The 56,073-nt window shown below is 64.3% G+C and carries 57 protein-coding genes (1 of these 57 only partly in view); 30 read left to right on the forward strand and 27 right to left on the reverse strand.

The genetic code is table 11. The annotated features are described in order from the left end of the window. Positions 1-1,992: DNA polymerase I (gene polA / locus AU465_RS22350; protein WP_192253084.1), on the forward strand; the 1,992-nt coding region annotated here is incomplete at its 5' end. 229 nt (positions 1,993-2,221) lie between these two features. Here polA and AU465_RS22355 read toward each other — a convergent pair. The 8 genes from AU465_RS22355 to AU465_RS22390 all read right to left on the reverse strand — a co-directional run bounded on the left by AU465_RS22355 (position 2,222) and on the right by AU465_RS22390 (position 10,091). Continuing rightward, positions 2,222-2,626, reverse strand: a complete 405-nt coding sequence (locus tag AU465_RS22355) for a Fur family transcriptional regulator (RefSeq protein ID WP_040972454.1) — start codon at positions 2,624-2,626, stop codon at positions 2,222-2,224. A gap of 126 nt (positions 2,627-2,752) precedes the next feature. Continuing rightward, positions 2,753-3,799, reverse strand: a complete 1,047-nt coding sequence (mgrA, locus tag AU465_RS22360) for an L-glyceraldehyde 3-phosphate reductase (protein WP_192253364.1) — start codon at positions 3,797-3,799, stop codon at positions 2,753-2,755. Between the two features lie 112 nt (positions 3,800-3,911). Next, positions 3,912-5,054 (reverse strand): Gfo/Idh/MocA family protein, encoded by a 1,143-nt coding sequence (locus tag AU465_RS22365; RefSeq protein WP_192253087.1) that lies wholly within the window; start codon positions 5,052-5,054, stop codon positions 3,912-3,914. An 11-nt stretch (positions 5,055-5,065) separates the two neighbouring features. Then, positions 5,066-5,812 carry a sugar phosphate isomerase/epimerase family protein gene (locus AU465_RS22370; protein WP_192253090.1) on the reverse strand — a complete coding sequence of 249 codons (747 nt, stop codon included), beginning with the start codon at positions 5,810-5,812 and terminating at the stop codon, positions 5,066-5,068. A gap of 33 nt (positions 5,813-5,845) precedes the next feature. Next, positions 5,846-6,949, reverse strand: a complete 1,104-nt coding sequence (locus AU465_RS22375) for an ABC transporter ATP-binding protein (protein WP_192253367.1) — start codon at positions 6,947-6,949, stop codon at positions 5,846-5,848. Between the two features lie 2 nt (positions 6,950-6,951). After that, positions 6,952-7,881 carry a carbohydrate ABC transporter permease gene (locus AU465_RS22380; protein WP_192253093.1) on the reverse strand — a complete coding sequence of 310 codons (930 nt, stop codon included), beginning with the start codon at positions 7,879-7,881 and terminating at the stop codon, positions 6,952-6,954. Further along, positions 7,874-8,767 (reverse strand): carbohydrate ABC transporter permease, encoded by an 894-nt coding sequence (locus AU465_RS22385; RefSeq protein ID WP_192253096.1) that lies wholly within the window; start codon positions 8,765-8,767, stop codon positions 7,874-7,876. The genes AU465_RS22380 and AU465_RS22385 overlap by 8 nt, the downstream gene beginning before the upstream one ends. A gap of 85 nt (positions 8,768-8,852) precedes the next feature. Beyond that, on the reverse strand, positions 8,853-10,091 hold the full coding sequence (locus AU465_RS22390) for an ABC transporter substrate-binding protein (RefSeq protein ID WP_192253098.1): 1,239 nt from the start codon (positions 10,089-10,091) through the stop codon (positions 8,853-8,855). 385 nt (positions 10,092-10,476) lie between these two features. On the opposite strand from AU465_RS22390, the gene AU465_RS22395 reads away from it, so the two are divergent. Further along, positions 10,477-11,532, forward strand: a complete 1,056-nt coding sequence (locus AU465_RS22395) for a LacI family transcriptional regulator (RefSeq protein WP_192253101.1) — start codon at positions 10,477-10,479, stop codon at positions 11,530-11,532. Between the two features lie 25 nt (positions 11,533-11,557). Here the strand turns inward: AU465_RS22395 and AU465_RS22400 are convergent, their stop codons facing one another. Then, positions 11,558-12,013 (reverse strand): DUF2269 family protein, encoded by a 456-nt coding sequence (locus tag AU465_RS22400; RefSeq protein ID WP_192253104.1) that lies wholly within the window; start codon positions 12,011-12,013, stop codon positions 11,558-11,560. A 153-nt stretch (positions 12,014-12,166) separates the two neighbouring features. On the opposite strand from AU465_RS22400, the gene AU465_RS22405 reads away from it, so the two are divergent. Further along, positions 12,167-12,727, forward strand: a complete 561-nt coding sequence (locus AU465_RS22405; protein ID WP_312891300.1) for a TetR/AcrR family transcriptional regulator — start codon at positions 12,167-12,169, stop codon at positions 12,725-12,727. A gap of 26 nt (positions 12,728-12,753) precedes the next feature. Here AU465_RS22405 and gnd read toward each other — a convergent pair whose 3' ends face one another. From gnd to AU465_RS22435, 6 genes are all read right to left on the reverse strand, one after another. Then, positions 12,754-14,181, reverse strand: coding sequence for an NADP-dependent phosphogluconate dehydrogenase (gene gnd / locus AU465_RS22410; protein ID WP_192253110.1), 1,428 nt, complete (start codon positions 14,179-14,181; stop codon positions 12,754-12,756). Between the two features lie 116 nt (positions 14,182-14,297). Continuing rightward, on the reverse strand, positions 14,298-15,932 hold the full coding sequence (locus AU465_RS22415) for a copper resistance CopC/CopD family protein (RefSeq protein ID WP_192253113.1): 1,635 nt from the start codon (positions 15,930-15,932) through the stop codon (positions 14,298-14,300). A gap of 52 nt (positions 15,933-15,984) precedes the next feature. Further along, complete coding sequence (locus AU465_RS22420; protein ID WP_192253116.1) at positions 15,985-16,503, reverse strand: YcnI family copper-binding membrane protein; 519 nt, start codon at positions 16,501-16,503, stop codon at positions 15,985-15,987. A 37-nt stretch (positions 16,504-16,540) separates the two neighbouring features. Next, complete coding sequence (locus tag AU465_RS22425; RefSeq protein WP_192253120.1) at positions 16,541-17,068, reverse strand: copper chaperone PCu(A)C; 528 nt, start codon at positions 17,066-17,068, stop codon at positions 16,541-16,543. Between the two features lie 93 nt (positions 17,069-17,161). Then, complete coding sequence (locus tag AU465_RS22430) at positions 17,162-17,509, reverse strand: DUF2946 family protein (protein WP_192253123.1); 348 nt, start codon at positions 17,507-17,509, stop codon at positions 17,162-17,164. Positions 17,510-17,636: 127 nt separating this feature from the next. Then, a complete protein-coding gene (locus tag AU465_RS22435) occupies positions 17,637-18,539 on the reverse strand; it encodes a GntR family transcriptional regulator (RefSeq protein ID WP_192253127.1) in 903 nt (300 codons plus the stop codon). Positions 18,540-18,749: 210 nt separating this feature from the next. Between AU465_RS22435 and AU465_RS22440 the strand changes: the two genes are divergently transcribed. The 7 genes from AU465_RS22440 (at position 18,750) to AU465_RS22470 (ending at position 26,548) form a co-directional block, all read left to right on the forward strand. Further along, the gene (locus AU465_RS22440; RefSeq protein WP_210325205.1) at positions 18,750-20,300 is read left to right on the forward strand and encodes a UxaA family hydrolase; all 1,551 of its coding nucleotides are present in this window, start codon (positions 18,750-18,752) and stop codon (positions 20,298-20,300) included. A 46-nt stretch (positions 20,301-20,346) separates the two neighbouring features. Further along, the gene (locus AU465_RS22445; RefSeq protein WP_192253133.1) at positions 20,347-21,345 is read left to right on the forward strand and encodes an aldo/keto reductase; all 999 of its coding nucleotides are present in this window, start codon (positions 20,347-20,349) and stop codon (positions 21,343-21,345) included. Between the two features lies 1 nt (position 21,346). Continuing rightward, complete coding sequence (locus tag AU465_RS22450) at positions 21,347-21,610, forward strand: hypothetical protein (RefSeq protein ID WP_192253136.1); 264 nt, start codon at positions 21,347-21,349, stop codon at positions 21,608-21,610. A 76-nt stretch (positions 21,611-21,686) separates the two neighbouring features. Continuing rightward, a complete protein-coding gene (locus tag AU465_RS22455) occupies positions 21,687-22,682 on the forward strand; it encodes an ABC transporter substrate-binding protein (RefSeq protein ID WP_192253139.1) in 996 nt (331 codons plus the stop codon). A gap of 261 nt (positions 22,683-22,943) precedes the next feature. Next, complete coding sequence (locus AU465_RS22460) at positions 22,944-24,497, forward strand: sugar ABC transporter ATP-binding protein (protein ID WP_192253142.1); 1,554 nt, start codon at positions 22,944-22,946, stop codon at positions 24,495-24,497. Beyond that, the gene (locus AU465_RS22465) at positions 24,494-25,459 is read left to right on the forward strand and encodes an ABC transporter permease (protein WP_192253145.1); all 966 of its coding nucleotides are present in this window, start codon (positions 24,494-24,496) and stop codon (positions 25,457-25,459) included. The genes AU465_RS22460 and AU465_RS22465 overlap by 4 nt, the downstream gene beginning before the upstream one ends. A gap of 72 nt (positions 25,460-25,531) precedes the next feature. Continuing rightward, positions 25,532-26,548, forward strand: coding sequence for a zinc-binding alcohol dehydrogenase family protein (locus AU465_RS22470; RefSeq protein WP_192253148.1), 1,017 nt, complete (start codon positions 25,532-25,534; stop codon positions 26,546-26,548). Between the two features lie 7 nt (positions 26,549-26,555). Here AU465_RS22470 and phnF read toward each other — a convergent pair whose 3' ends face one another. Next, positions 26,556-27,302 (reverse strand): phosphonate metabolism transcriptional regulator PhnF, encoded by a 747-nt coding sequence (gene phnF, locus AU465_RS22475; RefSeq protein WP_192253151.1) that lies wholly within the window; start codon positions 27,300-27,302, stop codon positions 26,556-26,558. Between the two features lie 137 nt (positions 27,303-27,439). Between phnF and phnG the strand changes: the two genes are divergently transcribed. From phnG to phnE (AU465_RS22535), 12 genes are all read left to right on the forward strand, one after another. Further along, positions 27,440-27,901 carry a phosphonate C-P lyase system protein PhnG gene (gene phnG / locus AU465_RS22480; protein WP_192253154.1) on the forward strand — a complete coding sequence of 154 codons (462 nt, stop codon included), beginning with the start codon at positions 27,440-27,442 and terminating at the stop codon, positions 27,899-27,901. Next, positions 27,901-28,512, forward strand: coding sequence for a phosphonate C-P lyase system protein PhnH (phnH, locus tag AU465_RS22485; protein ID WP_192253158.1), 612 nt, complete (start codon positions 27,901-27,903; stop codon positions 28,510-28,512). Before phnG ends, phnH begins: the two co-directional genes overlap by 1 nt. Position 28,513: 1 nt before the next feature. Beyond that, positions 28,514-29,626 carry a carbon-phosphorus lyase complex subunit gene (locus AU465_RS22490; RefSeq protein ID WP_192253162.1) on the forward strand — a complete coding sequence of 371 codons (1,113 nt, stop codon included), beginning with the start codon at positions 28,514-28,516 and terminating at the stop codon, positions 29,624-29,626. Between the two features lie 251 nt (positions 29,627-29,877). Beyond that, entirely contained in the window at positions 29,878-30,843 is a 966-nt protein-coding gene (locus tag AU465_RS22495; protein ID WP_281396858.1) for an alpha-D-ribose 1-methylphosphonate 5-phosphate C-P-lyase PhnJ, read from the forward strand. Beyond that, the gene (gene phnK / locus AU465_RS22500; RefSeq protein WP_192253165.1) at positions 30,840-31,616 is read left to right on the forward strand and encodes a phosphonate C-P lyase system protein PhnK; all 777 of its coding nucleotides are present in this window, start codon (positions 30,840-30,842) and stop codon (positions 31,614-31,616) included. The genes AU465_RS22495 and phnK overlap by 4 nt, the downstream gene beginning before the upstream one ends. 205 nt (positions 31,617-31,821) lie before the next feature. After that, on the forward strand, positions 31,822-32,529 hold the full coding sequence (gene phnL, locus AU465_RS22505) for a phosphonate C-P lyase system protein PhnL (RefSeq protein ID WP_192253168.1): 708 nt from the start codon (positions 31,822-31,824) through the stop codon (positions 32,527-32,529). Beyond that, a complete protein-coding gene (locus AU465_RS22510; RefSeq protein ID WP_192253171.1) occupies positions 32,526-33,143 on the forward strand; it encodes a DapH/DapD/GlmU-related protein in 618 nt (205 codons plus the stop codon). Before phnL ends, AU465_RS22510 begins: the two co-directional genes overlap by 4 nt. Positions 33,144-33,271: 128 nt before the next feature. After that, a complete protein-coding gene (locus AU465_RS22515; protein WP_192253174.1) occupies positions 33,272-33,982 on the forward strand; it encodes a DUF1868 domain-containing protein in 711 nt (236 codons plus the stop codon). Positions 33,983-34,152: 170 nt separating this feature from the next. Then, on the forward strand, positions 34,153-35,010 hold the full coding sequence (gene phnC, locus AU465_RS22520) for a phosphonate ABC transporter ATP-binding protein (protein WP_192253177.1): 858 nt from the start codon (positions 34,153-34,155) through the stop codon (positions 35,008-35,010). A 143-nt stretch (positions 35,011-35,153) separates the two neighbouring features. Continuing rightward, a complete protein-coding gene (gene phnD, locus AU465_RS22525; protein WP_192253179.1) occupies positions 35,154-36,062 on the forward strand; it encodes a phosphonate ABC transporter substrate-binding protein in 909 nt (302 codons plus the stop codon). Positions 36,063-36,119: 57 nt separating this feature from the next. Further along, positions 36,120-37,076, forward strand: coding sequence for a phosphonate ABC transporter, permease protein PhnE (gene phnE, locus AU465_RS22530; RefSeq protein ID WP_192253182.1), 957 nt, complete (start codon positions 36,120-36,122; stop codon positions 37,074-37,076). A 7-nt stretch (positions 37,077-37,083) separates the two neighbouring features. After that, the gene (gene phnE / locus AU465_RS22535) at positions 37,084-38,442 is read left to right on the forward strand and encodes a phosphonate ABC transporter, permease protein PhnE (protein ID WP_246506325.1); all 1,359 of its coding nucleotides are present in this window, start codon (positions 37,084-37,086) and stop codon (positions 38,440-38,442) included. Between the two features lie 234 nt (positions 38,443-38,676). Here the strand turns inward: phnE (AU465_RS22535) and AU465_RS22540 are convergent, their stop codons facing one another. From AU465_RS22540 to AU465_RS22550, 3 genes are all read right to left on the reverse strand, one after another. Further along, positions 38,677-39,528, reverse strand: coding sequence for a sugar phosphate isomerase/epimerase family protein (locus AU465_RS22540; protein WP_192253188.1), 852 nt, complete (start codon positions 39,526-39,528; stop codon positions 38,677-38,679). A gap of 72 nt (positions 39,529-39,600) precedes the next feature. Beyond that, positions 39,601-40,788: a Gfo/Idh/MocA family protein gene (locus AU465_RS22545; RefSeq protein WP_192253191.1), complete on the reverse strand. Its 1,188-nt coding sequence runs from the start codon at positions 40,786-40,788 to the stop codon at positions 39,601-39,603. A 155-nt stretch (positions 40,789-40,943) separates the two neighbouring features. Continuing rightward, entirely contained in the window at positions 40,944-41,999 is a 1,056-nt protein-coding gene (locus AU465_RS22550) for a sugar phosphate isomerase/epimerase family protein (RefSeq protein WP_192253194.1), read from the reverse strand. Between the two features lie 400 nt (positions 42,000-42,399). Here AU465_RS22550 and AU465_RS22555 point away from each other — a divergent pair, with 400 nt between their 5' ends. From AU465_RS22555 to AU465_RS22575, 5 genes are read left to right on the forward strand one after another with little or no spacing between them, the layout of a single operon-like run. After that, positions 42,400-43,287 (forward strand): sugar phosphate isomerase/epimerase family protein, encoded by an 888-nt coding sequence (locus AU465_RS22555; RefSeq protein WP_127425135.1) that lies wholly within the window; start codon positions 42,400-42,402, stop codon positions 43,285-43,287. A gap of 55 nt (positions 43,288-43,342) precedes the next feature. Then, positions 43,343-44,512 carry a mandelate racemase/muconate lactonizing enzyme family protein gene (locus AU465_RS22560; RefSeq protein ID WP_192253197.1) on the forward strand — a complete coding sequence of 390 codons (1,170 nt, stop codon included), beginning with the start codon at positions 43,343-43,345 and terminating at the stop codon, positions 44,510-44,512. A 2-nt stretch (positions 44,513-44,514) separates the two neighbouring features. Then, positions 44,515-45,231, forward strand: a complete 717-nt coding sequence (locus AU465_RS22565) for a FadR/GntR family transcriptional regulator (RefSeq protein WP_192253200.1) — start codon at positions 44,515-44,517, stop codon at positions 45,229-45,231. Positions 45,232-45,236: 5 nt separating this feature from the next. After that, positions 45,237-46,214, forward strand: a complete 978-nt coding sequence (locus AU465_RS22570) for a hydroxyacid dehydrogenase (RefSeq protein WP_192253202.1) — start codon at positions 45,237-45,239, stop codon at positions 46,212-46,214. A 51-nt stretch (positions 46,215-46,265) separates the two neighbouring features. Continuing rightward, entirely contained in the window at positions 46,266-46,652 is a 387-nt protein-coding gene (locus tag AU465_RS22575) for a hypothetical protein (protein ID WP_192253205.1), read from the forward strand. A 24-nt stretch (positions 46,653-46,676) separates the two neighbouring features. Here AU465_RS22575 and AU465_RS22580 read toward each other — a convergent pair whose 3' ends face one another. Then, the gene (locus AU465_RS22580) at positions 46,677-47,969 is read right to left on the reverse strand and encodes an amidase (RefSeq protein WP_192253208.1); all 1,293 of its coding nucleotides are present in this window, start codon (positions 47,967-47,969) and stop codon (positions 46,677-46,679) included. Between the two features lie 278 nt (positions 47,970-48,247). Between AU465_RS22580 and AU465_RS22585 the strand changes: the two genes are divergently transcribed. After that, positions 48,248-48,595 (forward strand): GFA family protein, encoded by a 348-nt coding sequence (locus tag AU465_RS22585; RefSeq protein WP_192253211.1) that lies wholly within the window; start codon positions 48,248-48,250, stop codon positions 48,593-48,595. A 61-nt stretch (positions 48,596-48,656) separates the two neighbouring features. Here the strand turns inward: AU465_RS22585 and AU465_RS22590 are convergent, their stop codons facing one another. Then, on the reverse strand, positions 48,657-49,871 hold the full coding sequence (locus AU465_RS22590; RefSeq protein ID WP_192253215.1) for an MFS transporter: 1,215 nt from the start codon (positions 49,869-49,871) through the stop codon (positions 48,657-48,659). Positions 49,872-50,045: 174 nt separating this feature from the next. Between AU465_RS22590 and AU465_RS22595 the strand changes: the two genes are divergently transcribed. Then, complete coding sequence (locus AU465_RS22595; RefSeq protein WP_192253219.1) at positions 50,046-51,014, forward strand: AraC family transcriptional regulator; 969 nt, start codon at positions 50,046-50,048, stop codon at positions 51,012-51,014. A 106-nt stretch (positions 51,015-51,120) separates the two neighbouring features. Next, a complete protein-coding gene (locus tag AU465_RS22600) occupies positions 51,121-51,552 on the forward strand; it encodes a DUF4437 domain-containing protein (protein WP_192253222.1) in 432 nt (143 codons plus the stop codon). Positions 51,553-51,592: 40 nt separating this feature from the next. Here the strand turns inward: AU465_RS22600 and AU465_RS22605 are convergent, their stop codons facing one another. The 6 genes from AU465_RS22605 to AU465_RS22630 form a co-directional block, all read right to left on the reverse strand. Further along, the gene (locus tag AU465_RS22605) at positions 51,593-52,189 is read right to left on the reverse strand and encodes a c-type cytochrome (RefSeq protein ID WP_192253225.1); all 597 of its coding nucleotides are present in this window, start codon (positions 52,187-52,189) and stop codon (positions 51,593-51,595) included. 186 nt (positions 52,190-52,375) lie between these two features. After that, positions 52,376-53,461, reverse strand: coding sequence for an ABC transporter ATP-binding protein (locus tag AU465_RS22610; RefSeq protein WP_192253228.1), 1,086 nt, complete (start codon positions 53,459-53,461; stop codon positions 52,376-52,378). Beyond that, positions 53,461-54,567 (reverse strand): ABC transporter ATP-binding protein, encoded by a 1,107-nt coding sequence (locus AU465_RS22615; RefSeq protein WP_192253231.1) that lies wholly within the window; start codon positions 54,565-54,567, stop codon positions 53,461-53,463. Before AU465_RS22615 ends, AU465_RS22610 begins: the two co-directional genes overlap by 1 nt. Further along, positions 54,564-54,785: a hypothetical protein gene (locus AU465_RS22620; protein ID WP_192253234.1), complete on the reverse strand. Its 222-nt coding sequence runs from the start codon at positions 54,783-54,785 to the stop codon at positions 54,564-54,566. Before AU465_RS22620 ends, AU465_RS22615 begins: the two co-directional genes overlap by 4 nt. Next, positions 54,782-55,738, reverse strand: coding sequence for a carbohydrate ABC transporter permease (locus AU465_RS22625; RefSeq protein ID WP_192253237.1), 957 nt, complete (start codon positions 55,736-55,738; stop codon positions 54,782-54,784). The genes AU465_RS22620 and AU465_RS22625 overlap by 4 nt, the downstream gene beginning before the upstream one ends. Position 55,739: 1 nt before the next feature. Then, positions 55,740-56,073, reverse strand: the end of a protein-coding gene (locus tag AU465_RS22630) for a carbohydrate ABC transporter permease (protein WP_192253241.1). The gene runs 572 nt beyond the window's last position; 334 of the gene's 906 nt are visible here — the last part of the coding sequence; the start codon falls outside the window, past its right edge; the stop codon is at positions 55,740-55,742.

Genomic DNA, 56,073 nt, shown 5'->3' on the forward strand with positions numbered 1-56,073 from the left:
GGCGCGCCGCGGGCCGCGGCGACGCCGAACGGCGCCGCGAAGCCGGCCGCTCCACCTGTCGGGGGCGAGGATGCTCCGCCGCAGGGCGACACCCCTTCCCTGCTCTCGGCGCTGCGGCTGGAACAGGCGACGGCGCGCAGGATCGACCCTTCGGCCTACGTTGCCATTCGCGATACGGCCGCGCTGAATGCTTGGATCGCCGAGGCGAAGGAAGCCGGCATCCTGGCCTTCGACGCCGAGACCACCTCGTCCGACCCGATGCAGGCCGACTTGGTCGGCCTCTCCATGGCGGTCGCGCCGGGCCGGGCTGTCTACTTGCCGCTCGCCCACATGAGCGGCAATGGCGACCTGCTTGGCGGCGGCCTTCTGTCGGACCAGATCCCGGTCCGTGAAGCGCTGGCGCTGCTCAAGCCCCTGCTCGAGGACAGGTCGGTCCTCAAGATCGTGCAGGACATGAAATACGATATCGTCGTGATGAGCCGGCATGGCATCGAGGTCGGGCCGTTCGACGACACGATGCTGGTCTCCTACGTGCTCGATGCCGGCACGTCCGGCGGCCACGACCTCGCCTCGCTGTCGGAGAAGTGGCTCGGCCATGCCCCGGCCTCGAAGAAGGAGCTTGCCGGCTCGGGAAAGAGCGCCGTCGGCTTCGACCAGGTCGACATCGGGCGGGCGACCGCCTATGCCGGCGAGCAGGCCGACCTGGCGCTGCGGCTCTGGCAGTTGCTGAAGCCCAGGCTTGCCGCCAAGGGCCTGGTTTCCGTCTATGAACGGCTGGAGCGCCCGCTGGTGCCTGTGCTCGCCCGGATGGAGCAGCGCGGCATTTCGGTCGATCGCCAGATCCTCTCCAGGCTGTCGGGCGAGCTGGCGCAAGGCGCCGCCCGTGTCGAGGAGGAAATCTACGGGATCGTCGGCGAGCGCATCAACATCGGCTCGCCGAAACAGCTCGGCGACATATTGTTCGGCAGGATGGGCCTGCCGGGCGGGTCCAAAACCAAGACAGGTCAGTGGTCGACCTCGGCGCAGCTTCTGGAAGACCTCGCCGCCGAGGGCCACGAGCTGCCGCGCAAGATCGTCGACTGGCGCCAACTCACCAAGCTGAAATCGACCTATACCGACGCGCTGCCGGGCTTCATCAACCCCGGCACCAACCGCGTCCATACCTCATACGCTCTGGCGGCGACCACGACCGGCCGCCTGTCCTCATCCGATCCCAATCTGCAGAACATCCCGGTGCGTACCGCGGAAGGCCGCAAGATCAGGACCGCCTTCATCGCCGAAAAGGGCCACAAGCTGGTTTCGGCCGACTACAGCCAGATCGAATTGCGCGTGCTTGCCCATGTCGCCGAGATCCCTCAACTCAAGCAGGCCTTCGCCGACGGCGCCGACATCCATGCCATCACGGCGTCGGAAATGTTCAACGTGCCGGTCGAAGGCATGCCTTCGGAAGTGCGCCGGCGCGCCAAGGCGATCAATTTCGGCATCATTTACGGCATCTCGGCCTTCGGCCTCGCCAACCAGCTGTCGATCCCTCGCGAGGAGGCGAGCGCCTACATCAAGCGCTACTTCGAGCGCTTCCCGGGCATCCGCGACTATATCGAGGAAACCAAAGCCTATGCGCGCGAATACGGCTTCGTCGAAACGATCTTCGGCCGCCGCATCCACTATCCGGAGATAAGGTCCTCCAATCCATCGGTCCGCGCCTTCAACGAGCGCGCCTCGATCAATGCGAGGCTCCAGGGCACCGCCGCCGACATCATCCGCCGCGCCATGGTGCATATGGAAGAAGCGCTGGAGAAGGCGAAGCTTTCGGCCCGCATGCTGCTTCAGGTCCACGACGAACTGATCTTCGAAACGGTGGAAGCGGAGGTCGAGGCGACGATCCCCGTCGTGCGCCGCGTCATGGAAAACGCGCCGATGCCGGCCGTCTCGATGTCGGTGCCGCTGCATGTCGATGCGCGGGCCGCCGACAACTGGGACGAGGCGCATTGAGTTTTCCGCCTTCACGCACAGCAAGCCAGCCGTAGCGATCCTTCGCGTCCTGCCGGACATCTCCACCATTTGGGAGATCAGATGTCGCCGCCGTTTTCGCCAATCGCCAGCGGTGCAGGAATGTTGGCATGGGCGGAGTTGCCAATCTCGCCCCAAATGGTGGAGATGTCCGGCAGGACAGAGGGGGGCGCTGTCCCGCCGGCTTAAAGAGTTTTTATGCTACGCTGCGTTAAGCCGCCTCGGCCCTGCACTTGGCGCAAACCCCCCGAAACTCGATCACCGCCTTCTTGGCGGCGAAACCCGTCGAGCGCACCCATTCGTCCAGCCGGTGGTCGACATCGTGGTCGGACATCTCGGTTACCTGGCCGCAGCTGTCGCAGATGGCGAAGGCGGTCATCGAATGGCTGTGGTCGTGCGGCTCGGCGCAGGCGACGAAGGAGTTGAGGCTTTCCAGCCGGTGCACAAAGCCCGACTTTACCAGCGTGTCGAGCGCGCGGTAGACCTGCAGCGGCGCCCGGAAGCCGCGCTCGCGCAGCTGGTCGAGCAGCATATAGGCGCTGAGCGGCCCGCTGGCGGCTTCGAGCTTCTCGAGCACGCACAGCTGGTTCTTGGTCAGCGTATCCCTTGCCGTCATCTTGTCCGTCCGGTCGTCGCGCCGTTTCGCGAGTCGATTGTGCACGCAAACGGTCTCAGGTCCATGAGATAGCGACGATCGAGCATTTTTGCCACTGTTTCCGCAGTCGGCCGCCCGGCGCGGCCACTACTTGCGCGACGGTCCCTTGCGCTCGGCGGATGCCGCCCAAAGGTTGATGTCGGCCTCGCGTGCGTAGGTGTCGATCTCGGCCAGTTCGGCATCGCTGAACTCGAGCGCCTTGAGCGCCCCGACGCAATCCTCGACCTGTTCGGGCCGGCTGGCGCCGATCAGCGCCGTGGTCACGCGTCCCTTGCGCAATACCCAGGCCAGCGCCATCTGCGCCAACGTCTGGCCGCGCCGTCCGGCGATGGCGTTGAGCGCCTTGATATTGGCGATCGACTTGTCGTTGATGAAGGCCGGACGCAGCGACTTGCCTTGGGATGCGCGGCTGCCTTCCGGGATGCCGCCGACATATTTGTCGGTCAGCATGCCTTGCGCCAGCGGCGAGAACACGATCGAGCCGATGCCGAGCCCCTCCAGCGTGTCCAGAAGCCCATCCTCCTCCACCCAGCGGTTGAGCATCGAATAGCTCGGCTGGTGGATCAGGCAAGGCGTACCGAGTTGCCTCAATATGTCGGCCGCCTCGCGCGTGCGCTGCGAATTGTAGGAGGAGATGCCGGCATAGAGCGCCTTGCCCGAACGCACGGCATGATCGAGCGCGCCCATGGTTTCTTCCAGCGGCGTCTCGGGGTCGAAGCGGTGGGAATAGAAGATGTCGACATAGTCCAGCCCCATTCGCTTGAGGCTCTGGTCGAGGCTCGCCAGCACATATTTGCGGCTGCCCCATTCGCCATAAGGGCCGGCCCACATCTCATAGCCCGCCTTGGTCGAGATGATCAGCTCGTCGCGATAGCCGGCGAAATCGGTGCGCAGGATCTCGCCGAACGCGGTCTCGGCCGAGCCGGGCGGCGGGCCGTAATTGTTGGCGAGGTCGAAATGCGTGATGCCGAGGTCGAAGGCCTTGCGCACGATCGCCTGCTTGGTCCTGTGCGGCGTGTCGTTGCCGAAATTGTGCCACAGCCCGAGCGAGATGGCCGGCAGCTTGAGGCCGGACCGCCCGCAGCGGTTGTAGATCATCTTCTCGTAGCGGTTCTCGGCGGCGACATAGGGCATGGGGAAATCCTCGGAATCGAAGCGACGCGGCGAGCGCCGCGGCGAATTTGAATCGATGCTTGTCCCCATCCATACCCTCTCCCCGCCGAAACGGGGAGAGGGTAGTTGCCACCTACTTCTTCTTCGCCAGCAGCGCCTTGGCTTCCTTGATGCCAAGCGCCGCCGGCCGCTCGCAGGTTGTCTGCATGGCGACGAACTTGCCGCTTTCGCCGGAGCGCAGGATGCCGGTCATGACGTCGACGGCGTGCAGCGCCAGCTCCATCGAACAGCGGTGCGGCCGCCCTTCGGCGATCGCGATCGCCATGTCGGCAAGGCCGGCGGTGCGGTAGTTCGCCATCATGCCGTGACCGTGCATCTCGTTGGGCACACCGAACGGATGATCCCACTTCGGCAGCTTCTTCACCGGCTTGGTCGCGTCGGTGAAGCGCACCTCGCCGCCGAAGAAGTTCGGGTCCGGCACGAAGACGGTGCCCGCCTCGCCATAGAGCTCCATCGGCGCGTGGCCGTGGCTCCAGACGTCCCAGCTGGTGTTGAGCGTCACCACCGCGCCATTCGCGAATTCGAGCAGCGCATGGATGGTGGTCGGCGTGTTGACCGGGATCTTTTCGCCCGCGCGCGGTTTGGAGCTGATAGTCCGCTCCTTGGCTGGCGTCGCCGCAAAAGCCGCCACCTGCTTCACCGGCCCGATCAGCTGGATCAGGTTGGTGACATAGTACGGACCGATGTCGAGCACCGGCCCGGCGCCCGGCTGGAAGAAGAAGTCCGGATTGGGGTGCCAGTGTTCCATGCCGTGGCCCATGACATGGCAGGTGCCGCTGGTGATCTTGCCGAGCTTGCCGCTGTCGATCAGCTCGCGCGCCAGCTGATGCGCGCCGCCGAAGAACGTGTCCGGCGCCGATCCGATGCGCAGCCCTTTCTTCTCAGCCAGTTTCTTGAGGTCGAGCCCCTCCTCGATCGACAGCACGAAGGGCTTTTCCGAATAGACGTGCTTGCCGGCCTCGAGCACCGCTTTCGACACTTCGTAGTGCACGGCCGGAATAGTAAGGTTAACGATGATGTCGATCTCGTCGTCCTTGAGAAGGTCGTCGACCGTCTCGGCGCGGAGCTTGAACTCCTTCGCCCGCATCTTCGCCGCATCCATGTTGATATCCGCGCAGGCGCGCATCTTGATGCCGCGGAACAGCGGCGCCAGCGAGAAATACGCCTTCGAGATGTTGCCGCAGCCGATGACGCCTACGCCAAGTTTGTTTGCCATGATGGTATGTCCTAGTAATTCTTGACGGATTCGATCGAGCGACGGGCGAAGCGCTCGATGTCGTTGGGGTTGTCCTGCTCCATGACGAAATACTGCGCCGCGCTCTTGGCGCGCAACGCCTTGATCAGGCCGGGCCAGTCGATGGTGCCGTGACCCACATCCGACCAGCCGTCCTCGTCCAGCCCTTCGCCGGGCTTGGCCATGTCCTTGACGTGGACGGCATTGATGCGCTTGCCGTGCTTCTCGATCCAGGGCAGCGGATCGGCGCCGCCGCGCACCACCCAGGCGACGTCCATCTCCCAGCCGATATCGGGCGCCGCGGACAGGATATGATCCTGCGGCAGCGAGCCGTCGGCGAGCGCCTTGAATTCGAAATCATGGTTGTGCCAGGCAAAGCCGTAGCCGGCCTTCTCCGCGGCCTCGCCGACCTTGGCGAGCCGCTCGCCGAAGCCGCGCCAGCCGGCGGCATCGCCCGGCCGCGCATCGGGCATCAGGTAGGGGCAGATCAGCAGCTTGACGCCAAGCGCATCGGCGATTTTTCGCACGCCGTCGAAATCCTTCTCGAGTGCCTCGATCGAAAAATGCCCGGTCGGCATGGCGAGCCCGTTCTTATCGAGCTCGGCGCGGAATGCCTTGGGATCGTCATAGACGCCGCCAAAGCCTTCGACTTCCTTGTAGCCGAGCTCGCCGAGCATTTTCAGCACGCCGTCCCATGGCTGGAAATTGCGGGCGCTGTAGAGTTGGAATGACCAGTTCATCTGTCCTGTCCGTTCTGTTTGGTCTTGGGGAGGTTAAAGGCGATTGTCGGTCTCGGCGTCGAACAGCGAGGCACGCGCCGGATCGAAGCCGATGCGGATCGCATCGCCGTTGCGCAGCGTCTTGTCGGCTTCGACGCGGAAGGAGATGATCTGGCCGCCGAGCTTCGTCCACACCAGCGTGTCGGAGCCCATCGGGTCGACGATCTCGACCGTCGACTCGGCGGTGAACGGCATGGCCCTGGCGGCTTCGCCAAATTCGATGTGCTCCGGCCGGATGCCGAACACGCAAGGCTTGGCGGCGCGTCCGCTTTCGTTATCGAACTGATAGCGGCCAAGTGGCACCGAAACACCGTCGGCCTTGAACACCGGCGCCTCGCCCGCTTCCAGGTGCCCGTTGATAAAATTCATCGCCGGCGAACCGAGGAAGCCGGCGACGAAGCGGTTGACCGGGCGATTGTAGATCGTCTGCGGCGCGTCGAGCTGCTGGATGACCCCGCCCCTCATGACGGCGATGCGGTCGGCGAGCGTCATCGCCTCGATCTGGTCGTGGGTGACGTAGATCATGGTATTCTCGAGCTTGCGGTGCAAAAGCTTGATCTCGACGCGCAGTTCCGAGCGCAGCTTGGCGTCGAGGTTGGACAGCGGCTCGTCGAACAGGAACACGTCGACGTCACGCACCAGCGCCCGCCCGATCGCCACGCGCTGCCGCTGGCCGCCGGAAAGCGCCGAAGGCTTGCGCTGCAACAGCGGCTCGATCTGCAGGATCTCCGCCGCCCGCGCGATGCGTTTGGCGATCTCATCCTTCGGCACGCCGGCAACGCGCAGCCCGAACGAGAGGTTCTTCTCCACCGTCATCTGCGGATAGAGCGCATAGGACTGGAACACCATGCCGATGCCGCGGTCCTTCGGCTCCTCCCAGGTGACGTTCTTGCCCTTGATGAAGATGCGGCCTTCCGAAATGTCGAGCAGGCCGGCGATGCAGTTGAGCAAGGTCGACTTGCCGCAGCCCGACGGCCCGAGCAGCACGATGAACTCGCCCTCGGCGACGTCCAGATTGAGCGTCTGCAGAACCGAGACCGAGCCGAAATTCAGCGACAGGTTCTGGATCGAAACGCTGGGATCGGCGATTGCAGCCATCATCATCCTTTCACCGCGCCGGCGGCGATGCCGCGCACGAAGAGCTTGCCGGAAACGAAGTAGACGATGAGCGGCACGAGGCCGGTCAGGATGGTGGCGGCCATGTTGACGTTGTATTCCTTCACGCCCTGCACCGAATTGACGATATTGTTGAGCTGCACCGTCATCGGATAGGTGTCGGGACGGGTGTAGACGACGCCGAACAGGAAGTCGTTCCAGATACCGGTCACCTGCAAGATGATGGCGACGACGAAGATCGGCAGCGACATCGGCAGCATGATGCGCAGGTAAATGCCCCAGAAGCCGGCGCCGTCGACGCGCGCAGCGCGGAACAGCTCCTCAGGCATCGACGTGAAATAATTGCGGAACAAAAGCGTCAGGATCGGCATGCCGAAGATCGAATGCACGATCACCAGCCCGGTGAGCGTGCCGTAGATGCCGATCTCGCGCAGGATGATGACGATCGGATAGATCATCACCTGATAGGGGATGAAGGCGCCGACGATCAGGATGACGAAGAAGGTGTCGGCGCCCTTGAAGCGCCAGTTGGCCAAGGCATAACCGTTCACCGAGGCGATCGCGATCGACAGCAGCACCGACGGCACGGTGATGCGCACCGAATTCCAGAAGCCGCGCGAGAGCCCGTCGCAATTGAGGCCGGTGCAGGCTTGCGACCAGGCTTTGACCCAAGGCTCGAAGGTGATCTCCAACGGCGGCGAGAAGATATTGCCGAGGCGGATTTCCGGCATGCCTTTGAGCGAGGTCACCACCATCACGTAGAGCGGCAAAAGATAATAGAGCGCCACGACGAGGAGCGTTCCGTAGAGAAAGATGTTGCGACGCGAGAGCGCATGCCGCGGCTTCGGCCCGCTCGGTCCGGACGCTGCGGATCTGATGGCAGCCGCTTCGGCGGCGACGGAAACGTCAGCCACGCTTCTTGCCTCCGAATTCGAGATAGGCCCATGGCACGATGACGATCACCACCGAGAGCAGCATCATGGTCGAGGCCGCAAAGCCCTGGCCGAGATTCTGGGCGAAGAACATGTAGTCGTAGACGTATTTTGCCGGCACCTCGGAGGCGATGCCCGGGCCGCCGCTGGTCTGGGCTACGACGAGGTCGTAGACCTTGACGATGCCGGCGGCGATGATCACCAGCGTGGTGATGAAGACCGGCCGCATCATCGGGATGACGATGAAGAGATAGGTCTTCCACATCGGTATGCCGTCGACCCGCGCGGCCTTCCAGATATCCTCGTCGATGCCGCGCAGGCCGGCCAGCATCAGGCACATGATCAGTCCCGTGCCTTGCCAGAGCGCGGCGATCGAAATGCCGTAGATGACGATGCTGGAATTATAGAGCGGGTCGAAGCTGAAGCTCGTCCAGCCGAGGTCGCGCACCACGCGCTGGATGCCGAAATCCGGATTGAGCAGCCACTGCCAGACCAGCCCGGTGACGATGAAGGAGAGCGCGAACGGATAGAGGAAGATGGTGCGGAACGTGTCCTCGAAGCGGATCTTCTGATCGAGGAGTGCTGCGAGGACGAAGCCGATGACCAACGAGAACACCAGCGCGATCACGCCGTAGATCAGAAGGTTCTCGATCGACACCAGCCAGCGCGGCGTCGCCCACAATCGATAGTACTGGTCGAGCCCGACGAAATTCAGCCGCGGCAGCAGCTTCGAATTGGTGAAGGAATAGAGCACCGTCCAGGCCGTGCCGCCGACGAAGACCACGAGCGCGGTCAGGATCATCGGGATCGACGCGACCTTGGCATTGAGATTGCGGAAGAGTTGGTTCGGGCGTTCGCTGTTGCTCATCTCGGCAGCCGCGCTGGGACAATGAGGACATCATGCTCCCGACCCGGGATAGGCAGGGGCCGGGAGCTGGCGGGGGCGCCGTCGATCAATCGGCCGAGGCGATGATGCCGGCGAAGCGCTTCTGCGCCTCTTCGAGCGTCATGTCGGGCTTGGCGAAGAATTCGGAGAACAGATCCTCCTTCTGCTTCTGGCTGTCCTGCGAGAGCAGCTGGTCCGTCCACGGGATGACGGCGCCCTTGGCCAAGATGGCGAGACCCTTCTTCATGCAGTCGTTCGCCGTGTTGAGGTCGACGTCGCCGCGCACCGGCAGCGAACCCTTCTTGAGATTGAAGGCGACCTGGGTCTTCGGATCGAGCAGGGTCTCGGCCAGAACTTCCTGCGCCTTGGACTTGTCGGCATCCTTCAGCAGCGGGAAGTAGAAGGCGTCGCCGCCGGTGGCGATGACCTCGTTCAGGCCAAGGCCGGGCAGGCAGGCATAATCCTTGCCGGCGGTCTTGCCGGCGACCTGGAATTCGCCCTGCGCCCAGTCGCCCATGATCTGGCCACCGGCCTTGCCGGTGATGACCAGATTGGTCGCCTGGTTCCAGTCCTGCACATTGGTGTTCTTAGCCATCTTGCGGGCGTCGTCGGCGGCCTTGAACACCTTGGCGATCTCAGGGCCGCCGGCGAATTTGGCGTCCTTTTCCTTGTAGACCTTGAGGAAGGCGTCGGTGCCGCCGACCGCGGCAAGCAGCACGTCGAAGGCGCCCGATGCCTGCCAGGGCTGCCCGCCGACGGCGAGCGGGATAATGCCGGCCTTTTCCAGCGCCGGCGCGGCGGCCACGAATTCATTCCAGTCCTTCGGCATCGGCACGCCAGCCTTCTGGAAGGCTTCGTTCGACAGCCAGAGCCACTGCCAGGAATGGATGTTGACCGGCACGCAATAGATCTTGCCGTCGATGGTGCAACTGTCGAGCAGGCTCTTCGGCCGCACGATTTCCGTCCACTTGTCCTTGGTGGCGAGATCGGTGAGGTCGCGCATCAGCCCGGCCTGGACAAGCTCCTCCGCCTGGCGGCCGTGGTTGAACTGGGTGGCGCCCATCGGGTCGCCGCCGGTGATGCGGCTGATCATGATCGGCCGCGCCGTGCCGCCGGAGCCGGCGATGGCGCCGTCGACCCAGTGATTGCCGGTCGCATCGAATGCCTTGGCAAGTTCAGCCACCGCCGCCGCCTCGCCGCCCGAAGTCCACCAATGGGTGACTTCGAGGTCGGTCGCGCCCGCCGGTCCGGCGAAGTTCAGCGCGACCGTCGCGGCGAACGCGGCAGTCAGGAATTTGTATCGCATTTCGGTTCCTCCCAGAATCTGAAACGTTACAGATTTTCGATACGGCAAATGGCCGGCATAGGCAACCCCCTCGAATGGAAACGGCATGAGATTTTTTCGGAGCGCGAACAAAATCCCTCTCCAATGGCGATCCGACAGCGCCCAATCCAGTCGGTTGATGCCAGAAGCCGCGAGAAATTGAGATTTCTTTGTGATTCCAGTGGCTTTCAACCCGCTCCGTCGGCACTGACCGCAATGATTGCGGCCTGCCTGTTGGTCACAGGCGTTGGCAATCTGTAACGTTTCAGTATATTGAACCGTGCCACGGGCTGGAAGCCGCGCAAATGTCGATGCGCACGATTGCCGGTCGGCCTCGCGGCTGCTATGCGCCTGATGGGCGGGACGGATGGACAGACGAGCAAGCGAGAAGGACGACGACACGTCGGCTAAGGAACGGCCGACGCTGAAGACGCTCGCCTTCATGACCGGGCTCGGCGTCACGACGGTGTCACGCGCGCTTAAGGATGCGCCGGAGATCGGCGCCGAGACCAGGCGGCGCGTCCAGCTCGTCGCCAAGCAGATCGGCTATCGCCCGAACCGCGCCGGCGTGAGGCTGAGGACCGGCAAGACCAATGTCATCAGCCTGGTGCTTAACACCGAGCACGAGCTGATGAGCTTCGTCTCAGACATCATCTATGGCGTCACGGAAGTGATCGCCGACACGCCCTATCACCTGATCGTCACGCCCTACTCGCGCTCGCAGGATCCGCTCGATCCGGTGCGCTACCTGGTGGAGACCGGCTCCGCCGACGGCGTCATCATTTCACGCACGCAGCCCAATGACCCCAGAGCACGCTACATGCTGGAGCGCGGCATTCCCTTCGCCACGCATGGCCGCACCGACATGGGACTGGTGCATCCCTATCACGACTTCGACAACTATGCTTTTGCCAGCGAAGCCGTGCGGCATCTGGCCGGCATCGGCCGGCGCCGGCTCGCTTTGCTGACGCCACCCATCGGCCTGACCTATCGCGGCCACACTGTGGACGGTTTCACCGATGCGTTGAGCGAAGTCGGCGCCAGCGAAGTGCCGTTCAACACCGTCACGATCGACCATTCGATCGAGCAGATCAGGATGCGGACCGCGCAGCTGATGCGGCGCGAGGATCGGCCGGACGGCTTCGTCAGCAGCGCCGCGGCGGCGACGCTCGCCATTGTCGCCGGCATCGAGGATGCCGGCCTGAAGCTCGGCCGCGATGTTGATGTGGTGTCGAAACAATCGTCGGAACTGCTGCATCTGTTCCGGCGCGAACTGCTGGTGGTCAACGAGAATTTCCGGCTCGCCGGCTCCGAGCTCGCCCGCGCGGTGCTCGGCTGGATCGGCGGCAAGGAACCCGGCTCATTGCAGTCACTCAGCAAACCGGGCGAGGTTCAGGCTTACCGACATTCGGGAGAAAAGTGACGCTGCGCCTCCATGACGGCGATCATCATGCAAAGGGGTTCAGTTCGGGCTTCACTGTCATCAAGGCGACAATGAGCGCAAAGATCGTGATCATGGCTATGCGTCCAGCTAGCGCGCGTTTGTCGCCAGCAAATGCTTTGATCTCTTCACCAGAGATGGCGCCGCGGAGCGCTGTCTGGGCCTGCGCCGCCCAGGGGCGTACGAGCTTGTGCTCGACCGCAATCAAGACGGCGATCAGCGCAAGCGACACCACCAGCCACGGCGTCAGCAGGGACCAGTCGCCAAGAAAGACAAGGACGATGCCGGCAAGCACACCGGCGACCACCAGAAGCCCTGCAAAACGACTGGCAAAGAAAGCCAGTCTGGCCGGCCCTCGCTGACCTCGTCGGGCAGGAACTAGCAGAAGTTCGTTCGCCACGAACAATAGCAAAGCGGCGCACATGGCGTACGCATGGATTCCTAAAACAGTTCCATAGAGCATCTGTCATCGTCCAAATCGTTGGGGAGCGTTGGTAGACATAATGCGAGCGATAGCTCACAATTGTCTACTCGCATTGGGACCGACTGGAAGATGGCACCTAAGCCGCTCACGAATCCAAGGAAGAACGCCTCTCAGGAGAGGTCGCGCGCGACGGTGGACGCGCTTGTCGACGCGACCGCTCGCATTCTGGTCCGGGACGGTTTCGACCGGGCCAGCACCAACCGGATCGCCGAACAGGCCGGCGTGAGCATCGGCTCGCTTTACCAGTATTACCCGGGCAAGGAAGCGCTCGTTGCTGCCGTCATCGATCGTCACAACCAGGATATCATGCAGGTCGTGCGGAGGGTGTTTGCGGAGGTCGCCTCGCAGCCGATCGAGACGGCAGTGCGCCGACTTGTTGCCGTCGCGATCGAGGCGCATCGCATCGACCCCAAGCTGCATCGTGTCCTTGCCGAGCAGATTCCGCGCACGGGACGCCTCGAAAACGTGGAAGCCTTCAATCGTGAAGCCCATGCTCTCTTCAAGAGCTATCTCGAAAGCCACAGCGACGAGCTACGCGTGGCCGATCTTGGACTTGCAGCCTTCGTGTGCGTGACTTCGATCGAAGCGCTGGCCCATAACGCGGTGTTGCACAGCTCTGAGAAGCTGTCGAACAAAGCGGCCGAAACGCTCATTGATGAGGCCACTCGGCTCGTGATCGGATATCTGAAATAGACGTTCCGCGAGAGCGGCGGCTCGTCTCACCCACTCGCCCCGCTGCCCCACGGGCCATGGAACGCCCCCTGCTCGCCGATCCGCTCGAAGCCGTGCGCGCCGAAGAAATCACGCTGCGCCTGGATGAGGTTCGACGTGCCGCGGCCCTGGCGGTAGCTGTCGAAATAAGCGAGCGCCGACGACAGCGCCGGCACCGGCGAGCCCGCCTCGGAGGCCTTGGCCACGATGCGCCTGAGCGACGGATGCGCCTCCTTCATCATGGCGATGAAGGCCGGCGCCATCAAAAGATTCGTCGAAGCGCCGCCTGACCCGAAAGCCTCCGCCATCGTGTCCAGCATCTGCGAGCGGATGATGCAGCCGGCGCGCCAGATCTTGGCGATGGTCGGCATCGGCAGGTTCCAGTTGAACTCCTTCGAGGCGCCGCTCATCACGGCGAAGCCCTGCGCATAGGCCGCGATCTTGCCGGCGAACAACGCCAGTTCGAGATCCTTCAGCAAGGCTGCCTTGTCGCCGGAAATCTTCTCGACGCCGATATTGCCGTAGGCCTTTTCCGCCGCCTGCCGCTCGTCCTTGATCGAGGACAGCACGCGTGCAGCGACCGCGGCCTCGATGGCTGTCGCCGGAATGCCGAGTTGCTGCGCCTCGATGACCGACCATTTGCCGGTGCCCTTCTGGCCGGCACGATCGAGGATGATGTCGACCACCGGCTTGCCGGTTTTCGGATCGTCGGCGGCGAGAACCTTGGCGGTGATCTCGATCAGATAGGAGTTGAGCCGGCCCTTGTTCCAGTCTTCGAAGACCTTGCCGATCTCCTTCGGCCCCATGCCGAGCCCGTCGCGCAGGATGCCGTAGATCTCGGCGATCATCTGCATGTCGGCATATTCGATGCCGTTATGGATTGTCTTGACGAAATGGCCGGCGCCATCGGTGCCGAGCCAGGCGGCGCAAGGCTCGTCCTTGAATTTGGCTGAGATCGCCGTCAGCACCTTCTCAACGCGCTTCCAGGACTCCTCCGTGCCGCCGACCATGATCGACGGCCCGTGACGCGCGCCCTCCTCGCCGCCGGACACGCCCATGCCGATGAAGGTCAGGCCCGAGCCGGAGAGTTCGGAAAAGCGCCGCATCGTGTCACGGAAATTGGCATTGCCGGCGTCGATGACGATGTCGTTGGCCGACAGCACCCCGCGAAGTGCCGCGATCTGCTCGTCGACCGGCTTGCCGGCCAGCACCATGATGATGATCGGCCGAGGCGGCCGGATCGCCGCGGCAAGTTCCTCCAGGCTGTAGCAAGGGACGATCCTGTCCTTCAGCGACCCTGCGCCCTCGACAAAGGCATCGGTGCGCGATCGCGTCCGGTTGAAGACGGCGATGCGGTGCCCGTGCTCGGCGATGTTGAGCGCCAGGTTGGAGCCCATCGTGCCAAGACCGATAAGGCCGATTTCGGCTTTTTCCATCGTTTCTTCCCTGCTTTCGGATCGTTTGTTGGAAGTCGCTTTTGCAAGGATGATTGACGGGCCTTCGCGACCGCGTCAACCGCCTCGCCGAATTGTATCATTGCGAGAAGGGCGGACTAATCGGATCGAATTTCGATTGGTGCCTCGATCTTCACTAACTCGAAATCCGAAACGAGGATATCAAGCCGAGCGTTCCAGCGACCGGGCAGTGGAATAACGAGATTGTCGACCCGCCAGGTGCCGTCGCCGGGTTTCGTCGCCGGCCGCTTGATCGGCTCGATGCCGGAATCCGGCTTCGACAGTACCAGCGTCACCGCCTTGGCGTCGAGCGGACCGAAATCGCCGGTCATGATGACCATCGAAGCGGCCACCTGACCGGCGTGGCCGGGCGTGATGCTGAGGTCGGCCATCGCCTGCAGCGTATGGATATGGACCGACACCGGCTGCGCCGCGGCGATCGCCAGCGCGCGCGGCGGCGGCGTGAAGCGCCAGCCGGCGGCGACGCCGAAGATGGCGAGCACGATCAGCGTCTCGATGCCGATCGAGCGCACCAGCCGTCGTTGCACCTCCGTGTCGCCCGCTTCGGCCGGCGCGGTCAGCGTCCAGCGGTTGACGGAGGCGAGCGTGAACAGGAACAGCAGCAAGGCGAGCTTCAGCAGCAGCAGGCGGCCATAGGCGGTGTTGATCAATGCAGCCGGTGTCTGCACCTGGATGATCGCCAGCACGATGCCGCTTGCGGCGAGCACGGCGACCACGGGCAGGATGGCGCGCGAGAACCGTCGCAGGAAAACCTGCGCCTCCGCCGGCTGGAACCGCAAGGCAAGGCCGAGCGGCGCCAGCGCGCCCGTCCAAAAGGCGATGGCCGCACCGTGCAGGAACACCAGGGGCCGCGTCAGCCATTGCGGCTCGGCGGCACTGGCGTGGCCGCTGGCGGCAAGTGCCGTGCCCACGCCGACGAGCCCGGCGAGCGCAAGCAGCTTGCGAGGAGCGCGCGGTCCGACGAGGGATAGCAATGCAAGCCCAAGCGCGATCAGGGCGACAAGCACCATCCACCCGAAGCTCGTCTCGAGCGCTGTCCGCCAGACGGCCGGCGCGGCGAGACCGGCGAGCGGCGCGCCAAGCGCGTCCAGCCCCTGCAAGCCGAGCGAAACCGGAGCGGCGACCAGTCCGCAGAGCAGAGCGCTGATGACGAAGCGCCGGCCGCACCGCCGGTGTACGGCGAGCCAGGCGAGCGAGAAGGCGCCGCCGACGCCGAGAAAGAGGCCGGCATAGAGAAGGAGCTTGCCGATCCAGATCGCCGTGCGCAGCGACCAGTCGACGGCTTCGCCCGTCTCTGGCGTCGCACTTGGCGCGCCGACGGAAAACAGCGCCGAGCCGCCGACGGGATGGCCGTCCTCCGAGATCACCCGCCAGCTCAGCACATGCGTGCCGGATTTGAGCGTCTCGGGATTGTCGACCTCGACGGTCCGGTAGTTGAGGCGAAAGGAGGTCAGCGCAAGCCGCGTGCCATCCGGCCGCACCAGGGTGAGGACCAGCGGCGAGACCGGCTCGCTGAAGGTCAGCGAAAAATGCGCCGGACTCCGCACCAACACCGTGCCATCGGCCGGATCGGTCGCGACCAGCGCTGCGTGCGCAAGTGCGCGGCATGGCAGCACCAGCAGCGTCATCAGCACGAGAGCCGCGACCAGGCCGCTGCTGACTGGCCCGATGCGGATGCCGCTCGGGCGGGTTGGGAAAGTTGCTGCGTTCATGCGGTCTTTCGAGAAGCGATGGCGCGCCCGAATGGGACGCGCCATCAAGAGATCATTTCTTCGGCAGCAATTTGATGCCGGGCGCCGGATTTTCCAGCGCTTCCTCATCCTGTCCCGCCGCCGGAATCTCGATCCAACGATCCGCGGCGTCGCCGCATTCCTGCACCGCCGGGAAATGGAGCATCTGGCCCGCGGGCAGATCGGCCGCCAGCGAAGCGCGGAAGACGAACTCGTCATAGAAGTCGTCGGGCAGGTTGCCGCCGCTCCAGTCGATTTCCTTGACGCCGGTGGTCAGTGTCTCGCCATAGAGCTGATAGGACTTCTCGTACCTGCCTTTCTTGATCTGCAGCGTCCAGCCGGGCTTCGGCATCGGCTTGACCGAAATGACGCCTTCCGGGATTTGCACGCGAACCGCGGTCGTCGCCTTGCCTTCGCAGCCATGCGGCACGCGTAGAACAGCTTTGTAGGTCGAACCGACGGCCGCTTCCTGGGTTTCGAGCGTGATGTGCGCGAGCGCGGCATTGGTTCCGAGCGCGAAAAGCGCGCCGGCCGCCAAAAGATGTTTTTTCATGAATGTCCCTCTGAATTCGAATGGCGCGGATAACGGATCACTCGACGTGATCGTCCATCTCCGTCTCGCCCATGCCTTCGACAGCGAACTCGACGGTGACGCTGCCGGCCTTCTCGAAGGTTAGCGTCGCCGGGAACTTTTCGCCTTGTTTGGGCTGCCGCTTGAGGCCGATGAACATCACGTGAAAGCCGCCGGGCTTGAGCGCGATCTTTCCACCGGCGGGGATCTCGAGCCCGCCATTGATCGGCCGCATGGTCATGACGCCGTCCTTGACGCCCATTTCATGCACCCCGGCCGTGTCCGAAATATCGGAGGAAATCGACAGCAGCCGGTCCGGCGCGCTGCCCTTGTTGGTGACGGTGAAATAGCCGCCGGCCACCTTGGCGCCCGGAGGCGTGGCGCGCGACCACGGGTGCCCGATCTCGAGGTCACCGGCCTTGAATTCATGTGCCAGGGCGCCGCGAACGCAGGCCAACAGGATAAGGAGGACGAACGCGGCAAGGCCGAGCTGTTCGAAACCGCGCGGACGAGCTTGCGCACGCGCTACAGGAAGAAGATTGGACATGGTTGCTCCATGGGTATGAGATCGCGCCGTCATGCGGTCGCGAGCAGTCTGATCTTGGATGAATGCGCCCGCGAAAGGTTTCGCGGGTTTTCGTCAGACCGTTGCCGGTGGCGCTCGCGGATTGGCGGGAGAGCGGTCGCGGGCGAAATCGAGATGCCGGAAAGCCGGGGGCGGGAAAGCAACTGCTTCGAAGGCCGAGATCCGGGCAAGCGCGCCGCTGTCCGGCGGCGGCAGATGCGCGGGCGAAACCATGCTGCAGCCGAGCGAGCAGCAGGCCGGCATGTGCTGCTGGTGCGGATCGCCGCCCGGAAGCTTGACCGCCCCGTCATGGGTGCAGATGACGTTGCCGAAGGCATCGAGCTGTGAAGGTGCGCCGAAGGCGAAGGCGCCAAGCGCCGACTGGAGCAACAGCAGCAGCGCCGCGACCAACGCGGCCGGCATCCTCCATCGTCTCAGCCGGATATTCAACGGACTGCCTCTTTCCAGCAACTCGGCTGACCCTAGCATGGGGCCGGAAGCCGCAAAATCGGCAAAACCAGGCTGCGGCAACGCGGCGCGATGCGTCTCATCAGGCGGGCTGTAGCTGGCGCCCTTCCGGAATCGAGCTCAGCAGCGTCTGGCGCGCCGACTTCAGATGTTTCCGGCAGGCGGCGTCCACCTTGCCCGGATCGCGCGATTTCAACGCCGCGATATAGGCCAGATGCTCCTGGACCGCGACCTCGTTGCGCTCGCGCTCCTGCGCCTTGTTCCACTGATAGTGATAGTGGAAGATCATCGCGATCACATCGTAGAAATCGACGATGAAGCGGTTGTGCGAGGCGCGGTGGATCAGCCGGTGGAAGCGCTCGTCGAGCTCGGAGAATTCGTTAAAGCGCGTGGCGATCTCGCTGGCCAGTTGACGATGTTCGACCTCCAGCCGGTCGAGATCGGCCCAGACCGCGCTATCCTCCGGCAGTGCGACGAAGGCGGCGGCCGAGCGCAGCTCGAACATTTCCCGGATCTCGGTCAGTTCCAGCGCAAAGGCCCGTGTGAAGCCTTTCAGCACCCAATGGCTGTTGCGCCGCTTCTCGATCAGCCCGAAGCGCGAGAAGCGGATCAGGAATTCCCGCACGCTGGTGGTGCCGACGCCGATCTCGCGCGCCAGCTCCAGTTCGTTGATCTGCATGCCCGCTTCGGCGCCCTCGGCAAGCAGCCGGCGCATGAAGGAGCGCTCGATGATCTCGGCCAGCGAATCGGTCTCTTCCTCGGGAAAGAAATCGTCCGGCCGCGGCGATCTCAGCACCGTCTTGTTGCGTTTGTTCCAGGCGATCAGCCCGGTCTCCTCCATGCGCGAAAGGATGCTGCGCACCGTGGTGCGGCTGACGCCGAGCAGCGTGCCGAGCTCGGGCTCCGACGGCAGGCTCTTGGTTTCGTCGAGCAGCCGCAGTCCGCGGTTGAAGGCGTCCTTGTAGACGTTGTTGCTCTTCGACATGCCCCGTATCCCCCAACGCTTGCGGCGGCCGGCCGGAAGCGCGATATGATCGGTGTTCCTAGCGCAAGCCTCCGAAATGCGGAATCGAATTTCGCCGGCCCTGCCAAACGGGCAACCATGCACCCAAGGGCGCACGCCGCCCCGCGATGAAAAAACAATTGACGCAAAAATGTTTTTTCACGATAAAAGACATTATCCTCAAACGGGCGTATGTCAATCCGCCCGCACTCCCAGGTTTACCCAGGACAGCCGCTCGTGAACGCCGCAAATACCATCCTTCTTTCCCCCGCCGACAATGTCGCAGTCGCCAATGGCCGCATCGAGATCGGCACGGCGTTGCCCGGAGGCGCGCTGGCGGCGGCTGCGATCGAACCCGGGCACAAAGTGGCGATCAAGCCGATCGCGGCGGGCGAAGCGGTGGTGAAGTACGCGCAGGCGATCGGCCGCGCCACTCAAGCCATCGCGCCGGGCGAGCACGTCCACTCGCACAATCTGGTCTTCGAGAGCGGGCGCCTGCCGGTCGTGCCGCCGAGCGAGGCCGAGCATGCCACCGAGGCCGACCGCAAGCGCACCTTCATGGGTTACCGACGCGCCGACGGTCGCGCGGGAACGCGCAACTTCATCGGCATCATCGCCAGCGTCAATTGCTCATCCACCGTCTGCCATGCGATCGCCGACGAGGCCAACCGCACGCTTTTGCCGAAATATCCCGGCATCGACGGTTTCGTGCCGATCGTCCATGGCCAGGGCTGCGGAATGAGCGCCACCGGCGACGGCATGATGGTTCTGCACCGCACGCTCGCAGGCTATGCGCGCCATCCGAATTTCGGCGGCGTGTTGATGGTGGGGCTCGGCTGCGAGGTCAACCAGCTCACCCTCTACGGCCAGAAAGGCGTCGCTGCCGGAAAGCGGCATTTCAACATCCAAGAGGCCGGCGGCTCGCGCAAATCGGTCGAGAAGGCGATGGGCGTGCTGGCCGAGATCGCCGAGGAAGTCGGCCAGTTGCAGCGCGAGCCGATACCGGTCAGCGAGATCGTCGTCGGCCTGCAGTGCGGCGGCTCGGACGGCATGTCCGGCATCACCGCCAACCCGGCGCTGGGCGCAGCGGTCGATATCCTCGCCGGCTGCGGCGGCATCGGGATCCTGTCGGAAACCACCGAGATCTACGGCGCCGAACATCTGCTAGCCTACCGCGCCGCCTCGCCCGAGATCGCCGCCAAGCTCGACAGCTATGTGAAGTGGTGGGAGGACCATACCGCCAAGCATGGCGCTTCGATCGACAACAACCCCTCGCCCGGCAACAAGCGCGGCGGCCTGACCACCATCCTTGAGAAGTCGCTGGGCGCCGTCGCCAAGGGCGGCCAGACGCCGCTCAACGGCGTCTTCGGCTATGCCGAGAAGGTCAGCGGGCACGGCCTGGTGTTCATGGATACGCCCGGCTACGACCCGGTCTCGGCCACCGGCCAGGTCGCCGGCGGCGCCAACGTCATCGTTTTCACCACCGGCCGCGGCTCCTGCTTCGGCTGCCGGCCGACGCCGTCGATCAAGGTCGCCACCAACTCGACCATGTACCACCAGATGGAAGAGGACATGGACGTCAATTGCGGCGTCATAGCCTCAGGCGAGAAGACCATCGCCGGCATGGGCCGCGAGATCTTCGAGCTGATCATCGAGACGGCCTCCGGCCGCAAGACCAAGAGCGAAGCGTTCGGCTACGGCGACAACGAGTTCGTGCCCTGGCATCTCGGGGCGACGCTCTAAGTCCTGTCAAAATAACGCCGGTCGAACGGCAAAGGGGTAGGCTTTGATGAACAAACGCCGGATCGGCGCGACCGCGCTCGAAGTGACCGAGATCAGTTTCGGCGGTGCGGCCATCGGCGGGCTCTATCGCGCCTGTCCGCGCGAGCCCGCGATGGAAACGCTGCAGACCGCCTGGGACGGCGGCCTGCGCTATTTCGACACCGCGCCCTTCTACGGCTTCGGCCTGTCGGAGCGCCGGACCGGCGATTTCCTGCGTGAGAAGCCGCGCTCCTCCTATGTGCTTTCGACCAAGGTCGGGCGCCTGTTCCGGCCGGTGCCGGAGGATCAGGTTCCCGATCACTCCTATGTCGACCCGCTGCCCTTCGCGCTCGACTACGACTATTCCTACGACGGCATCATGCGCTCGGTGGATTTTTCCTACGCGCGGCTCGGCCTCAACAAGATCGATATATTGTTCGTCCACGACATCGGCACCTATACGCATGGCGTCGAGGCGACGAAAATCCATTTCCGCCAGCTGATGGAAGGCGGGCTGAAGGCGCTGGAAGAGCTGAAGTCGTCCGGCACGATCTCGGCCTACGGCCTCGGCGTCAACGAAGTCCAGATCTGCCTCGACGTGCTCCGCCGCGCGCCGCTCGACTGCATCCTGCTCGCCAGCCGTTACACGCTGCTCGACCGCAGCGCGGAGGCGGAGTTGCTGCCGCTCTGCCGCGAGCGCAAGACCTCGCTGATTATCGGCGGCGTCTTCAACTCAGGCATATTGGCGACGGGCCCGGTGCACGGCGCGCATTTCGATTACCTGCCGGCGAGCAGGGATATTCTCGACCGGGTCGGCGCGATGGAAAAGATCGCCGCGGAAGGTGGCTACCCGCTGGCCGCTGCTGCGTTCCAGTTCCCTCTGCACGAGCCTGTCGTTGCCTCGGTGCTGATCGGCACAGCCAAGCCCGCCAATCTGACGCGCAATCTCGAACTGCTCGACATCAAGGTGCCGGCGGCTGAATTCGCCAAATATGATCCTCACACGATCGTCCAGCAGCTCGGCTGAGATGCCGGCGGTCGCGCTTGCCGGCCGCGTGCCCGGCCTTGCTTCAAAATCGTGCGATTCCCGAAAAAGAATGAATATTCCAATTGACGGATTTATGGAATTTTCATTCCATATTGGAAAGGAGGAACGGAAGCATCTGAGTGCCGCCGGAGAGGAGCCGGCAGAGCGGATCCCGCCCCCGCCATCATTACGCAAACGACACCAAACACCGCTTGCATCGGCCGGGGCGATGCACTATCAAAAGGCGGCAAATGTTTTTTATTGATAAAGTTCTGTTTGGCTCGCGCCTATCCAGATGGAGCTTCCGAACCTTCACCGGGCGACCTTTAGGGAGGAACCTAATGAAATTCGTGACCAGCCTTCTCAACCGCCGCGCCTTCGTGGCTCTCGCCGCCGCCTCGATGCTCGCCGGCGCGATGCATTCGGCACCCGCCTCGGCGGCCGACGTAACCATCCCGATCATCGTCAAGGACACCACCTCCTTCTACTGGCAGATCGTGCTGGCCGGCGCCCGCAAGGCCGGCAAGGACCTCGGCGTCAACGTGCCGGAACTCGGCGCCCAGGCCGAGACCGACGTCAACGGCCAGATCTCGATCCTCGAGAACGCGGTCGCCGGCAATCCGGCCGCAGTTGTGATCGCGCCGACCGAAGCCAAGGCGCTCGGCAAGCCGATCGACGAAGCGGCGAGCAAGGTCAAGGTCATCGGCATCGACTCCAGCGCCGAATCCAAGGCGTTCACTTCCTTCCTGACCACCGACAACGTCCAGGGCGGCCGCGTCGCGGCTGACGGTTTGGCGGCTGCGATCGGCGCCGCCAATGGCGGCAAGGTCGAAGGCAAGGTTGCGCTGATCACCGCGTTGCCGGGCGCCGGTTCGCTCGAACAGCGCGCCCAGGGCTTCAAGGAACAGCTAAAGGCGAAATATCCGAGCCTCGAGCTCGTCGCCGACAAATATGCCGACGGCCAGGCCACCACGGGCCTCAACATCGCGACCGACCTGATCACCGCCAATCCGGACCTCAAGGGCATCTTCGCCTCCAACCTGATCATGGCGCAGGGCGTCGGCCAGGCGATCGCTGAGAACAGCCTTGCCGGCAAGGTAGCGCTGATCGGCTTCGACAGCGACGAGAAGCTGATCAAGTTCTTGAACGACGGCGTCATCTCCGGCCTCGTCGTCCAGGATCCGTACCGGATGGGCTACGACGGCGTGAAGACCGCGCTCGCCGCCTCGAAGGGCGAGAAGGTCGAGGCCAATGTCGACACCGGCGCCAACCTCGTCACCAAGGACAACATGAAGGATCCGAAGATCGACGCGCTGCTCAACCCGAAGCTCAACTGAGCGGCATCGCGCCAATCGTTTCCGGGGCCGCGACGCCCCGGAAACATCCGCCGCGGAAAGGCTTGGAAATTCGCCGGCTTGCTACGGAGCAATTCCAGAAAAAGTGCGAAGCCGTGTTCCGTCCGGAATTGCGCGAGTACAAACTCCTAAAGCGGGTCGGCGTTTCATTAGAAGCTGAACCGCTTTAGGCTTCGCCTTCAAGATGCACGCCAGACGCATCGCCGCGTACCCAACGGTTGAGATCAATCTGGGAGGACTGTCATGACGTCGACGGCGCAGGAACTGCACCCCGCACCCACGCTGGAGCCCGGCAGGACGATCCTGGAACTCAATGGGCTCGAAAAGCGCTATCCCGGCACGCATGCGCTGAAACCGGTGAACCTTGCCTTCAAGGCAGCCGAGATCCACGCCATCGTCGGCGAGAACGGCGCCGGCAAATCGACGCTCATCAAGTTGCTCACCGGCGTCATGCCGCGCACCTCCGGCGAGGTCATCTGGGAAGGCAAGCCCGAGGCGCTCGCCACGCCCCACGAGGCGATGGCGCTCGGCATCAATGCCGTCCACCAGGAGGTCGTGCTGTGCCGCCACCTCACCGTCGCCGCCAACATGTTCCTCGGCGAGGAGAATTCCCGCTTCGGCCTGTTGCAGCAGCGCGCGATGGTGAAAGAGGCGCAGAAGATCATCGACGGCCTCGGCTTCGACCTGCCGGCGCATGTCATGCTCGGCGACCTCACCATCGGCCAGCAGCAGCTGATCGCCGCCGCCCGCGCCACCGTGCGCGGCACAAAATTCCTGATCTTCGACGAGCCGACCGCCTATCTCACCCGCAAGGAAGCCGACCAGCTCTTCAAGCTGATCCGCCGGCTGAAGGGCGAAGGCGTCACTATCATCTATATCAGCCATCGCATGGAGGAAGTGTTCGAGCTCGCAGACCGCGTCTCAGTGCTGCGCGACGGCACCCTTGTCGGCACCCGCAACATCGCCGAGACCAGCGAGCCGGAATTGGTCAAGCTGATGATCAACCGCTCGATCGAACAGATCTACCACAAGGAGCATTTCACGCCGGGAACGACGATCGTCGAGACAAGGAACCTTTCCGGCAGGGGTTTCGAAAACGTCTCGGTGACCGTCCGCGCCGGCGAGATCGTCGGCCTCTACGGCCTGATCGGCGCCGGCCGCAGCGAGTTCGTCACCACGCTCTATGGCCGCCACAGGAAGTCGGCCGGCCAGATCCTGTGGCAAGGCAAGGAGGTGCAGGTCAACTCCGAGCACGATGCGATCCGGCTCGGCATGGCGCTGGCGCCGGAAAGCCGCCGTGACCAGGGCCTTTGCCTCAACCTGCCGGTCGGCATGAACCTCAACCTGCCGATCTACAAGCGCATCTCGAACAATCTTCTGATCTCCAATGCGAAGGAGAAGGCCGAGGCCGACCGCCAGATCGCCGACCTGCGCATTAAGACGCCGACGCGCAATGCGCTCGCCTCCAGCCTCTCGGGCGGCAACCAGCAGAAGATCGTCATCGGCAAGTGGCTGGCGCACGGCGCCAAGCTGTTCATCTTCGACGAGCCGACGGTCGGCGTCGATGTCGGCACCAAGGCCGAGATCTATCGCCTGTTCTCGACGCTTCTGTCCAAGGGCGCCGGCATCATCCTGATCTCGTCCTATCTGCCCGAGGTCTATGAGCTGGCCGACACGCTGCACGTGTTCCGGCGCGGCAAGCTGGTCGCCACGCATGGTTTCCGCACCGCAAGCCACGAGGACATTTTGGGTCAGGCACTGGCCGAGAAACAAGAAAAATCGGGAGGACAAAAATGACCACCGAGGCGATCGCCGCCGAAAAACCCAAGCGCAATTTCAATGCCCTGTTCGGGCTGACGCTGCTTGGCCTGTTGCTGCTGATGTGGGTCGTGCTGGCTGTCGCCACGCCTTCCTTCGCCACGGCGCTCAACATCACCAACCTTTTGCGCCAGGGTTCGCTGATCGCCATCCTCGCGGTCGGCCAGACCTTCGTCATCATCACCGGCGGCATCGACCTCTCGGTTGGCGCCGTCGTCGGCTTCACCACCGTCATTGTTGCGCTGTTGATCAATGCCGGCTGGCCGATCTGGGCGGCCGTGCTGATCACCTTGCTGGCCGGCGTCGCCATCGGCCTGTTCCATGGCTTCGGCATCGTCAAGATGGGTCTGCCGCCCTTCATCATCACGCTGGCCACCATGACCTCGCTGCGCGGCATCGGCTTGCTGATGACCAACGGCAACTCGATCTCGATCAACAGCGATCCGTTCCAGGCCTTCTCGCGCGGCTCGCTGCTCGGCATCCCCTATCTCTTCTGGATGGTGATTCTGGTCGCCATACCGTCCTATGTCTTCCTGCATCACACGCGCTGGGGCCGCTATCTGTTCTCGGTCGGCTCCAATGCGGAGGCCGCGCGCCTGTCGGGCGTCAACGTCCCGCGCACCATCTTCATGGCCTATATCCTGTCCGGCCTGCTCGCCGCTTTCGTCGGCGTGCTGCTCGCATCGCGCATCGGCATCGGCAACCCGACGCAGGGCGACACCTATGAACTGCAGGCCATCGCCTCGTCGGTAATCGGCGGCACCTCGCTGTTCGGCGCCATAGGCTCGGTGCACGGCCCGCTGATCGGCTCCTTCATCCTTTCGACGATCAACAACGGCGCCAACCTGCTCAACGTCAACACCTTCTGGCAGCGCGTCATCACCGGCCTGCTGATCATCGTCATCGTTTATTTCGACGGCCTGCGCCGTCGCGGCAAGTGAACCATCTTTGAAACATGAGCGCCGGCCCGGCTCAGCCACCGGCCGGCGGTCTAGCAAATACTGGATTTGCGCATGAAAGCCGTCGTCTGCCGCTCGCCCGGCGATCTTGTTCTCGAGCACCGCCCGGCGCCGGGGACGCCGCCTGCCGGCTGGGCGCGGGTGGCGGTCAGCCATGTCGGCATCTGCGGCACCGACTACCACATCTTCGAAGGCAAGCACCCTTTCCTCGCCTATCCGCGCATCATGGGCCATGAGGTCTCGGGCACGGTCGTGGAGAGAGGTGAAGGCGTCGTCCTCGCCGTCGGCGAACCTGTGATCATCAATCCCTATCTCGCCTGCGGCAAGTGCATCGCCTGCCGGCACGGCAAGCCGAATTGCTGCGTCAGCATCGAGGTGCTGGGCGTGCATCGCGACGGCGCCATGTGCGACGAGGTCCTGGTGCCGGCGCAAAACCTTTACCCGGCAAACGGCCTCTCGCTGGCCGATGCGGCGGCGGTCGAATTCCTGGCGATCGGCGCGCACGCCGTGCGGCGGTCGCTTGGCGCGCCCGGCCAGCGCACGCTGGTCATCGGCGCCGGTCCGATCGGCCTCGGCACGGCGCTGTTTGCACGCATCGCCGGGCTCGACGTCGGCCTGCTCGACATGAGCACCGAGCGGCTCCGTTTCGCCGAAAGCGAGCTGGGTTTTGCCGCGCTCGACGGCTCGAAAGCGCCGGCGGCCGAACCGGTGCGGCAGGCGACCGGCGGCGAAGGCTTCGACATCGTGTTCGACGCCACCGGCAACACGCAGTCGGTGCAATCGGCCTTCGCCCATGTCGCGCATGGCGGCACACTGGTGCTGGTCAGCGTCGTCAAGGACGACATCACCTTCTCCGACCCCGAATTCCACAAGCGTGAGATGACCCTGGTCGGCAGCCGCAATGCGCTCCGTGCCGATTTCGACCACGTCGCCGCCTCGATCCGGAACGGCGCCGTGCCGCTGGCGAAGCTCGTCACGCATCGCACGACGCTTGGCGAAACACCACGTGATCTTGCGCGATGGGCGCATGAGAAATCCGGGCTGATCAAGGCCGTCATCGAGGTCGGGTGAGACGCGACTAATCGTTGACCGACAGCTTGAGCTCCACCCTCTCCGCCGGGAAACGCGACTCGGCGAACTGGATCGGCTGGCCGTCGAGCGTGACGTTCACGGCAACGGTGACCAGCACGATGGCGCCGGGCTGGAGGTCGAGATCGGCAAGGTCGTCCGCATCGGCGTGACGCGCCGACAGCACCGTTGAGTGCCTCAGATAATCGTTGATGGCGAAGCGCTTGAGCGAGGCGGTGATCGATCCCGTCTCAGCCATCGTCGTCTCGATGCCGGCAAAGCGCTTGGCGTCGAACCATGTCGTCGCCCGCGACACCGGATGCCCGTCGGCCTCGCCGCGCGTTTCCAGACGGATCACGGCGGATCCTCTGGCAATGCCGAGCGCCTCGGCGATGCGCCGGTTGGCCGGCTCCGTCGATGACGAAAGCAAGGCGATATGGCGTTCGGTCGTCTGGCCCTGAAGCCCTGTCGAAAAGCGCGTGCGCGCGCCGATCGGATAGGACAGACGCTTGCGCGACAAGACGAAGGTGCCGCGCCCCTGCTCGGCCCTCAGCACGCCTTCCTGCACCAGCGCGGCAATGGCGTTGCGCACCGTGTGGCGGTTGACGCCGTAGCGCTCTGCCAGCGCAACCTCAGGCGGCAGCGCCGCATTCTCCACGAAATCGCCATTCGCGATTCCCTGCAGGATCCTGTCGGCGATCTGCCGCCACAGCGATACGCCGTTGCGCCTCTCGATGCTGCTCGCCAGCCCGATCATCTCCCCACCCCAACGTCTTCCCGCTAACTTTTGCGCCTCTTGTCATCCACCCGTCATGGACTCCCGCTAACTGGTGAGTATAATTTGTATAGTTGTCTATATCAATAGACAAATTATCTATGCGAGGAGCGAAAGCGATGCGAGGACAGGAAGCGCGCGAGCAGGCCGAGCGGAAGGCTGTGATGGCGACGCTGGCGCACGCAGCGCCCGATGAGATCGCGCGGCTTTGGAGCGGCTCCGGCCTGCCCTCGGAAGCCGAACTGCTGCGCGGCCCGGCAACCGGATTGGTGACGGTGCGCGGGCGGATCGGCGGCGGCGGCGCACCCTTCGATGTCGGCGAGGCGACCGTCACCCGCGCCACGGTGCGGCTGCCGTCCGGACAGGTCGGCCATTCCTATGCGCTCGGCCGCGACAAGAAGAAGGCGAAGCTCGCGGCGATCGCCGACGCGCTCTGGCAGGACTCGGCCCATCGCGAAGCGGTCGAGACCAAGCTCGTCGTGCCGTTGCGCGCTGCACTCGAGGCGGCGCGCGAGACGCGGCGCGGCGAGACGGCGGCCACGAAAGTGGATTTCTTCACCATGGTGCGCGGAGAGGACTGATGGATATCGCCACGCAATCGATCGAGGGCGGCTTCGCCGATCCCGTCTTCAACGCCCAGGCCGTATTCCGCGCCATCATGGATGCCATGGCGCGCCCGGGCAGCGTCCAGGCGCTGTCTTCGCTCGCCCATCCGCCGGCGCCGCTGTCGGCGACTGCCGGCGCCGTGGTGCTGGCGCTCTGCGACAACGACACGCCGATCTGGCTCGACCCGCGGCTGCAGGCCGAAGCTTCCGTAAAGGCCTGGCTCGGTTTTCACACCGGCGCGCCCTTGGCCAACACGCCCCCCGACGCGCATTTCGCGTTTGTCGCCAACCCGGCGGAGATGGCGGCGCTCGACGGCTTTTCGCAAGGCACGCAAGAATATCCCGACCGCTCAACGACGCTGATCCTTTTGGTCGACGATCTCGCCTCCGGTCCGTCGCTGCTGCTCGAAGGACCCGGCATCGAGAAGACATCGATGATCGCGCCGACAGGCATGCCGCGCCATTTCGTCGAGCAGTGGAAGCAGAACAACCAGCGTTTCCCGCGCGGCGTCGACATCATCCTGGCGGCACCCGGCCACCTCGCCTGCTTGCCGCGCACCACCCTCATCAAGACGATGGAGGCATGACATGTATGTCGCGGTGAAAGGCGGCGAAGCCGCAATTGCCAACGCCCATCGCCTGCTGGCTGACCGCCGCCGCGGCGACCGCTCGGTGCCGGCGCTGCGCCTCGACCAGATCGTCGAGCAGTTGGCGCTCGGCGTCGACCGGGTGATGAGCGAAGGCTCGCTCTATGACCGCGAGCTCGCGGCTTTGGCCGTCGTCCAGGCGCGCGGCGACATGATCGAAGCGATCTTCCTGGTGCGCGCCTACCGCACCACGTTGCCGCGCTTTGGCTATACCAGCCCAGTCGACACCGGCGCCATGCAGATCGAGCGGCGCGTGTCGGCGACCTACAAGGACCTGCCCGGCGGCCAGGTGCTCGGCCCGACCTTCGACTATACCCACCGGCTGCTCGATCCGGAGCTTGCCGCCGGCGCCGATGTCGAGGCGCCCGCGCAACGCGAAGCCGGAGCGGAGGCCATGCCGCGCGTCTCCTCGATCCTCGCCCACGAAGGCCTGATCGAAGCCGATGGCGACATGCCGCTGGACCATGTGCCCGGCGACATCACCCGCGAGCCGCTGCAGTTCCCGATGGCGCGCGACATCCGCCTGCAGGCGCTGTCGCGCGGCGACGAAGGCTTCCTGCTCGCGCTCGGCTATTCGACGCAGCGCGGCTATGCCCGCAACCACCCCTTCGTCGGCGAAGTGCGCATCGGCGAGGTCGAGCTGGAACTCGACGTGCCGGAACTGCCTTTCGCCGTGCCGCTGGGATCCATCCGCGTCACCGAGTGCCAGATGGTCAACCAGTTCAGGGGCTCGGCCAAGGCGCCGCCGCAATTCACCCGCGGCTACGGTCTGGTCTTCGGGCAGAGCGAGCGCAAGGCGATGGCCATGGCGCTGTGCGACCGGGCGCTGCGCGCGAGCGAGCTTGGCGAGGATGTGATTGCCGCCGCGCAGGACGAGGAGTTCGTCATCTCGCACTCCGACAATGTCCATGCGACCGGCTTCGTCGAGCATTTGAAGCTGCCGCACTATGTCGACTTCCAGGCCGAGCTCGACCTGGTCCGCCGCATGCGCGCCGAATACGAGGCGCGGGAAAATGAGGACAAGGTGGAAGAGAAGAGGGAGGCCGCGGAATGATACTAGAAGCCGCCTGCGTGACCGCCGCCATCTGGCGAACTGGCACTGCTTCCTGCGTAGCCGCTGGCTCCGCTAACGGTCTCGCCCTGCGGGGCATCCTTTGGCGCAGGAAGAAACATCCTGCGAAGCGCAAACGCGGCAACGCCGGCGAAGACCAGCAACAGCACTCCGAGATGCATCCATCCGGTAGAGCTCATTTGGCCCTGCCTCCCTGGACGCCAATTCGATAGCATGAAGCGGACGTGATCGCCATGACCGACATCGCCACCTACAACTTCGCCTATCTCGATGAACAGACCAAGCGGATGATCCGCCGCGCCATCCTCAAGGGCATCGCCATTCCCGGCTACCAGGTGCCCTTCGCCTCGCGCGAGATGCCGATGCCCTATGGCTGGGGCACCGGCGGCGTACAGGTCACCGCCTCGATCATCGGCCCGGATGATGTGCTGAAGGTCATCGATCAGGGCGCCGACGACACCACCAACGCGGTCTCGATCCGCGCCTTCTTCAAAAAGGTCGCCAATGTCGCCGTCACCACCGAGACCGCGACGGCGACGATCATCCAGACCCGCCACCGCATCCCCGAGCATCCGCTCACCGCAGGCCAGGTGCTGGTCTTCCAGGTGCCGATCCCCGAGCCGCTGCGCTTCCTCGAGCCGCGCGAGACCGAGACGCGCAAGATGCATGCGCTGGAGGAATACGGCCTCATGCATGTGAAGCTTTACGAGGACATCGCCAAGCACGGCCGCATCGCCACCACCTACGCCTATCCGGTCAAGGTCGAGGGCCGCTATGTGATGGATCCGTCGCCGACGCCGAAATTCGACAATCCGAAGATGCATCGTTCGCCGGCTTTGCAGCTCTTCGGCGCCGGCCGCGAGAAGCGCATCTATGCGGTGCCGCCCTTCACCGATGTCGTCAGCCTCGATTTCGAGGACCATCCCTTCGAGGTGCAGACCTTCGACCAACCCTGCGCGTTGTGCGGCGCCGAGAATGTCTATCTCGACGAGGTCATCCTCGACGACCATGGCGGCCACATGTTCGTCTGCTCGGACACCGACCACTGCGAGAAACGGCGCAGCGACCCTACCTCCCCCTTGTGGGGAGGTCGCGCCGAAGGCGCGGGTGGGAGTGACCTGGCGACAACCCTTGCAACCCCCAGCTCGGCGCTACGCGCCGACCCTCCCCGCATGGGGGAGGGTAAGGAGGCCGAATGACCGACGAACCGCTGCTGCGCGTCTCGGCGCTTTCCAAATTCTACGGCTCGCGGGTCGGCTGCGAGAACATCAGCTTCGATCTTTGGCCGGGCGAGGTGCTGGCTGTCGTCGGCGAGTCCGGCTCCGGCAAGACGACGCTGCTCAACTGCCTGTCGACCAGGCTGCTGCCCTCTTCCGGCACCGCCAGCTATCGCATGCGTGACGACCAGTGGCGCGAACTCTACCGCATGAGCGAGGCCGAGCGCCGCTTCCTCATGCGCACCGACTGGGGCTTCGTCCATCAAAACCCGGCCGACGGGCTGCGCATGACGGTGTCGGCCGGCGCCAATGTCGGCGAAAGGCTGATGGCGGTCGGCGACCGCCACTACGGCAGGATCCGCGCCACCGCCGTCGACTGGCTGTCGCGCGTCGAAATCGACGAGGATCGCATCGACGATGAGCCGCGCGCCTTTTCCGGCGGCATGCGCCAGCGCCTGCAGATCGCCCGCAACCTGGTGACCGGGCCACGCCTGGTGTTCATGGACGAGCCGACCGGCGGCCTCGACGTCTCGGTGCAGGCGCGCCTGCTCGACCTGTTGCGCGGGCTCGTCACCGATCTCGGCCTCGCGGCAATCGTCGTCACCCATGACCTTGCCGTGGCGCGGCTTTTGTCGCAGCGCATGATGGTGATGAAGGACGGCCGCGTCGTCGAAAGCGGCCTCACCGACCGCGTGCTCGACGACCCCCGCGCGCCATACACGCAGTTGCTGGTTTCCTCGATACTACAGGTTTGATGATGGCGCTTGTTCACCCCCCTCTGGCCTGCCGGCCATCTCCCCCTCAAGGGGGGAGATCGGCAGCTTTCATGCCCCGCTCATTCTGCAACGCGGGAGAGTGGCGAAACCGAACGCGGCAGCCGATCTCCCCCCTTGAGGGGGAGATGCCTGGCAAGGCAGAGGGGGGTGCTGTCCCGCCAACGAACGACAGGAGACCCCTCTAATGCCAACGCCTCTCGTCGTTTCCGAGGTCGCGAAAAGCTTCACCATGCATCTGCGCGATGGCGTCAGGCTGCCGGTGGTGGCGGGCGTCTCCTTTTCGATCCGAGCCGGTGAATGCGCGGTGCTTGGCGGCCCGTCAGGCGCGGGAAAAAGCTCGATCCTGAAGATGCTCTACGGCAACTACGCCGTCGACGAAGGCCAGATCATCGTCCAGCACGAGGGTGGCCTGATCGACCTTGCCTCGGCCAGTCCGCGCACGGTGCTCTCCGTGCGCCGCCATACCATCGGCTATGTCAGCCAGTTCCTGCGCACCGTGCCGCGCGTTTCGGCGCTGGACGTCGTTGCCGAACCGCTGGTCGAGCGCGGCGAGGACAGGGAAGGCGCGCGGGAGAAAGCACGCACCCTGCTCGCGCAGCTCAACCTGCCGGAAAAGCTCTGGGCGCTGCCGCCGGCGACCTTCTCCGGCGGCGAGCAGCAGCGCGTCAACATCGCGCGCGGCTTCATCACCGAGCATCCGATCCTTTTGCTCGACGAGCCGACCGCTTCGCTTGACGCCAGGAACCGCGATGTCGTGGTCGAGCTCATCGCCGCCAAGAAGGCGGCGGGCGTCGCCCTGCTCGGCATCTTCCATGACCAGGACGTGCGCGACGCGGTGGCCGACCGCATCATCGACGTCACCGCCTTTGCCGCAGGCAGGATCGCCGCATGACAAGGAAATTGTCCGAGACGCCGCTGGTGCACGAGACGGCGCAGGTCGAGAACTCGAAGCTCGGCCGCTGGACCGAGATCGCCGAGCGCAGCCGGGTCTCGGAAAGCGAGCTTGGCGACTATTCCTACATGATGCAGGACTGCGCCGTCTGGTGCGCGACCATTCGGAAGTTTTCCAACATCGCGGCCGCCGTGCGCATCAACGCCACCAACCACCCGACCTGGCGGCCGACGCTGCACCACTTCACCTATCGCGCCTCGGACTATTGGGACGACGCCGAGCATGAGAGCGAATTCTTCGCAGAGCGGCGCGCCAAGCGCGTCATCATCGGCCACGACACCTGGCTCGGCCACGGCTCGACCATCCTGCCCGGCGTGACGGTCGGCGACGGGGCGGCGGTCGGCGCGGGTGCGGTGGTTTCGAAGGATGTCGCGCCCTACACCATCGTCCCCGGCGTGCCGGCAAAACCGATCCGCGAGCGTTTCGACCGCCGCACCGCCGAGCGCTACCAGGCGCTCGCCTGGTGGGATTGGGACCATGCCCGGCTGCGTTCAGCGCTCGACGATTTCCGCGAGCTCTCGGCCGAGGCTTTCTTGGAGAAGTATGGCGGCTGATTCTGGTGAATGGTGAATGGTCAATAGTGAATGGCGGACAACGCGGATCGGGCTAGGAAGCCCCATTCACCATTCACACCCTTGACACATGACTCGGACAGGACGCCATCTCCCCAAGGAGATCGCTCATGCTCGCCACAGTCAGACCTTCGCTCGCCTCCTTCTTCGAAGGCACCAATCCGGCGCCGCCGGTGCATCTCGGCACCCGCTACGACAGGTCGGGCAACTTCCTCCTCGAGCCCGGCAACACGGTAGTCAGCCACCTCGTCCAGGGCTCTCCTTCCGAAGCCGCTGTCATCGAGGTGCGCGACCGCATGCGCGCCATGCCGGACGCCGACCGCCTCGCCTTCACGCCGATCTCCAGCCTGCACATGACCGTGTTCCAGGGCATCATCGAATACCGCCGCCGGCTCCCCTACTGGCCCGCCGATGTGCCGCTCGACGCCAGCGTCGACGACATGGCGCGTCTCTATCTCGAGCGCCTGCGGGGCTTTGAAGGCAACGGCGCCTTCAAGATAAAGACCATCGGCGTCACGCCGAACGGCCTGACAGTAGCCGGCGCCACGGACGAGGACCGGCTTATCCTCAAAGCCTGGCGCGATGCGCTGTCGGTGCCGTTCGGCTACCGCCATCCCGACCACGACGTGTATGTCTTCCACATCACTTTCGCCTACCAGATCCGCCGCCTCGCCGACGAACGCGCGGCCGCCTGGCAGGATATGTTCGACGATTGCCTGTCGTTCCTCGAACGCGAGGCTCCGGTGATCGAATTGCGCCCGCCGGCCTTTTGCAGCTTCAAGGATATGAAGCATTTCGAGGAATTGTTGGTCCTTGGCTAGCCTATGCATGTCGCCCAAAAGTGCACAGCGGTTTTGGGACAACGACATGCATAAACAAGGATGGCCTGTGGGCGGTAACAAAACTGACATCAATCCGACACCCCAGCTTCATGGGGCTGCGCTAGCGAAGGTTAACGGACCTTCAAACCGCGACGGACTGGAGTCTTGCCATGTCAGCATCATCGGCCACGCTGGAAATCCGCGGCGTAACCCGACGATTTGGCAAGAACACCGCTGTCAGCGATATCAGCGTCTCGATCCCGCAGGGCCAGATGGTCGGCATCATCGGCCGCTCCGGCGCCGGCAAGTCGACGCTTCTGCGCATGATCAACCGTCTTATCGATCCCAGCCAAGGATCGATTTTTTTTGACGGCGCCGAGGTTTCCAGCCTGCAGGGCTCGCCGCTGCGCCGCTGGCAGCGCGACTGCGCCATGATCTTCCAGCAGTTCAACCTGGTGCCGCGCCTCGACGTGCTGACCAACGTCCTGCTCGGCCGCCTCAACCACCGCTCCACCTTCTCCAATCTGCTCGGCATGTTCTCGCGCACCGAATGCGCCGAGGCGGTGGCCGCGCTCGAGCGCCTCGACATCGCCCGCACCGCGCTGCAGCCGGCCGGCACGCTGTCCGGCGGCCAGCAGCAGCGCGTGGCGATCGCACGCGCCATGATGCAGCAGCCGAAGGTGCTGCTGGCCGACGAGCCGATCGCCTCCCTAGACCCGCTCAACGCCAAGGTGGTGATGGATTCCCTGCGCGACATCAATCTGCGCGAAGGCATCACCGTCGTCACCAATTTGCACACGCTGGACACCGCCCGCGCCTATTGCAACCGCATCATCGGCATGGCCGCCGGCAAGGTCGTCTTCGACGGCGCGCCCGAGGATCTCGACCGCGACGCCGTGCGCACCGTCTATGGCGCCGACGCCAACGGCGTCGAGATCACCGAGGCCATCACGTCGACCAGCGTCAGCATCAAGCCGAAGCTCACCGCATCCGCCGGACCGCTCGAACCGGCCTTCCCTGGCTACTGAATCCATCACCCCGGGACCGAAATGGTCCCGGGCAAATCGGGGACTTCGATAAGAGCAACCCGGATCGCCCGCCCGCGTCAAAGGCTGAATTCAAAATTCGAACGCTGCCGGCGCGAAGCCGGCAAAACAGGAGAGAGGTCCAAATGTTCAGGAAAATGGTTTTTGGCGCCGTATCGCTGCTCGCCATGGCGACAAGTGCTGCTCACGCCGCCGACATCAAGGAATTCCGCGTAGGCATCCTCGGCGGCGAGAACGAAACCGACCGTCTGCGCAACTACCAGTGCCTTGCCGACCACCTGAAGGCCGAATTCGGCTTCGAGAAGGTGTCGCTGTTCCCGGCCGCCGACTATGACGGCGTCATCCAGGGCCTGCTCGGCGGCACGCTCGACTTCGCCGAGCTCGGCGCGTCCGGCTACGCCAGCGTCTATCTCAAGGACCCGAACGCCGTCACCCCGATCCTCACCACCAAGCAGACCGACGGCTCGACCGGCTACTATTCGATCGGCCTGGCGCTGAAGACTTCCGGCATCACCGACATCAAGTCGGCCAAGGGCAAGAAGCTCGGCTATGCCGATCCGGATTCGACCTCGGGCTATCTGATCCCGCTGACCCAGATTCCGAAGGACACCGGCGCCTCCAACGAGACCTACTTCGCCTCGACCCAGTTCAATGGCGGCCATGAGAACAACATCCTCGCCGTCCGCGACGGCAAGGTCGACGTGGCGGTGGACGATTCCTCCGGCATCGGCGACTTCAAGAACGGCTACACCTCCGGCACCTTCCACAAGGAAGTCGCCAAGGGCGCCGTCGATCCGAACGACTTCGTCGAAGTCTGGCGCTCGGGCCTGATCCCGAACGGTCCGCTGGTCGTACGCACCGCGCTCGGCACTGAGCTGACCGCCAAGCTGACCGACTTCTTCACCGCACTGCCGGCCAAGGACAAGCCCTGCTTCGAGGGCGTCGAAGGCGGCGACTTCACCGGCTATGTCCCGGTCAAGCCGGACTTCTACAACGTCATCGTCGAAGCCCGCAAAGCCGCGATCGGCGGCTGACGGCATCAGGAAAAGAGGGCGGCGCTGCAAAACGCCGCCCTTTTTGCATTCCCGATCATGACAGCCTCAGCGACAATCCATTCCGAAGCGACAAGGCAGCAGGCCGACGCCTGGCGGCGCCAGACCTCGCTTCGCCGCTTCTACACCGCGCTCGGCGTCGGCCTGCTGCTGGTTGCCATGTGCGCGACCATGTGGTTTGCCGACGAAGCCAATGCCGGCCATTTCTTCGAGCGGCTGCCGCATATACTCGATTTCCTGAGCTGGCTGATCCCGAAGGACTGGAACGACGTCTGGCGGGCCCTGTTCGACATCGCCTCGCCGCATGACAAGGGCACGCAGGAATTCAACTTCCCGCTCGGTCGCGTCTATGTCTGGGGCGGCTTCTACATCCCCGAATATTTCGAGCTGATGCTGACCACCGTCAACGTAGCGCTGGTCTCGACCTTCATCGGCTTCGTCTTTGCCGTGCCTTTCTCCTTCATCGCCGCGCGCAACCTGACGCCGAGCCCGATCCTGCGGCTCGTCGTCAAGCGCTTCATGGAATTGCTGCGCGCCTTCCCCGAGATCGTCATTGCCGGCCTGTTCGCGGCCATCGTCTCGATCGGCCCGGTCGCGGCCATCATCGCCATCGGCCTGCATTCGATCGGCGCGCTGGGCAAGCTGTTCTACGAGATCAACGAGAACATCGACATGCGCCCGGAAGAGGGGCTGCGCGCGGTCGGCGCCAACTGGATCGAGCGCGTGCGCTTCGCCGACCTGCCGCAGGTGCTGCCCAACTTCATGTCCTATACGTTGCTCAGGATCGAGATCAACGTGCGCATTTCGACCATCATGGGCGCGGTCGGCGGCGGTGGCATCGGCGAAGAGTTGAAGCTTTCCATCTCGCGCGGCTTCGGCGCCAAGACGCTGGCCCTGGTCCTGCTTCTCTTCGTCACCATCTTCCTCGTCGACCAGTTCTCCGCCTGGCTGCGCCGCAAGCTCGTCGGCGAGCAGGCATTTCTGATGAGCGCTTGATATGGGCATGACAGCCGAAGACATCGGCGCGATCGAGGAACGCCACCCGCAGATATTCCAGCGGCCGGCCTACAAGCGCTTCTGGCCGCTGGTCCTGATCGCGGGCACGGTACTCTACCTCGCCTATGCCTTGTGGTTCTTCAGCCTTCCTCAGGTGTTGAAGGAATCGCATTGGGAGCGCCTGCCGCTCTTCCTGTCGCAATGGATCAGCTACGACCTGCAGCCGGAATTCCGGCTCGACCAGCCTCAGATCACGCCGAAATATCCGCGCTTCTCGGCGCTTGGCGAGAACCCCAATCCGGACTGGGTCATCAGGAATCCCGACGGCACCTTCACCGTGCAGATCGACGGCGAGGCCAAGTCCATCACCTTCGACAAGACAAGGGCGACGATTGTCGCCAATGGCCAGACGGTGCTTGTTTCGCTCACCGACGGTAAGCCCGAAGTGTCCGGCCCGGTGCCGAACTGGGTGACCGTGCATGACGACGAGGTCGTCGCCAAGATGGGCTTCGTCGGCGAGGTGCGCGTCACCGTCGATCGCGTCAAGGTGCGCAAGCGCTTCCTCGGCTGGGCGAATTTCGTCTTCGACACCCGCTCGCCCTTCTTCGGCAAATCGGCCGGCGAGGTATTCTCGCTGATCGTCTCTGGCCCTGAACTTCAGTCGGGAACGTCGAATCTCGCTTTAGCCGCCGACAACATCTGGAACAACGCCCAGTGGCAGCATGGCGACGTCTGGACGAAGCTTTTGCAGACCATCGTCATGGCCTTCCTCGGCACGCTGCTCGGCGGCATCGTCGCCTTCCCGCTTGCCTTCTTCGCCGCTCGCAACATCACGCCGAGTGGCCTGCTCAGCCAGGTGCTGAAACGCTTCTTCGACTTCATGCGTTCGGTCGACATGTTGATCTGGGCGCTGTTCTTCACCCGCGCCTTCGGCCCCGGCCCGCTCGCGGGGAGTGCCGCGATCTTCTTCACCGAGATCGGCACGCTCGGCAAAACCTATTCCGAGGCGCTGGAGAACATCGACGACAAGCCGCGCGAAGGCGTGGCCTCGACCGGCGCCAACGGCCTGCTTGTGCAGCGTTACGGGGTATTGCCGGAAGTGGTGCCGATCTTCATCAGCCAGACGCTCTACCAGTGGGAATCGAATACCCGCGGCGCCACCATCATCGGCGCTGTCGGCGCCGGCGGCATCGGCCTGAAATTATGGGAAGCCATGCGCACCAATTCGAATTGGGCGAATGTCTTCTACATGGTGCTGCTGACGCTGTTCGTCGTCTTCGTCTTCGACAACATCTCGAACTTCCTGCGCCGCAGGCTGAGCCGCACGCTGCATGACTACAATCGGCTGCAGGCTGCGCAGGGTTAGTCAACCGACATTACGATCGGCAGCGACTCAGCGCGCCTTCGTCATCCTATGGCGAAGCAAGGAGCGAAGCGAAGCGACGCGGCGCAGACCATAGGATCCATGCCACGACTTCGACGCGTTGCGGCGGTGCAGAAATTCTGCTCCGCTGCGCTCTTCATCGAGGTCACAGCATGGATCCTCGGGTCTCCGCGTCCGCTTCGCTCCCGCTTCGCCCGTGGATGACGAAAAGAGAGCTTACGCCGCCTTCCTCCACCCATCCCTGATATGCCGATACCCGTCGCGATAAACCGCCTCCGGGCTCTCGGCAAAGTCGCGCCACACCTTGGTGGCCGCTGCCAGATCTTTGAGCGAGCGGCCGAAGGACTCGATGGTCAGCCAGTCGTCATAGCCGCTCTTGCGGATGGCCGAAAACGTCTCCTTCCACGGGATGTTGCCGCGCCCCGGCACGCCGCGGTCGTTCTCCGAAATATGGATATGGACGACATTTCGGCGGTTGCGGGTATAGGCGCCGATCGGATCGGCCTCCTCGATATTGGCATGGAAAGTGTCGTACATCGCCTTGATGTGCGGCCGGTCGATCGCATCGATATGCTCCGACAGATCGTCCATCGTGTTGACCAGATAGCATTCGAAGCGATTGAGCGCCTCGAGGCCGATAATGACGCCCTTCCTGCCGGCGTGGTCGCCGATGGCGCGCTGCGAGGCGACCGAGCGCTTCTTCTCCGCCGCCGTCGGCCCGCTGCCGGAAAAGGCGCCGAGCGTCGAATGCAGCGGCCCGCTCAGCCTGTTCGCGCCAAGGGCGGCGCTACAGTCGATCGCCCATTTCATGTAGTCGATGCCGGCCTTGCGTGTCGCCGCATCCGGCGAAATCAGGTTCATCGCCGGATCGCCCATGGCCGAAACCGCGGTGCGCCCCAGGCCGATACGGTCGAGCATCTCGCCGAGCTTCTTGTAGTCGTCGGGCACGCCCGCGAAGACCGGGATTTCGACGCCGTTGAAGCCGGTCGCCTTGATGTCCTTCAGCAGCGCCTCGTGCTTCTTCGAGACGCTCGTCGTCCACAAGAACATGCACATGCCGATTTTCATCGACATTCCTCCCCGTTCGACGGCCAGCTGAACGCCGGTTCTTTCACTCCCCCTCATCCGGCCGCTTCGCGACTACAATTTAGTCCACGCCCCGTTCTTCTTCGACGACTTCACGCAGGCCTCGATGAAGGCCATGCCTTCGACGCCGTCCGCAATCGTCGGGAAGACGACATCCCTAGCCAGCTTGCCGCCCTTCTTGCGCGCCGCCCGGATCGCTCGCGCGGCTTCCTGGTAGATGTTGGCAAAACCTTCGAGATAGCCCTCTGGATGGCCGGAGGGAACGCGCGTCACACGTCCGGCAACCGGCAGCGCGCCGGCGCCAGCGCGGGTGAGCAGCTGCTTGGGCTGCCCGAACGGCGTGTACCAGAGATAGTTCGGATCGGCCTGCACCCATTCAAGCCCGCCCTTGGAACCATAGATGCGCAGCTTCAGCCCGTTTTCATGGCCGGGTGCCACTTGGCTCGCCCAGATCATGCCCTTGGCCGGATGCTTGTTGCCGACCGGCTTGAAGCGCAACATGACGTTGACATTGTCGTCGAGCTGGCGGCCCGGCACGAAGGCGTCGAGGTCGGCCGAAAGCGAATCGAGTTCCAGCCCTGAGACGAAGCGGGCGAGGTTGTAGGCGTGCGTGCCGATGTCGCCCAGCGCGCCGCCGGCGCCGGCCTGCTTCGGGTCGGAGCGCCACGACGCCTGCTTCTGGCCGGTGGCGGCCAGATCTTCCGTCAGCCAGTCCTGCGGATATTCCGACTGCACGATGCGGATGTCGCCCAGCATGCCCTTGGCCACCATCTCGCGCGCCTGCCGCACCATGGGATAGGCCGTATAGTTGTGGGTGAGCACGAACACCTTGCCGGCCTTCTCGACCAGTGCGGCAAGCTTTTTCGCCTCGGCGAGCGAAGTCGCGAGCGGCTTGTCGCAGATGACGTGGATGCCGGCCTCGAGGAAGGCCTTGGCCGCCGGCACATGCACGTTGTTGGGCGTGACGATCGCCACCGCCTCGATGCCGTCCGGGCGCTTCGCCTCGGCCTTCGCCATCTCCGCATAGGAGCCGTAGCTGCGCGCCGGATCGAGCCCGAGTTCGGCGGCCGAAGCTTTTGCCCGTTCCGGATTCGACGACAGCGCTCCGGCCACCAGCACGAAGTCATTGTCCATGCGCGCCGCGATCCTGTGCACCGCGCCGATGAAGGCGCCCTGCCCGCCGCCGACCATGCCGTAGCGGATCGGGCCGCCTCCCGTTTCCGACTTCGATGCGCCGACCATTTTTTGTCTCCCTTGTCTGAGATACCCCTCCCCCTCGAGGGGAGGGTGGCCCGAAGGCCGGGAGGGGTCGGTTCATGCCGAGCTCTACGCCCGGCGACCCCACCCCGATCCGCTTCTGCGGATCGACCCTCCCTCAAGGGGGAGGGAAAGCGATACTAGATCCCCATCATCGCGCGCAGCAGCTTCTTGTCGCTGGTACCGCCGGCGAAATCGTCGAATGCCTTCTCGGTAACCCGGATGATGTGATGCTGGATGAAGGGTGCGCCTTCGGCGGCGCCGTCCTCGGGATGCTTAAGGCAGCATTCCCATTCCAGCACCGCCCAGGAATCGTAATTATACTGGGTGAGCTTGGAGAAGATGCCGCTGAAATCCACCTGACCGTCGCCCAGCGAACGGAAGCGTCCGGCGCGGTTCACCCAGCCCTGATAGCCGGAATAGACGCCCTGCCGTCCCGTCGGGTTGAACTCGGCGTCCTTGACGTGGAATGCCTTGATCCGCTCGTGGTAGATGTCGATGAACTCGAGATAGTCGAGCTGCTGCAGCAGGAAATGCGACGGATCGTAGTTGATGTTGCAGCGCTTGTGGCCGCCGACCGCGTCGAGGAACATCTCGAAGGTCGCGCCGTCGAACATATCCTCGCCCGGATGGATCTCGTAGCCGACATCGACGCCGTTCTCGTCATAGACGTCGAGGATCGGCTTCCAGCGCTTGCCGAGCTCGGCGAAGGCCTCCTCGATCAGCCCCGGCGGCCGCTGCGGCCACGGATAGAGGTAGGGAAAGGCGAGCGCGCCGCTGAAGGTGACCGACGCCTTGAGGCCGAGATTCTTCGACGCCTTGGCGCCGAACTCCATCTGCTCGACGGCCCATTTCTGCCTGGCTTTCGGATTGTTGTGCACCTCCGCCGGGGCGAAACCGTCGAACTGCGCGTCATAGGCCGGATGCACTGCGACCAGCTGGCCTTGCAGATGCGTCGACAGCTCGGTGATCTCGACGCCCGCGTCGGCGCATATGCCCTTCACCTCGTCGCAATAGGCTTTCGACGACGCCGCCTTCTTGAGGTCGAACATGCGGCCGTCCCAGGTCGGGATCTGCACGCCTTTGTAGCCGAGGCTGGCCGCCCATTTGGTGATCGAGGCCAGCGAATTGAATGGCGCGGCGTCGCCCGCGAACTGCGCCAGAAACAGGCCGGGACCCTTCATCGTCGTCGGCATCGGCATCCTCCCTCTCTCATTTTCACGAACCAAGCATAGCGCCGATTGAAGCAAGGGCTAGCCTGTTCGATCGTTCGTATCGGCGCCGGGATACGGCGTCATTCTGGTATTACCAAATTGGGCCGTTTGGTCAAGCGGCCAGAAACGGCGGGAAAGCGATCAGCACGGTCGCCGAAGGAGAATTTAATCCATTAGAATCAACATATTGCTTAATGAGTAAGGCCCAATATGCGGTCTCTTGCCGTTCAAGCGAATTTGCTGTAGAGGTCTTGTTGGACCCAATTGGTCGAACCAGTTTCGAGAAAAATCGCTGGAACGCCGTGGGGAGGAGATCATGCGGCGGGCTCACTGGAGAACGCCGCGGGAAAACGTGACAGGCGCATTCTGGGAAGGATAGACCATGCATCTTTCGACGCACAACTGGATGCGGGCGGAGCCGCTGGAGGTGACGCTCAAGCGCATCAAGAAACTCGGCTATGAGTCGATCGAGATTTCAGGCGAGCCCGAGCAGTACAAGACCAAGGAAACGCGCGCGCTCTTGAAGGAGCACGGCATTCGCTGCTGGGGTTCGGTGACGCTGATGCTGGGCGAACGCAACCTTGCCGCCAAGAACCAGGGCCAGCGCGAACGTTCGGTGCAATACGTCAAGGACGTGCTGACCATGGTGAGCGAGCTTGACGGCGAGATCATCACGCTCGTTCCCGCCACCGTCGGCAAGGTGGTGCCCGACGGCACCGAAGCGGAAGAGTGGGGCTGGGTGGTGGACGCCACGCGCGAATGCTTCGCCCATGCCAAGAAGGTCGGCGTCAAGATAGCTGTCGAGCCGCTCAACCGCTTCGAGACGTATCTCTTCAACCGCGGCGCCCAGGCGCTCGCGCTTGCCGACGCGGTGAGCCCCGAATGCGGCGTCTGCCTCGACGCCTATCACATCCACATGGAGGAATTTAACGTCTATGACGCCATCCGTCAGGTGGGAAAGCGCCTCTTCGACTTCCACGTCGCCGACAACAACCGCTTCGCCGCCGGCCTCGGCCAGATCGATTGGCCGAAGATCGTCGGCACGCTGAAGGAGATCGGCTACGACGGCGCGCTGACCAACGAGTTCGTCGCGCCCGTCGATCGCACGCCGGCGGCGCCCTACCCGGAGATGGTGGAGCGCAACCCGGTCGACATCTCGCCAGAGCAGCTCAAATTCATCCAGGACCACGGCTCCAGCCTGCTCACCGAGAAATTCTACACCGACCAGATGCGCATCACCGCCGAAACGCTGCTGCCGCTGATCAAGTAGCCCGATCGAAGCTTAGCCCTTCCGCCCTCGCCGGGCGGCGGGGCCGGGGATGAAGATGCGTATCAAAAGCGTCCAGGCCTGGTGGGTCCGCATACCGATCGAAGTCGCGAAGCAGCATCGCAGCGATTTCGGTCAGGTGACGACGTTCGACGCCGCGATTTTGCGCATTGAAACGGATGACGGCCTGGTCGGCTGGGGCGAGGGCAAGAATGCTGCCGGCAGCGCCGGCAGTTACGGCGCGCTGGTCCACATGCTGAACCACGAGATTGCGCCGCAGCTCATCGGCCGCGATCCGGCCGATATCGGCATCATCTGGGAGATGCTCTACAACGGCGTGCGCCACAACACGGCAGCCCATGCCGGGCATGCCATGCCGCAGCTGGCGCGGCGCGGCATGAGCGTGGCGGCGATCAGCGCCGTCGACATCGCGCTCTGGGACATCCTCGGCAAGTCGCTGGGACAGCCGGTCTGGCGGCTGCTCGGCGGCCGCAAGGTCGAGCGCATGCAGGCCTATGCGTCCGGCGGCTGGGCGTCGGCCGATGCCATCGGCGAGCAGCTCAAATCCTACATCGCCAAGGGCGGCTTCAAGGCCGTGAAGATGCGCGTCGGCGCGATGGACGGCGCCCCGCATATCTCGGCCACGCGCGTGCGCGCCGCCAGGGAAGTGATCGGCCCCGACGTCGATCTGATGGTCGACGCGCACGGCACCTACACCGTCGCCGAGGCAAAGCGCTTCATCAGCCTCACCGCCGACCTCGACCTCGCCTGGTTCGAGGAGCCGGTGATCGCCGACGACAAGCCCGGCATGGCCGAGGTGCGCGCGTCGGGCTCGACGCCGATCGCCACCGGCGAGAGCGAGGCGACGCGCTATGCCTTCCGCGATCTGGCGGTGCTGAAATCGGCCGACATCTTCCAGCCGGATCCCGCCTTCTGCGGCGGCATCAGCGAGGCGATGAAGATCGGCACCATCGCCAGCGCCTTCAACCTGCGCTTCGCGCCGCATCTGTGGGCCGGCGCGCCCTGCTTCTTCGCCGGCTTGCATGTCTGCGCGGCCTCGCCCGCGAGCTTCACCGTCGAATATTCGCTGGGCGCCAATCCGATGATCCACGATCTCGTCGAGGAGACTGTCGAAGCAAAGGACGGTATGATAGCGATCCCCGAAAAGCCCGGATTGGGATTCACTATTTCGGAGCGTTTCCTGGAGGCGCACGCGCAACGCATTTGACGATGAAAGAAAAGAACCTTCTCGCGGAACTCGCCGCCTATCTGTTCTCCAACTCGGACAAGGAGTCGGGCCGCACGCCGTCGGAGCGCGAACTGGCGGAACATTTCGGCGTCAGCCGCGGTCAGATACGCGAGGCGCTGGCGATCCTGGAAGCCATGCGCATCGTCGAGCGCCGCGCCAAGTCCGGCATCTATATCGACACCAAGCAGGCAAGCGTCGAGGCGCTGGCGCTCTTCGCGCGCGCCGGCCTGCCGCTCGATCCGGTGCAGATCTACGAGACCGTCGAATTGCGCAAGATTCACGAGATCAAGGCGGCCGAGCTTGCCTGCTCGCGCGCCACCGAGGAGAATTTCGAGCGGCTGCGCGAGATCCTGAAGGCCTCCGAGGAGCGCATCGCCGCCGGCGAAGGCCTCGCCAAGGAGGACCGCGAGTTCCACCTCGAGATCGTGCGGGCGACCAAGAACGGCGTCTTCCACAACATCTGCAGCGTCTACTACCTGATGGGCGAGCAGCGCCTGCCGATCTATTTCAACGATCCCGAGCGCAGCGTGCGCTCGCATGCCGAGCACATCCAGATCTACGAGGCGCTGCTGCGTCGCGACGGCAATCTCGCCCAGGCGCTGATGAGCGCGCACCTGCAGGGCGCGGAGAGCTACTGGAAGGGGATCATCGAAGGTCGCTGGACGGAGCCGAAAAGCACGGCGCTCGAAAAGGCCTGAGCTTTATGCGCAAGATCCTGTCGACGCACCCGCTGCACCCACGCGCCACGGCTATGCTGGCGGGCGCCGGCAGGCTTGCAATCGCCCGCGCCCTCGACGCCAGGACGCTGACCGCGGAAGCCAGGGACGCCGACATCGTCATCGTGCGCGCGCCGCTGCCGCCGGAGCTCTTCGATGGCGCCAACAATTTGCGCGCCGCGATCCGACACGGCGCGGGATTGGACATGATCCCGGTCGAGGCGGCCACCGCCGCCGGCGTGCTGGTGGCGAATGTGCCGGCGGTCAACGCCCGCTCGGTCGCCGAGCACGTGATGTTTGTAGCGCTTGCGCTCCTTCGCCGCTTCCGCGTCATGGACCGAGACCTGCGCGCCAAGGGCTGGCTTGCCGGGCGCGAGCATGCCAATTCGACCAACGAGCTCGCCGGCAAGACGATCGGCATTGTCGGCCTCGGCGCGGTCGGCCAGGCCGTCGGCCATATCGCCGCGCACGGCTTCGACCTCAATGTGGTGGCGACCACGCGCAGCTTGCGCCCGGCGCCCGAGCGCGTCGGCTTCCTGTCGATCGACGCGCTGGTCGAGCAGAGCGACATCATCGTGCTCTGCTGCCCGCTGACCGAGGAAACGCGCGGCCTAATCAGCCGCGAGCGCATCGCTCGCATGAAGCCCAACGCGCTGCTGATCAATGTCTCGCGCGGACCCGTGGTCGACGACGAGGCGCTGATCGAAGCTCTGCGAAAAGACCGCATCGGCGGCGCGGCGCTCGACGTCTTTGCGACCCAGCCGCTGCCACCGAACCATCCCTATTTCGGTTTCGACAACGTCATCGTCACCCCGCATATGGCCGGCATCACCGAGGAATCCATGATGCGCATGGGTGTGGGTGCGGCCGGCGAGGCCTTGCTGGTGCTTGCCGACAAGCTGCCGGTCAACCTGCGCAATCCGGAAGTGATCGAGCGCTACCGCCGGCGCTTTCCGGCGGACTGACGCTTCGCCGCCCGCCTCAATTTTCCCGGATTTGACGACGACCTTCCTGCGATGACCAAGAGTGTCGCTCGAGCCCTTCTGATCGCTGGCTTCTGCCTGGCTGGGGCCGAGGCCCGCGCCGACGGACAGGGCAGCTACGTGCCTTGCGACAACGGCCTGCGCTGCGTGATGGCGCCCTGCCCTTCGAACAGCGCGCTCGACCTCGCCTCCGGCAAGATCATCAAGGGCGTCTTGGTTGACATCGATGGCCTGCCGCAACATGACAAGGCGCTCGACCTCGCGGACAAGCTCTATGCCGGCAATGTCGTCGTTGCCGGCACGATCGAGAACCGGCCGCATACGTTCAACGGCAAGCAGTACAGCCTGCCGACGCTGGTTGCGTCCGGCATCGAGCGCGCCGCGAAGGACAGCGAGCGCGGCCATTGCTCGGCACATTGAGGCTCGCCACCCGGGCCATCGGCCTCAGCCTTTCAGCAAAGCCTCCACCGACGCGGCGATGCCGAGAAGGCGACGGTCATGCCCATGTCTCGCCACCAGCATCAGCCCAGTCGGCAGCCTCGTGCCGGGCATCGGCAGCGAGACCGCGCAGAGGTCGAACTGGTTGGCGACCTGAGTGTTGCGCAGCAGCAGGCCCTCCGTCCCGCGCAGTGCTTCATCGCCGGCCATGGCGGCAATCGACGGCGCAACCATCGGCACGGTCGGCAGCACGAGCACGTCGACCGCTTGCAGCCGTTCCTCCATGGCCGCGACCAATTCCCTGCGGCAGTGGATGGTCCTGATGTAGGCGGAAGCGGGAACTGTCAGAGCGCGAGACAAAGGCCCGCTGACATGCGGATCGACGGGCACAGAGGCGCCGGCTGCCAGCCAGTCGGCGTGCACTTCCGCACCTTCCATCGACGCGATCGAGGCGCGCTTGGTCGCTGCGCGCATCTCGGCAATGAGGTCGTCGATCGATAAATCGACGACGCGCGCGCCCGCCTGCTCCATCCCCCGAATACTTCGGTCGAAAGCATCGAGAACCTCAGGCTGCGTCTCACCGAAAAGCACGCCGCGGGGGATGCCAATGCGCAAACTGGCAACCGGGATAGGCTGAAGAGCAACCGGCTCATCCCCCGCCATGATCGCGTCGGTCACCGCGCAGTCGGCAACGCTGCGGGCGAGCGGCCCGATCGAATCCAGTGTCGCCGACAAGGGAAAGGCGCCGGCCAAAGGCACGCGCCCTGCCGTCGGCTTGAAGCCGACGACGCCGTTGAGCGAGGCTGGAATGCGCACCGAGCCGCCGGTATCCGAGCCGATCGAGATGTCGCAGCTGCCCTCGCCCACCGCGACGCCGGCGCCGGACGAGGAGCCGCCCGGGATAAGGCTCGCATCGGCCGCATTGCCCGGCGTGCCGTAATGCAGATTGTCGCCGATGGCGGTGAAGGCGAATTCGGTCATGTTGGTCTTGCCGAGGATCACTGCGCCTGCCTGGCGCAGCCGGCGCACGATCGCCGCGTCCCGCACGGCAGGCTGAGCACTGGCGAACATCAGCGAGCCCGCCCTGGTCGGCTCGCCGGCGACGTCGAACAGATCCTTGATCGACACGATCGCGCCGTCGAGCGGGCCGAGGCTCACGCCGGCCTTCCGGCGGGCATCGGCCGCATCCGCCGCCGCGCGCGCCGCTTCGGCGTAGAGTTTGGTGTAGACCTTCTCGCTTCCGGCGCGACTGGCAAGACGTGACAGGATGATTTCGAGACGACCGCGGACGGATTGCATGTCGATGTCGGACTCCGCAAGGATGCAACGTCTTTAAAGCAATTCCGGGAAGTGTGTAGCGGTTTCCGTCCGGAACTGCGCAAAAACAAACACTTAATGCACGTCGCCCAAAAGTGCGTAGCGGTTTTGGGAGAACGACATGCATCAAAACAAAGACTTAAAGCGCGGCGCCTGAATCCATTTCTGCGCGACGCGCTTCAATGCCGGCCGGGAAGGCCGGCGAAAGGGACAACCCGGCAAGCGTGCCTTTGCACCCTGCCAGCGATAGGAAGAGACTGATGCTGTACAAAGGCAGCTGCCATTGCGGCAAGGTGGCTTTCGAGGTCGAAGGCGCGCTCGGCGGCGCGGTGCGCTGCAATTGCTCGATCTGCTCGCGCAAGGGCTCACTGCTCTGGGCCGTGCCGCATGGCAGCATGCGGCTGGTCGCCTGGGGCGACGACCTCGGCAAATACACTTTTGGCAAGGGCTCGATCGCGCATCGCTTCTGCCGGACCTGTGGCATCCACCCCTTCGCCGAGGATGTCAGCCAGGGCAGCGAGCGCAGCGCCTACGTCAACATCAATTGCCTCGAGGACGTCGACCTCGACGCAGTGCAGGTCTTCGAGTTCGACGGCCGCTCGGCCTAGACCAGACTGCATCGCTCTGCCGACAAGCCGGCCATATCGGCCGGCTTGTCGGCATCCAAGGCTATTCAGCCTGTTTGGGCCCGACGGCGAAAGTCACCAGCGCCGCGAACAGCGTCGCCACGGCGCCGTAGGCGAAGGCGCTCGCCACGCCGGCATGGTCGACCAGCAGACCGCCGAAGACCGCGCCCAGCGCGATCGCCACCTGGAACGTCGCGACCATCAGCCCGCCGGCGCTCTCGGCCTGGTCCGGCGCGGCGCGCACCAGCCAGGTCTGCAGCCCGACCGGCACGGCGCCGAAGGCAAAGCCCCAGCTGGTGACCGCGATGGCCGCGATCACCGGCGAGGCGCCGAGTAGGAGCATCGCCAGCGCCGACAGCGCGATCAGCAGCGGCGCCAGCCCGACCGCAAGCTTCAGGTTGCGCTCGGCCAGGAAGGCGCCGGCGAAGTTGCCGAAGAAGCCGCCGACGCCGTAAGCGAGCAGCACCAGCGAGATCGTCTCGATCCGCATCACCGGCACCGTCTCCAGGAACGGCCGCACATAAGTGAAGCCGGCAAATTGTCCCGAGGCAACGAGCAGCACGACCAGGAGGGCGACGCGGATCGTCCGCCGCTTCAGCACTTCGATTAGGGTGCGGAAGCTCGCCACGGCCGTCGGCGGCAGGCTTGGAATGGTGGCAAGCTGTACCAGCAAAGTCAGCGCGCCGACGACCGCCGCGATCATGAAGGCCGTGCGCCAGCCCCAAATGTCGCCGACATAGGCGCCGACGGGCGCCGCGGTGACAGTGGCGACCGAGACGCCGGTCAGGATGATCGACATGGCGCGCGGCATCAATCGCATCGGCACCAGACGCATCGCCATGGCGGCCGACATCGACCAGAAGCCGCCGAGCGCGACGCCCAGAACCACACGGGCCAGAAGCAGCATCGTGAGCGAGGATGCGAAAGCAGCGAGCAGGTTGGACACGATCAGAAGCACGGTGAGCATCCACATGACCAGCCTGCGATCCAGCCGCTTGGTGACGATGGCCATGGTCGGTGCGGCGATCGCGCCGACAACGGCCGTCGCCGTCACCGCCTGGCCGGCGGCGCCTTCGCTGACGCCGAGATCCTGCGCCAGCCGCGTCAGCAGGCTGGCGGGCAGGAATTCGGCCGTCACCAGGCCGAACACACCGAGCGCCAGCGAGACCACCGCGCCCCACACTGGCTCGGTTCGCTCCTCGGGTTCGGTCCTGTCGAGAACGGCGTCGTCGATGACGCCCGTGGCGGGTTCGGTCATGGCAAAAATCTCCGATCTGTTTTGCGGCGTCACGTAGGGAACGACCGGCTCCGGCTCCACCCGTTACATGCCTGGCGGGCGGCTGCGTCGGTCCGATTTGGTTGCGGCGCAACATTTGGCTGCAATGCAACATAGGGAGTGACGGACTGGAGTTTCCATGCTAGAAACGCCGAAATGAATTACAATTCGTCCAAAACCACATTGCTGGCATCCGGCGATCCGCTGACCGATATGCTGCGCGGATTGCGGCTCGATGGCGTCGATTACGGCCGCTGCGTGCTGGGCGAGCCCTGGGCCGTCTCCTTTCCCGCGCAGAAGGCGGCGCGCTTCCATTTCATCGGCCAGCAAGGCTGCTGGCTGTTCTCGCCGGCCAAGGAATGGATCGAGCTCTCGGTGGGCGACGCGCTTTTGATCCCCCGCGGCGACGAGCATGTGCTGGCGAGTGCGCCGGGCCTTCCTCCGGTGCCGATCGGCCGCTACACCATCGAGCCGGTCTGCGAGAACGTCTACGACGTCTCCAACGGCTGCGACGGCTGCAAGACCCTGCTGTTTTGCGGCAGCATGCATTTCAATCTCGACGGCTCGCATCCACTGCTCGACATGATGCCCGACCTGATGCAGGCGCATAAGCTGATGGCGAACGCGCCCGGCATCCAGCATTTGCTCGACGCCATGGCCGGCGAGGTGACGATGGACCGGGTCGGCTCCGGTGGGATACTCGCCCGCCTGGCCGACGTGCTGGCCGCCACGATCATCCGCTCCTGGGTGGAGAATGGCTGCGGCGACGCCACAGGATGGATCGCCGCGGTCCGCAACCCGGACGTCGGCAAGGTGCTTGCCGCCATTCATCTGCAGCCCGACCGCGACTGGACGGTCGAGGCGCTGGCGCGAATGATGGGGGCGTCGCGCTCCGCCTTCGCGCAGCGCTTCGCCACCGTGGTCGGCGAGACGCCGGCCAAATATGTGTTGCGCGTGCGCATGCACCAGGCGCGGCAATGGCTCGCCCGCGACGGCATGCGGGTGTCGGTGGCGGCGGCGAAACTCGGCTACGATTCGGAAGCCTCCTTCAGCCGCGCCTTCAAGCGGGTGATGGGCATCGCGCCGAGCCATCTGCGCAACAACGGCGGCGACGAGCAATCCTGACATCGCACCGGGTCGCCATCGGGCTGGAGGAATTGCCAAGTCTTTTGGACGAAGGGCCATTCCCCGCCTGTCGAGGCGGCATAAGCTCTTGGCGGAGGAACCCGCCATGGCCAACCAACTCGCACCGCTAGCGCTTGCCGCGCTCACCATCCTTCCGGGACCGGCGCTTGCCCTTGAGGACAGCTACCTGCCCGCCGACAAGATCCCTTATGCCGTCGAGGCGCCGGACCAGCCGCAGCGCCTCGGTCCGCTATGGGGCGAGCGGGCCAAGGGTCCGGCCGGCACGCTGCTCAAGGTTCCCGGCAGCTGGCGCGCGCCGGTCCATGCCCACACCGCCGACTATCGCGCCGTGGTCATCAAGGGGCTCTGGGCGCATTGGCAGATGCAGGGCGGTGAAGCGACCAAGGTCGAATTGCCTCCAGGCTCCTACTGGACCCAAAAGGCCGACGAGATGCATGATGATGCCTGCCTGTCCGACACCGAATGCGTGATCCTGCTGATCAACGACACGCCCTACGAGACCTATCTGCCGAAGTAGCCGAGTGGCGGGCCGGCGGGGTCTCCGATCCCTCCACACCTCACTTGCGAGACGCAGCCGATCTACGGTCTTCGCCTGCAGCCTGATGCCCTTCAGCTTCAGAGGCTCCTGTGATCTTCTCGTATTCGGATTGCGACATTTCCGGTAGACGACGAACAAAGGCCACCATCGCCCATAGCCCTTCCTGATTGTGCGTTCGACCAAACGCGGGCATCCCAGTCATCTTTATGCCGTTTTGCACAATCCAATAGAGTTCAGCATTCTCCAAGGCGGAAGTGGCTCGTGTAAGATCCGGCGGCTTGGGCCACATGTTCTTGGCGAAGTCCGCCGGAGAAATTCCCGGACCACCGTGACAGTCGACGCAGCCTTCCTCCTTGTAGTGATGGCCACCTGTGCGGATCATTTCCGGATCGTCAAGCGATCGATCCGGGCTGACATTGTGGCCGGCATGGCGTTCAATAGAATTGTTCCGGATTGTCTCCAGCGACCAGCGGACAAAGTCCGGATCCGGCTCGCTGGCGGCAACACTGTAGAATCCGGCATAGGTGTAGCCTGCCAATCCGACGATGATTGCTAGCAGGACAACAGCGGTCACAGCCAAGGTTCGCACGGTTAACCCCGTGGTGGCAGGCGTCATCGCATATGCCCGCCGTCTACCATTCCGAACGCCTGGAGCCGCCAAATTATTCCGCGGCTTGTCATCACGACATCGCGAGCCGTGACCAACGCGGTAGTAGTCTGGCTGGTGGGTCAATCAGCACCGAATCGGCTTATGTCGAGTTCAACATAAGTCAAAAATCGTTCTGATTTTCAGGGCCATGCCCTATCCGGCGTGCCGCAGGCTCACCCCGCTGCCCTTGTCGAACATCACCACCTTGTCCGGGTTCCAGGCAAAGCGAACCGGCTGCTCGATCTCGACGGCGGTCCTGGCAGGCACGGTGGCGCGCAGCATCGCGTCGCCGACTCTCAGCGTTACGATCTTCTCGACGCCGTGGTTCTCGACATCGTGGACCTTAGCCTCCACCGGAGCGCCGCTCTCCAGATAGACGTCCTCCGGCCGGATGCCGAAGACGAGCGGGCGACCGTCGGTCGCGCCGCCCGTCTTGGCTCCCCCAGTAACCGGCAATTCGAAATTCATGGGCGCCATCACCGCGCGGTTTTCCACCAGCTTGCCGTCAATGAGATTCATCGGCGGCGAACCGACGAAGCTCGCGACATAGGTGTCGCGCGGATTGTTGTAGATCTCCTGCGGCGTGCCGGTCTGGACGATGCGGCCGTGGTTGAGCACGCCGACCTTGTCGCCCATCGACATCGCCTCGATCTGGTCGTGGGTGACGAACAGGAAGGTGGCGCCGAGTTGCATCTGCAGGTTCTTCAACTCCGTGCGCAGCGCCTCGCGCAGCTTCGCGTCGAGCGCCGACAGCGGCTCGTCCATCAGGAACACGCGCGGCTTGCGCACGATCGCCCGGCCGATCGAGACGCGCTGCATCTCGCCGCCCGAAAGCCGGTCCGTCTTGCGGTCGAGCAGATGCTCGATGCGCAGCGTGCGGGCGGCGCGTGCGACACGGTCCTTGATCTCGGCATCGGGCAGGCGGCGGATCTTCGGCTTCAGCGGAAACTCGAGGTTCTGCCGCACGGTGTAGCGCGGGTAGAGCGAATACTGCTGCAGCACCAGCGCCACGTCGCGCTCGGCCGCGCCCCAGTCGGCGACGTCGACACCGTCGATGAAGACCTGGCCCTCGGTCGGTTTCTCGAGCCCGGCGATCAGTCGCAGCGTCGTCGTCTTGCCGGCGCCGGTCTCGCCAAGCAGCACGAAGAACTCGCCGTCGGCGATATCGAGGTTGAGGCCCGTCAGCGCGGTATGGCTGCCGAACTTCTTTGTGATGTTCTTCAGCTCGATATGGGCCATTAGAGCCTTACTCCTAGCGACTTGCCGCTTGCCGTGTCGAAGAAATGCGCCTGCTCCGGATCGAGGCGGACATGGACCTTTTCGCCGGGGCCCGAGACGTAGCCGGCCTTGGTGCGGGCGCGCAGCATCTTGGAGCCGACCTTGAGGTCGACGATGTCGAAGGAGCCGAGCGGTTCGATGATCTGCGCCTCGACCGGGATATAGCCGGGCGCGGCGTCGTGCCGGACGAGCACTCCTTCGGGACGGATGCCGAGCGTCAGGCCGCCATTGGCGGCGTGGCCGTTGAGCTTGGCGAGGAGATCGCGCGGGAACTCGAAACCTTTGGGCGCGCCGCCCACGGTGACGGTGGCGGTACCGGCATCATCGGCGACGCCAGCTTCGGCTATGTTCATCACCGGGCTGCCAACGAACTGGGCCACGAACAGGTTGGCTGGGTGCGAGTAGACATCGTCCGGCGTGCCGACCTGCTGGATGAAGCCCTCATGCATGATGACGATGCGGTCGGCGAGGCTCATCGCCTCGATCTGGTCGTGGGTGACGTAGATCGTGGTCGAGCCCTGCTTGATGTGCAGACGCTTGATCTCGGCCCGCATCTCCTCGCGCAGCTTGGCGTCCAGCGCGCCGATCGGCTCGTCCATCAGCATCGCCTTCGGGCGCCGCACCAGGGCACGGCCGATCGCCACGCGCTGCATATCGCCACCGGACAGTGCCGACGGCCTCTTGTCGAGCAGATCGGTGATGCGCAGGACCCGGGCGATCTCGTGCACCGACCTGTCGACCTCGCCACGGCTCATGCGCGTGGCGCGCAACGGAAAGGCGATGTTCTCGAACACCGTCATATGTGGGTAAAGCGAGAAGGACTGGAACACCATGGCGATGTCGCGGTCGGCGGCCTTGAGGTGCTGCACCGCCTTGCCGTCGATCAGGATGTCGCCCTGGTCGATCGTCTCCAACCCTGCTATCGCGCGCAGCGTCGTGGTCTTGCCGCAACCCGACTGGCCGAGCAGCACGATGAACTCGTTGTCGGCGATGGCGAGGTTCAAATCGTGGATGACCTGGACGGCGCCGAAGAATTTCTCGATGCCGCGAAGTTCGATCTGCGTCACTGCCGGGCCCCCTCATGCGTCGCGGCGCCGGTTTCCTCTTTGCGCTCCGGCGCAATCTTCGACGTGACGTTGAAGCCGATCAGCCCGATCAGGATGATCGTCACGCCGTAGGAATGCAGGCTGAGGCTCCACGGCTGGCAGAGCGCGATGATGCCCAGCACCATGGCGATCTGTGACGCCGGCAGCAGATACTTCTCATTGAGTGCGCGAAAGCTCATTTGCGGATTGCTCCGAAGGTCACGCCGCGAAGCAGATGGTTGCGCAGCAGGAAGGTGAAGATCGCGACCGGCAGCAGGAACAGGAAGGTGCCCGCCGCGATTGTGGTCCAGTCCGGCAGGCCGGAACCGATCTGGCTGGGAATGAAAGGCGGCGCGGTCTGGGCGCGGCGGTTGGTCATGATCAGCGCGAAAGCGTATTCGTTCCAGGCGGTGATGAAGCAAAACACGGCGGTCGCGGCGATGCCCGTCGCCGCCTCCGGCAGCACGATCCTGAAGAAGGCCTGCATGCGCGTGTAGCCGTCGACGAGCGCCGCCTCCTCGTATTCCTTCGGGATCTCGTCCATGAAGCCCTTCATTAGCCAGACCGAGAAGGACAGGTTGAAGGCGATGTAGAGGATGATCAGGCCGATATGCGAGTCGTTGAGGCCTACCATCCGGTACATCAGGAACATCGGGATGGCGACGACCACCGGCGGCAGCATGCGTGTCGACAGGATGAAGAACAAAAGGTCCGCCTCGCCCGCGATCTTGAAGCGAGAGAAACCGTAGGCGGTGAAGGTTCCCATGCCGACGGCAAGCACCGTGCTGACGATCGCTACGATCAGGCTGTTCATGAAGCGGTCGGGATATTGCGAAAGCTGCACGTCCTTTCCAACCTTCAGCACCCGCTCGCCGCCGTCGTAGATGCGCTTTTCCCACCAGGGCGCGGCCTCGTAGACTTGCGGGTCGACGGTCTTCTGCATCTGCACGCGCTTGGTGAAGAGCCGGATGAACGGCGTCACCTCCGGCTCGAACAGAACGGTGGGCGGCACGCTGACCGCCAGTTCCTTCGGCTTGAAGGCCGTGGAGGCGATCCAGTAGATTGGCGCCAGGAAGATCAGCGTGGCGACCAGCACCGCGACGATGGCGATGCGGTTGAGGGCAACCTCGGAAGAAGTGCGGACGGCGGCCATCTCAGCGCTCCTTCACCTTGTTGAGATACTTCACGTAGAGGTTGGTGATGGCCAGCACCATGATCAGCACGATGTAGGCCAGCGCGCAGGACTTGCCGGTGTCCCACTGCTGGAACGCCTGCTTGTAGAGCCGAATCGCGATCAGCTCGGCGGTCGGCTGGGTCGTCATCGTGTAGGCGATGTCGAAGGTCTTGAACGCTTCCATGGTGCGGAAGATCAGCGCGATCAAAAGGATCGGCGAGACCAGCGGCAAGGTGATGCGGGTGAAGGTGTACCACCAGCTGGCGCGGTCGATCGCGGCGGCCTCGTAGAGATGCTGCGGCACCGCCGACAGG

The organism is Mesorhizobium silamurunense (genome assembly GCF_014843905.1).
GTDB lineage: Bacteria > Pseudomonadota > Alphaproteobacteria > Rhizobiales > Rhizobiaceae > Mesorhizobium > Mesorhizobium silamurunense.

Coding starts and splice junctions, on each gene's coding strand:
- AU465_RS22375 (WP_192253367.1), bottom strand. CDS start 6,949: ATGGCTGCAATCGCCGATCCCAGCGTTTCGATCCAGAACCTGTCGCTG.
- AU465_RS22445 (WP_192253133.1), top strand. CDS start 20,347: ATGAACAAACGCCGGATCGGCGCGACCGCGCTCGAAGTGACCGAGATC.
- AU465_RS22610 (WP_192253228.1), bottom strand. CDS start 53,461: ATGGCCCATATCGAGCTGAAGAACATCACAAAGAAGTTCGGCAGCCAT.
- gnd (WP_192253110.1), bottom strand. CDS start 14,181: ATGGAAAAAGCCGAAATCGGCCTTATCGGTCTTGGCACGATGGGCTCC.
- AU465_RS22420 (WP_192253116.1), bottom strand. CDS start 16,503: ATGAAAAAACATCTTTTGGCGGCCGGCGCGCTTTTCGCGCTCGGAACC.
- AU465_RS22435 (WP_192253127.1), bottom strand. CDS start 18,539: ATGTCGAAGAGCAACAACGTCTACAAGGACGCCTTCAACCGCGGACTG.
- phnL (WP_192253168.1), top strand. CDS start 31,822: ATGCCAACGCCTCTCGTCGTTTCCGAGGTCGCGAAAAGCTTCACCATG.
- phnK (WP_192253165.1), top strand. CDS start 30,840: ATGACCGACGAACCGCTGCTGCGCGTCTCGGCGCTTTCCAAATTCTAC.
- AU465_RS22425 (WP_192253120.1), bottom strand. CDS start 17,068: ATGTCCAATCTTCTTCCTGTAGCGCGTGCGCAAGCTCGTCCGCGCGGT.
- AU465_RS22390 (WP_192253098.1), bottom strand. CDS start 10,091: ATGCGATACAAATTCCTGACTGCCGCGTTCGCCGCGACGGTCGCGCTG.
- AU465_RS22550 (WP_192253194.1), bottom strand. CDS start 41,999: ATGCCGACGACGATGAAGGGTCCCGGCCTGTTTCTGGCGCAGTTCGCG.
- AU465_RS22385 (WP_192253096.1), bottom strand. CDS start 8,767: ATGAGCAACAGCGAACGCCCGAACCAACTCTTCCGCAATCTCAATGCC.
- phnE (WP_192253182.1), top strand. CDS start 36,120: ATGACAGCCTCAGCGACAATCCATTCCGAAGCGACAAGGCAGCAGGCC.
- AU465_RS22365 (WP_192253087.1), bottom strand. CDS start 5,054: ATGGCAAACAAACTTGGCGTAGGCGTCATCGGCTGCGGCAACATCTCG.
- AU465_RS22565 (WP_192253200.1), top strand. CDS start 44,515: ATGAAAGAAAAGAACCTTCTCGCGGAACTCGCCGCCTATCTGTTCTCC.
- phnF (WP_192253151.1), bottom strand. CDS start 27,302: ATGATCGGGCTGGCGAGCAGCATCGAGAGGCGCAACGGCGTATCGCTG.
- AU465_RS22460 (WP_192253142.1), top strand. CDS start 22,944: ATGACGTCGACGGCGCAGGAACTGCACCCCGCACCCACGCTGGAGCCC.
- AU465_RS22595 (WP_192253219.1), top strand. CDS start 50,046: ATGAATTACAATTCGTCCAAAACCACATTGCTGGCATCCGGCGATCCG.
- AU465_RS22600 (WP_192253222.1), top strand. CDS start 51,121: ATGGCCAACCAACTCGCACCGCTAGCGCTTGCCGCGCTCACCATCCTT.
- AU465_RS22575 (WP_192253205.1), top strand. CDS start 46,266: ATGACCAAGAGTGTCGCTCGAGCCCTTCTGATCGCTGGCTTCTGCCTG.
- AU465_RS22415 (WP_192253113.1), bottom strand. CDS start 15,932: ATGAACGCAGCAACTTTCCCAACCCGCCCGAGCGGCATCCGCATCGGG.
- phnD (WP_192253179.1), top strand. CDS start 35,154: ATGTTCAGGAAAATGGTTTTTGGCGCCGTATCGCTGCTCGCCATGGCG.
- AU465_RS22590 (WP_192253215.1), bottom strand. CDS start 49,871: ATGACCGAACCCGCCACGGGCGTCATCGACGACGCCGTTCTCGACAGG.
- AU465_RS22620 (WP_192253234.1), bottom strand. CDS start 54,785: ATGAGCTTTCGCGCACTCAATGAGAAGTATCTGCTGCCGGCGTCACAG.
- AU465_RS22605 (WP_192253225.1), bottom strand. CDS start 52,189: ATGACGCCTGCCACCACGGGGTTAACCGTGCGAACCTTGGCTGTGACC.
- AU465_RS22490 (WP_192253162.1), top strand. CDS start 28,514: ATGTATGTCGCGGTGAAAGGCGGCGAAGCCGCAATTGCCAACGCCCAT.
- AU465_RS22545 (WP_192253191.1), bottom strand. CDS start 40,788: ATGGTCGGCGCATCGAAGTCGGAAACGGGAGGCGGCCCGATCCGCTAC.
- AU465_RS22515 (WP_192253174.1), top strand. CDS start 33,272: ATGCTCGCCACAGTCAGACCTTCGCTCGCCTCCTTCTTCGAAGGCACC.
- AU465_RS22465 (WP_192253145.1), top strand. CDS start 24,494: ATGACCACCGAGGCGATCGCCGCCGAAAAACCCAAGCGCAATTTCAAT.
- AU465_RS22560 (WP_192253197.1), top strand. CDS start 43,343: ATGCGTATCAAAAGCGTCCAGGCCTGGTGGGTCCGCATACCGATCGAA.
- AU465_RS22495 (WP_281396858.1), top strand. CDS start 29,878: ATGACCGACATCGCCACCTACAACTTCGCCTATCTCGATGAACAGACC.
- AU465_RS22540 (WP_192253188.1), bottom strand. CDS start 39,528: ATGAAAATCGGCATGTGCATGTTCTTGTGGACGACGAGCGTCTCGAAG.
- AU465_RS22510 (WP_192253171.1), top strand. CDS start 32,526: ATGACAAGGAAATTGTCCGAGACGCCGCTGGTGCACGAGACGGCGCAG.
- phnG (WP_192253154.1), top strand. CDS start 27,440: ATGCGAGGACAGGAAGCGCGCGAGCAGGCCGAGCGGAAGGCTGTGATG.
- AU465_RS22570 (WP_192253202.1), top strand. CDS start 45,237: ATGCGCAAGATCCTGTCGACGCACCCGCTGCACCCACGCGCCACGGCT.
- AU465_RS22580 (WP_192253208.1), bottom strand. CDS start 47,969: ATGCAATCCGTCCGCGGTCGTCTCGAAATCATCCTGTCACGTCTTGCC.
- phnH (WP_192253158.1), top strand. CDS start 27,901: ATGGATATCGCCACGCAATCGATCGAGGGCGGCTTCGCCGATCCCGTC.
- AU465_RS22625 (WP_192253237.1), bottom strand. CDS start 55,738: ATGGCCGCCGTCCGCACTTCTTCCGAGGTTGCCCTCAACCGCATCGCC.
- AU465_RS22440 (WP_210325205.1), top strand. CDS start 18,750: ATGTCAATCCGCCCGCACTCCCAGGTTTACCCAGGACAGCCGCTCGTG.
- AU465_RS22585 (WP_192253211.1), top strand. CDS start 48,248: ATGCTGTACAAAGGCAGCTGCCATTGCGGCAAGGTGGCTTTCGAGGTC.
- AU465_RS22555 (WP_127425135.1), top strand. CDS start 42,400: ATGCATCTTTCGACGCACAACTGGATGCGGGCGGAGCCGCTGGAGGTG.
- mgrA (WP_192253364.1), bottom strand. CDS start 3,799: ATGCCCTATGTCGCCGCCGAGAACCGCTACGAGAAGATGATCTACAAC.
- AU465_RS22430 (WP_192253123.1), bottom strand. CDS start 17,509: ATGCCGGCCGCGTTGGTCGCGGCGCTGCTGCTGTTGCTCCAGTCGGCG.
- AU465_RS22355 (WP_040972454.1), bottom strand. CDS start 2,626: ATGACGGCAAGGGATACGCTGACCAAGAACCAGCTGTGCGTGCTCGAG.
- AU465_RS22400 (WP_192253104.1), bottom strand. CDS start 12,013: ATGCTCTATGGAACTGTTTTAGGAATCCATGCGTACGCCATGTGCGCC.
- phnC (WP_192253177.1), top strand. CDS start 34,153: ATGTCAGCATCATCGGCCACGCTGGAAATCCGCGGCGTAACCCGACGA.
- AU465_RS22455 (WP_192253139.1), top strand. CDS start 21,687: ATGAAATTCGTGACCAGCCTTCTCAACCGCCGCGCCTTCGTGGCTCTC.
- AU465_RS22470 (WP_192253148.1), top strand. CDS start 25,532: ATGAAAGCCGTCGTCTGCCGCTCGCCCGGCGATCTTGTTCTCGAGCAC.
- AU465_RS22395 (WP_192253101.1), top strand. CDS start 10,477: ATGGACAGACGAGCAAGCGAGAAGGACGACGACACGTCGGCTAAGGAA.
- phnE (WP_246506325.1), top strand. CDS start 37,084: ATGACAGCCGAAGACATCGGCGCGATCGAGGAACGCCACCCGCAGATA.
- AU465_RS22450 (WP_192253136.1), top strand. CDS start 21,347: ATGCCGGCGGTCGCGCTTGCCGGCCGCGTGCCCGGCCTTGCTTCAAAA.
- AU465_RS22370 (WP_192253090.1), bottom strand. CDS start 5,812: ATGAACTGGTCATTCCAACTCTACAGCGCCCGCAATTTCCAGCCATGG.